Raw genomic sequence first — 57,671 nt, 5'->3', positions numbered from 1 at the left:
TTTGCATAATCTGCTGCGGTGCATAGCCGCCGATCAGAATGGCTGCGATGAGAATGACAACTGCCAGCGATGCCCCGATGATGCCGAGGGTGGCGATCTGACTCAGGTACGCGCCGATCTGGAGCGCTACAGCGCGGCTCATCTGCTGCTCGTTCGCCGGAGCGACAAACCCGACACGCGCCAGAGCGTCGGTCAGATTGATGCTGACATAGAACGATGGCAGGATCAGGATCACCGGAATGCTGCCAACGCAGAGCCAGAGAAACATCTTGGGCAACTGCCTGGTTCGTCGCAGCGCCAGCCACATCAGGAAGTAGGCGCATGCGGAAATGATCGTCGCCGGCAGTACGGCAACCGAATACCACCACGCATTGCTCATTTGAGCATACTGCTCGAAGTAGCGCCACAGTTCGTACTCAGTCATTGCGACCTCCGGTTGTCTCGTGGACCGGGTTTGCCGATACATTGACGGCAACAGGTGCTGTGTCGCGGTCAGAGCCGTTCTGCTCCGCATCGGCGCTGTGCTCCGGGGCGACCTGCCCGATGTCAGCGGCGTTCTGCTCCGCATCGGCGCCGCGCTCCGGGGCGACCTGCCCGATGTCAGTGGCGTTCTGCTCCGCATCGGCGCTGTGCTCCGGGGCGACCTGCCCGATGTCGGCGTCGAGAGCGCCGTTCTGCCCGTCGATCTGCGCTGTTGTCCGGTAACGCTGCCGGATCTCGTCGAGCATTGCGGAACCGGTATAGGCGACCTGTACCAGCATCTGCTGACCGCGCAGCAGCGCCAGCCCCCGTCCTGGCGGAAATTGCGCTTTCGCCAGCGTTTTCGACCACCGGACGCCGACGCCTGCAATGTTTGGCGTGTCACTGCCGGGTTCAGCCGGTTTGCCCAGGAAGAGACCGCAGCGTTCCGTGCGGATGGCTTTAATGAGTTGATTGCTGCTCTGCCACGATGAAAAATCGGTTGCCGTAAGAATGACGTGGAAGCCAATATCGCTGCCACGCATCGCCAGCGACGCCAGTTGCGCCAGATACTCCTGTTCTCTGCCGATCATCAGGTCGAGGTCGTTGACCGCCAGAATCAATCGAGGTCTGGATACTCCCAGGTACACCCGCTCATTCAACCGCTCGCGCAGTCTCATGCATAGCCCTGCCAGTTCGCCTTCGGTGACGGCAAGGTTGATGTCACGCTGGTCATGTCTGGTATTTGCAAACGACGATGGCAGCGGGACGGGATCGTGAGGAACCTGGATCGACCAGGCAGGCACGAAAGGTGTTTCCAGTATCTCCTGGAACGTGCGGCGGCGGTAGTCAACCAGCACGAACTGCGTCTCGTCCGGCGTGGAACGCAGCATCAGCGCGGTAAGAATGGTGCGCAACGTCTCTGATTTGCCGCTATCCGGACCACCGGCGATCAGCAGATGGCTCATACCGCTGTCGAAGTCGAGCGTCACCGGGCGCAGCGTCAGGCTATCGCGCGCAAAGGGGATGCCAGGCGCCGGAACTTCATCCAGCAGGTCGCGCAGGTCGATCCGTGGCGGCAGCAGGCGCAGCGGATGCGGGCGGGCATGTTCGGGGGTGAACCGATTGCGGCGCGCAGCGATCCGCAGCGAGTATTCGAGTTCACCCTGCATATCGCCGGACAGCAGCGCATCGTCGGCGCCGCGCCCTTCACGGCGCCGCAGATCGCGCAGGATCGGCAACGCAACGTGCAGTTCCACCGCTCCTTCGCCGGTGCGCAGGAAGGCGCGCCCCGGTTGATCGGCGCGGATGCGGGCGGCCACCTTTTTGCCGAGCAGCGTGTCCGAGTCGTTTTCATCATTGACTCGCAACACAATGCGCGTCTCGAACAACCCCTGCCAGCGGCTCACATCCTTTGCCAGGCCAGCCGTTACCACGAAGACGATGCCAAACGGGCGCGCTTCGCGGATCAGCGCCATGAGCGCTTCTATGGTTGTTTCCGGTTGTGCGCCGACCAGATCGGCCAGGTTGTCAATCACCACCAGGATGCCCGGCGGTGGCGGCGGCAACGATGGGTTGCGCTGATGCAGGCGCCGGTACTCGCCGAGGGTATCGACGCCGTGGGTGCGCAGCAGGCTGCGGCGGTCTTCAATGGCTGATTCGAGTTCGACCAGCAATCGTTCGATGCGCACGCTGTCCTGCGGTGTCAGCATGTCCGCCAGATGCGGCAGCACCCTGTCGCTCGCGTCGCCATCGGCAACAGGCGGCAGCGCCATGCCGCACCCCCGACCACCGGCATCAATCGTGTACATCCACAGGTCTGCAGGCGAGTGCGTCATAGCGAGCGCCAGCATGAGGGTGCGCACCAGCACGGTTTTGCCCGACCGCGATCCGCCGACGATCAGCAGATTGCCGTGTTTGCCTGCCAGGTCGAGAACCAGCGGGAGTTGCTCAGCGCGTGTCGGGTAGTCGAGCAACCCTATCGGCGCCTGCATCCAGGCGTCGGGGGCGAGCGGCGCTCTGTCGAGCAGATCGACCAGCGGGATGGCATCGGGCAACGGCGGCATCCACACCCGATACTTTGCGGAGGCGTACTGCGGTCCGCGCGCCCGCGCCATGGCTTCCACAATCAGCGCCAGTTCGGTCTCGACGTCGCGCTTGCCTTCGAGTTGCGCAACCATATCGCGGATAACCCGCCTGCCGGCTTCGGTTGCGTCTTCGTCGGTTTGCTCGAAGTAGCGTTGCAACGCCTGACGGATGATCGCCTGCGGCTCGCCGGGGTTGACCGGTGCGGGCAGTTCGCGGCGCGCGACTGCTGAAGTGTACCGGTACGCCGCCTGCGGCGTGATGATCTCCAGCGCGCGTGGTTCAGCGCGATACTGTTCACACAGGCGAAGCACATCATTCACAAAACGCTCGATGCCCAGTTCGTGGGCGCTGATCACCTTTCGCCGACCGGTCACATCGACCTCGCCGAATGAGTCGCTCCGTTCAAATGGCTGGTAGGGCACAGTCACACGCGCCGATTGAAAGGCGACGATCTGTTTGTTCACCCGGAAGTAGCCGCGTCCCGGCGTTTCGGTCGTCAGATATGCCGCGTCGGGGATGGTGACCATCGTCTTGCTGTCCTCGGTCGAGGTAACCCGGAGGGCTATCCAGTAGGTCAGGTTGCGGAGCAACCCTTCTTTGACCTGTGATGGCTGCTGAGTGGCAAAGAGCAGATGCACGCCAAGGCTGCGCCCCTGTTTGGCGACCCGGATCAGTTCGGGGACGAATTCCGGGTAGTCGCGCACCATTTCATCGAATTCATCGATCACGATCATCAGGTTCGGCAACGGCGCAAGGGATGGATTGCGCGCCATCCTGCGGCGATATTCGCGGATATTGGCGACATTGGCGCGCTGCAATCGCTGTTTGCGCCGGTCGAGTTCGCTGTTGATCGCAATCAGCGCCCGTTCCGCCTCGTACCCTGCCAGATCGGTCACCATACCGACCGTATGCGGCAGACCTTCCAGGTCTTTGAACGTTGCGCCGCCTTTGAAGTCGATCAGCATGAGGTTCAGGCGATCCGGGCTGTGGAGCACTGCCAGCGACATCAGGAAGGTAAGCAGAAATTCGCTCTTGCCCGAACCGGTGGTTCCGGCGACGATGCCATGGACGCCATGAAAACCTTCGTTGAGATTGATCGCAAAGCGATCATGGTGAGCGTCGGGTCCCGTCATACCAACAGGCGCCGGATGCCAGCTATCGGAAGGGTCTTTCCAGAACTGTTCTGGATCGTAGGTCTTGACTTCTCCCAGGTCCAGGATGGTCGAGAAACGCACATTGCGCGGCAGTTCACGCTGCTGGTCGAGGGAGACATCTGCGATGCGCGCCAGGGTGCGCGCCAGGCGTTCGCTCTCAGCGCGCGTGACGCTGTCGGGAGAAAATGGGGTGTATCCTCCTTCGGCGCCCGCCAGGGCAAGCAACGTGCGTGGCGTCAGTTCGATGTAGCCGCCGCACTCGCCCGGCGTCTGCCGCGATTCGGAAACAAGAAACAGCACGCTGAAGCCCAGCGAGCGCCCGCGTCTCATCAGATCGAGAAAGACGTCGTGCTGCGCGCCGAATGTCGGATAACTGTCGAGCACGATGACAACATGCGGACGATTGGTGACGCCATACTCGATCCGCTGACGCAGTTCGCGCAGGAGACTTTCAACAACCTGGGTGAAGTGATCGGGATCGCCGTCATAGCGCGCAAGTAAACGGTACGATTCTTCGTCAAAGGCGCGCGTATGCGGAAGCCATCGCAACCATGACCATGTTGTATCGAAATGTGCTGACCAGAACGCCGCCAGGCGCACCTCGTCCGGCGAATGATGAACGACGATCTGCCATATAAACGCATAGACAAACTGGACGACAGCAGCGTCATTGCCGGCAATGCCGATCGAACCGCACTGGCGGAGCGCAAGCGTTATCGGAACATCGCGCACCATGGCGAACTCGCGCGCCAGGTCAAGCGCCCGCCGCAGTTCCGGCGTATACTGGAACTGATTGGCGCGTGGCGGCTTGATAGTGACGCTGGTGGGCAGATCGCCGCGCCCGATGCGCAGGCGAAGAAAGTCCTCGTCGTTTGAGCGTCGTTCCCAGAGACGCGGTTCAGGCAGGTCGCCATCACCCTCAACAATCTGCACCAGTGTGGTCGGTTCAGGGTCATTCGCCTCGCGCACGTTGCGCTGTTCTGCATCAAGGAAACGGAGATGGGAGCGAACCCGTTCAAGCGTTTCGGCATAGGCATTCTCGTACTCCTGGCGAGCCTGCTCCTGAGCGCGACGTTGCGAGATATAGGTCCAGATTCCCATCGCAACGCTGGCGAATGAAATGAGCACGATCGGCAACGACAGCCAGATGCTCCCTCCCTGACCGCCACGCGCAATCAGAGCGATCAGGTAGAAGATGCCGGTTATCGCCGGAAGCAGGATGAACCCAAGGCGCGCCGGCAACGACAGTGTTGGAGCGCCGGGCGGCGCCGGAATCTCGATCTCATCGGTCGGCAACCTGCGCAGGATACGCGGCGGTCGGTTGAACGACTCCGGCGCATCGATTGCTGGCGCTTCGGTCGGATTGGTCTCAGTCACTGTCATTGTTGTTGAGGAAGAGACCCCAGAGGCAGCGTCCTCCGGGGTCTGACATTCACACTTCAGGCAGCCAGGAATGATCGATCAACCGCCTCGAACTCCTCCGCCTCGCGGCGCAACCCGTTCGAGAGGCTCTGCAATTCTTCCATCATTGTTCGCAGTTTCTGGCACCACTGCTCCCACTGCGACTCGAACTGCTGTCGGCTTGTACCAGACCAGGTCGACATGACCTCGTTTGCCGAACTCATCATGCGGCCCAGTTCGCCTTCGATCGAACTTTTGCTTGCGGCTAACGTCGCGGAAGCCGAGCGCGCCGCATCGGTGTCAAGACTGATCATGGGCATGGCATTCTCCTCATTCGGGTTCTGTTCCTGTTCAGGGCGTCCTTATGCATTGAATGATCGATCGACAGACTCAAATTCCTCCGCCTCGCGGCGCAGTCCGTTCGCCAGATTCTGCAACTCGTCCATCATGGTGCGCAGTCGCTGACTCCACTCTTCCCAGCGCGACTCGAACTGCTGTCGGCTTTGACCAGACCAGGTGGACGTCACCTCGCTGACCGAACTCATCATGCGACTCAATTCGCCTTCGATGGAACCTTTGCCTCCATCGAACACCGATGCGGTCGCACGAGCCTGCTGCGGGTCTAAACTGATTGGCGGCATACGTTGTTGATCCTCCTTTCACATGGTTCTTCGCGTGATTGTGGGTATGACAACCATTGCGCATATGCGCAGGGAAGGTGCTATGCCTCAAACAGTTCAATGGTGATGGGCCATCCGCCGTTTCCAAGAACAACCTCCGCTCCTGGCGGCTGAATCGTCACCGTCTGACCATTGTTGAGTAATTTGCCGTTGACATAGGTGGGTTTATATGCGCGCAACAGCCAGTGATCACCCTGGCGAATGATGGCGCAGTGGTTCTTTCGACTGACGTGCATGAGACGCGAGTCAAACCCGCTGAAGATATGCGCTTTTTCCGCCAGGATGGTCGTCTGGGGCAATGTGCTCGACAGGTAGGCGCGGTCGAGTTCAAGATAATCGCCCTGAACCACAACAGTGCAACTGGGCGCCAGTTTGAGCCGGCAGGAAGAGGGCGACGCGAGTCGTCGCGGCAGTGGCTTTGTCGGAGGGCGGGGACCTGGTTTTGGAGCAGGCAGCGTAGCGTTGGACTGCCACCAGGGTGCAGCCACATTCGCAATATAGACCGTTTGCGCCTGGATGCGCGCACTTTTCAGCGTGCGTGCGTCCTGGAGAAGTTCCCGTTCACCGTCGTGCTCGCGGTATAACCCGTAGACGATCCGTCGTCCCTGCGGATCGTACTCCGGCAGGTTCAGTTGCACAACCAGACTCTGGACGACCTCACGAATGGTCTTATCAGGTTCACGAGAGACCGTCTTGTGCTCGGAAGGCGCCCACGATACGTCGAATTCGATGGACATGTGCAATGTTCCTCAACAGGCAAGGACGATGCGATACTGGTGACGGCATTGAAGGTCGGGCGTGTCAGAACATTGCCCGGCGCCTGCAAACCTCCCATCACTATTCTACATGCCGGTTTTCGGTTTTTTTTGGTTAACTTGTCATAATGATATTTAGAACTTATCATCAGATACCAGGATGGTATCGCGGGATGCCTGATGAACCTTGAGGAAATGAAATCCAACTTCCGTCGTTCAGGCTTGACCTGACTCGTGCGGGCTGATGAAGACTATATAATTTTGGAACTCATAGTCCCGCCTGAGGTGCACGCCGTCCCGACGAATTTCTGAAAATTCATCCTGCGCTCCGCTGCAATCGTCTTTGCGTTTGCCTGCGCTTCCGGCATAGTGATCAGAACGATGGGTCTGCGTTCCGGTCTGGTGTTTGTCGCGGGGCGTCGTACCGATGAGGTGTGTGATTCTCAAAAGAAGGCAGGTGCTACGTCGTAATGTCTACGGCTTCGTTGTGTGTGCCTGATCGCAGCCGCATCCAGCGCACCACTGCATCTCCCTGGTCGGGCGGGGCGGCAAGGGCGCGCAAATAGCGCCGGAACACACGCGCGATCTCGCTCTCGTTGCGCTGGCGCGCATAGCAGCGCAGCATCCAGAGCGTGAGGCGCTCATCAGTGGGATCGAAGCGAATGCCGCGATGACAGAGCGCCAGGCATTGCTCGTCGTCTCCCTGTTGATAAGCGTATTCCGCCAGTCGCTCCAGTGCGTTCAGATACGCATTGAGGAGTTCAGTCCGGCGTTCTTCGATCTCGTCGGCAAGCATATCGACACCCGCCAGGTAGGGTCCGCCATACAGGTCACAGGCGTGGCGGTAGACCGGCGCGGCTGCCGCCAGGTCGCGGTCGTGTTCGGTCTGCTCGGCAACGCGGATGGTATGCTCGAATGAGCGCACATCAGTGGTATAGGCATCCGGTGTCAGGATGTAGCGTTGATTGCTGGAGATCAGGAGGCTCTCCGCCATGCTGGTTCCGCCGAAGTGCTCAATGGTCTGGCGCAGCGCGGTCATTGTGCGCCCAAGCGCGCCGGTTGCACCACCGTCTCCCCAGACCGCAGCCCGGATCTCGTCTGCCGAGGCGCCGCCGCGCCCGCGATGCACGAGATATGCCAGCACTGCCTGCACTTTGCGCCGCCCGGCGCGACTGACGTTGGACTGCGCCCACTCGTGGGAGAGGATTTCCTGGTTGCCGATATACACGCGTAGTGTGCCGAGACATTCAATGTGCATGCCGCGGAAGGGTCGGAAATCGACCGGATGCCCGCTCTGTCGTCCCAGCACACGTAACGCCTGTTCGGCTTCACGGCGCACTTGCGGTTTTTCGTCGCTCAACCGTCGCCGCAGCAATGTGAATGCATGGGTTCCGTACAGGGTCAACAGGAGAAGCGTCGCCTGCCGTTGCACCTGTTCATCGGGGTGCAGAAGCAGCGGAATACAGGTCTGCACGATATGCTCATCGTGCCTGACCGACGCAACGCCCCGGTCGCTGGAGTATTTGGGTTCTACAGATGGCATCGCTATTGTGATTGCGTTCTGGCGCTCTATTGCTAACACTATTTATACAACTTCATGCACGCCTTCCACAATGGCAATGTTGCCATAATTTGCCCGGATATCTGGCGCAGTATGTTGCTATTGGGGGATGATACAGCGTGTTTTCTGTGCAGATGTGCTACAATATCGGCGCCGCTGAGGGTGTAAGGTGTCGATATAGGGTGGTGTGCATGCGGGTGTGGACGCAATCAAACGTCGGTGCGCATGTGCGGTCGTGCGGATCACAATACAGACAATCGCCGGGTCGCCTGTGGCATGGATGAGGATGTGTGGTATGACAGACAGCGACACGCCGGAGTATCGTTTCTACCTGGCAGGCGAGTGGCGCACCGGCGCGCCCTACACAGTCGCCTGCCCGTATGACGGATCACCAGTGGCGGTGGTGCATCGCGCTGCGCCTGCCGACCTCGAACAGGCGATCCAGGCAGCGGTCGAGGCGTTCAGGACAACACGCCGGTCGCCGCTGCATCGTCGTGCCGCAGCGCTGCGCGCCATCGCCGCAGGTATCGAAGCGCGCGCTGAAGAACTTGCCCGCACCATTGCGCTCGAAGCGGGAAAACCGATCAAACAGGCGCGTATCGAAGTTGCGCGTAGCATCGTAACCTTCTCGACCGCCGCCGATGAGGCGACGCGCTCGAACGACGAAGCGCTGCGCCTTGACGCCGCTCCTGGCGGCGAGGGGCGGCAGGCGATTGTGCGTCGCTTCCCGGTCGGACCGGTGGCGGCCATTACACCCTTCAACTTTCCGCTCAACCTGGTGGCGCACAAGGTTGCTCCGGCGATTGCCGCTGGATGTTCCGTCGTGCTTAAACCTGCATCGCAGACCCCAATTGTGGCGCTCAAACTGGCAGAGATCATCGCTTCGTCCGGGTGGCTCCCTGAGGCGCTGAGTGTCCTGCCGCTCGCCAGCCGCGATGCGGCGCCGCTGGTCGAAGATGAGCGCTTCGGCTTGCTGACGTTCACCGGTTCGCCTGTGGTCGGATGGGAGATGAAGCGCCGCGCCGGGCGCAAACGGGTGACCCTGGAACTTGGCGGCAATGCGGGCGTGATCATCCATTCTGACGCCGATCTTGCGTTTGCAGCAGCACGCTGCGTTGTCGGCGGGTTCTCCTACGCCGGTCAGAGTTGCATCAGCGTTCAGCGTATTTTTGTGCATGCATCGGTGTACGATGCGTTCATGGAACTGTTTGTCCCGCAGGTGCAGGCGTTGAAGGTCGGGCATCCGCTCGATGAGGCGAGTGACCTGAGCGCACTGATCAACCCATCGGAGGCGGTGCGTGTGTCCGCCTGGCTCAACGAGGCGCGCAGCGCAGGCGCGGAGTTCGTCACCGGCGGCATGGTGGAAGGCGGGGTCGTTGCGCCGACGATCGTCGCGCGCGCTGCGCCGGAACTGCGGGTGAACTGCCAGGAGATCTTTGCGCCGGTGGTCACCGTTCAGCCGTACACCACCTTCGAGGAGGCGCTCGCAGCGGTCAACAACAGCGAGTTTGGCTTGCAGGCTGGCGTGTTCACCCGTGATGTCGGGCGAATCTTCCAGGCGTATGAGGAACTGGAAGTCGGCGGGGTTATCATCAATGATGTTCCGACGTGGCGGATCGATCCAATGCCCTATGGTGGCGTCAAACAGTCGGGCTTCGGGCGCGAAGGGTTGCGCTATGCGATTGAGGAGATGACCGAGCGAAAGTTGCTGGTGGTGAATGTCGGTTGATCCCTGGTATGGTCAACCAGACGGGGTGATCCCGACGCTCACCCCGCCTTCCCTTCAATCTGTCTCCACCCATGCGCGCCACTCAGCGGCGAGTTCATTGAGCGAGGCGCCATAGACGCCCCGGTAATCCGCCGAGCCGGGTTCGCGCCCGCGCCCGCTCACATACAGCGCGTGCAGTTTCTCCATGCCATCGCGCTCGATCAGGAAATCAACGAATGATGCCCACAACTCGTAGGCGATGTTGTCGCCATAGCGTCGGGCGTGCAAAAGACGCAGCGGCACGCCTGAGTCGCTGATCTGGCGCGCCCGTTCCTTCCAGTTTTCGACGCCATACTTTGCCAGCCACGGGGGACCGGTGATCCAGGTCGCAAGCCCTTCCAGAAGAATGATATCGGCTCGCTTTTGTACGTCGTCTCCGTAACGCTGCGCCTGGAGATGGTGAGCAAGTTCGTGCGACGCAACCACCAGCGCGCGTTCGATGTCCTCGTGGGGGCGGTAAAAAACCGCAGCGCGCCCTTCTTCGGTGTACGCAATGCCGCGCGTATCTTTTGACGGCGCCAGCGCCGGGCGGTAGAACGCCAGCGACACGCGCCGGTTCAGCTGGAATCCAAAACGTTCCTCGTTGCCGCGCAGGAGTTCTTCCAGACGCGGGGCAATTGCCGCTACCTGCTCCGGCGTGAAGGTGCGCAGCCCGACATACACATCCACGCGCCCGGTCTGCGCCACGCGCGTGCCGCGCATCCACGGACCGTCACCGGCAATGAAGGGTGGCGGAACGGTCGCTTCGGGCGCCGGAGGCGTGTCAGCAACGATGGTCACTTCGGGGATGGGAATTGCCCTGACCGTGGCAACCGGGAATCGGATCAGTTGAGGCGCTGATCGGATCGGAGGTGGCGCAACGGATTCGATGCGGAACACCTGGGACGGACGCACCTGGGGTTCGCTGAAATGGGCGTCTGGCGGTTGGACGGCAAATCCGGCAATGGAATCTGCAAGAAGCACAAGGGTCACAATACCGGTTGTGAGACGCACCATGGCGCTCCTCTTTTTGAAACGACAGACATGGTCGTTCGGTGCACGACAAAACCAGCGCGCATTGGTACGGTGCGCCGGTTCGATCCTGTCTGATGCAGTTCCTGTGTGATCGCTCAGGTACCATATGGTTGGTTTTTTGTCAAATGCCAGCCAAAGCGCTCGAAGAGATAATGACGCCTCCAATCGGCAATATCGTGTCGAGTGAATGCAAAAACCTGTGCCGGATGTAACAACTTTTGGTACAATACAGACCAAGAAAACGTCGCGCAACTCCGCCTCAGCGTCGAGGCGTTGCAGAGTTGTCGGCGAGTGATTACGCCTCGCCGTTTCGCTCACGGCTGGCAGATGAACGACCGGCGATTCTGCCAGTTGCATCGATGATGAAAGAGCACTGCTATGACCAGAAACACCCTCACAATCACCGACAATCGGACTGGCAAGACCTACGAGATTCCGATCGAACACAACACGATTCGCGCGACCGATCTGCGTCAGATCAAGACCGATCCGGACGATTTCGGGTTGATGTCGTATGACCCGGCGTTCATGAACACTGCGGCGTGCATCAGTCGCATTACGTACATCGATGGCGACAAGGGCATTCTGGAATATCGCGGGTATCCGATTGAGCAGCTTGCTGAACAGAGTTCGTATCTGGAAGTGGCGTATCTGCTGCTGTATGGTGAGTTGCCGTCGAAAGAACGTCTCGAATGGTGGGAGTATCGCATCAGCCGTCACCTGTTCCTCCACAACAGCCTGGTCGAATTGATCCAGGCTTTCCGCTACGACGCCCATCCGATGGGCATTCTGATCAGTTCGGTAGCGGCGATGTCAACGCTCTACCCTGAGGCAAAGAACATTCACGATCCGGCGGTTCGTGAGAAGCAGATCTGGCGTATTATCGGTCAGATCCCAACGATTGCCGCCTTCGCCTATCGGCACCGTATTGGGCGACCGTTCAACCTGCCCGATAGCTCGCTCAGTTACACGGCGAACCTGCTCTATATGATGGATTACATGAACCAGCGCGAGTATGAGGTCAACCCGGTGTTAGCCAAAGCGCTGGATGTGCTCTTCATCCTGCACGCCGATCACGAGCAGAACTGTTCGACGTCGGTTATGCGAAGTGTGGGTTCAAGTCACGCTGATCCCTACAACGCACTGGCGGCAGCGGCAGCGGCGCTGTACGGTCCGTTGCACGGCGGCGCCAATGAAGCAGTGTTGCGCATGTTGCAGCAGATCGGGCATCCGAAGAATGTGCCGGCGTTCATCGAGCGCGTGAAGAAGGGTGAGACGCGGCTGATGGGTTTCGGGCATCGGGTGTACAAGAATTACGACCCGCGCGCAAAGATCATTCGTAAGATTGCTCATGAGGTCTTCGAGGCAACGTCGGCGAATCCGCTGCTCGATGTGGCGATGGAGCTGGAACGGGTTGCCCTGGAGGACGAGTATTTCGTTTCACGCAAGCTGTACCCGAATGTGGATTTCTACAGCGGGTTGATCTATCAGGCGCTGCGCTTCCCAATCGAGTATTTCCCCTTCCTCTTCGCCATTCCGCGCGCGTCGGGATGGCTGGCGCAGTGGCTTGAGATGCTCGATGATCCGGAGCAGAAGATTACGCGCCCGCGGCAGATCTATCTGGGGCATCCGCGGCGTGATTATGTGCCGGTCGATCAACGGTGATCATCGGTATTCCTGTACGCTTTTGCCCCTCATCCTCCCGCCCTCTCAAGTGTAGAGTTTTTGGGAGAGATGAGCGATGTTCTCCATTCCCGTGCGCCTTTGCCCCTCATCCCCCCTGCCCCCTTCTCCCACACGGGGAGAAGGGGGATTTGGGCGTCCTGATGCCTGCAACGGGAAATGGTACGCAGCGGCTTCCCAAAAAACCTACCCCTGTGAGTGCCCCCCTTCTCCCACGAGGGGAGAAGGGAGGCGTTTATAGCAGTTCTCACAAAAGTTGAACATTCCACCGATAACCGCAACCAATATCTTACGCCACACGCGGTGACCGAAATGATGAAGATTGAGCATTAAATCCGCTATGCGCCCCTTGCCGTCGGGCTGATGGACTTTGAATAAATATTCCGTTATACTAATATTCATCCGTGTCAAGCCTTGCTCAGGAGGTTGCGATGCCGGCACGCCGGACCCTTCACTTGTCCGTCGAGGAGCGGGAGGCCCTCGAAGACCTGCGCGATCACGCCCCCAAGCCCTATTTGCGCGAACGGGCGGCGGCATTACTGCTCATCGCGTCTGGCGTACCGCCTGCCGTCGTGGCCCGCGAACGCTTGCTGCGTCCGCGCCATCCGGAAACCGTCTCTCGCTGGCTGAATCGCTGGGAAGCCGAGGGCATCGATAGCCTCCCCATCCGGGACGGACGCGGGCGCACGCCCGCTTTTTCCCCCTGACCGCCATGACCCTGAGACGGCGGCTACTGAGGTGGAGCATCTGGTCCGCCGTGACCCGCGGCAGCGCGGGCTGACCCAGACGCGCTGGACCCTGGACGCCATCCGCAGCCAGTTGGCGTGGGGGCGCGACGCCTCGCTGCGCGGGATCGCCCGTATTCTGGATCGGTTGGGCATCACCTGGCAGCGCGCCCGCAGTCATGTGCATCGCCCTGATCCCCACGATCAGGCCAAACTGCAGGAGATCGCAGACGTGGTGGAGGATGCCCGCGCGCACCCCAACCAGGTGGTGACCGTGTATCTGGATGAAGTCACGGTCACCCGGCAACCGACCCTGGCCAACGGGTATGGGCGGGCGGGCGCCGATCAGGTGCGGGCGGAACGGAGTCTGGCGACCGATTGCGAACTGCGCATCGTGGGCAGTTTGGACGTTGTGACGGGCCAGGTGGTCACCCGGCGGGCGAAGACGATTGGCCTGGCGACGCTGGCGCCGTGCTTCCCGGACCGGCGCGCTGCCTATCCTGAGGCTGAGCGCATCGATGTCATTCTGGATAATTGGCCGGTCCATTTTCATCCGGATGTCCTGGTGGCGCTCGAGCCGCAAACAACCCGCTGGGCGTTTTCCCGTCCTGGCAATTGGCCGGCCACCCCCAGTGTGCGGGCCGTGCGCCGGGCTGGAGATGTCCGCCTGCCCATCCAACTGATGCCGTTGCCGACGTATGCGTCGTGGTGTAACCCGATCGAGAAGCTGTGGCGGTGGATGCGTCAGGAGGTCACCCGCGTGCATCGCTGGGCGACGGATCTCGATCAGTTGCGCAACCACCTGGATGCCTTCTTCGCGTCGTTTGCAACCGGCTCGTCAAAGCTTTTACAGTATGTCGGTCTCGGATAGCGGATTATTTATTCAAAGACCATAAGCCCTCGGCTATGCAAGGCGAAGCCCGCCTGCGCGGGCTGGCGGATTATTTATTCAAAGTCCATCATTTCGGTCTACACTCCGCCAGAAACAGACGTCTCGTGCGACACAACGTATTTGAGAAATGCTGCAGGTTTCCTGATGCCCGAAACGGGTGGAACACAAGGGTGTGCCGGAGAAACCTACCTCTGCCCTGTACTCACGGTCACCGACGTTTCCTGGGGTGCGGGTCTGCTTTTCTGGTCCCGAACAACGGGGAGCGTGATCGTAAAGGTTGTACCCTCGCCGACACGCGATGCCACACTGATGGCGCCGTTGTGCGCTTCGATGATCGCCTTTGCGATTGCCAGACCCAAACCGGCGCTCTGGTGTCCTCCTTCGCGGCTGCGTGACGGATCGGCGCGGTAGAAACGATCAAAGATGCGCGGCAGATCCTCCGGTGCAATACCGCTGCCGGTATCGCGCACTTCCAGGATAACGCGCTGAGCGCCTTCTTCACGCGCAGTCAGCACAATCTCGCCGCGTGCGGTATGGCGCAGCGCATTCGCCACCAGATTGTTCAGCACCTGCGCCATGCGGTCGGTATCGACAGCAACTGATGGTAGCGTTTCAGAGGCTTCGACGCGGATGGTCAATCCCTGCTGCTCTGCCTGCACCATATGCGCCAGGGCTGCGCGCTCGAGCAGGGCGCGCGGATCGACGGGACGACGGTTCAGCGACAGGGCGCCGGCATCTGCCAGCGAGAGCAGGCGCAGGTCGTCAATCAGGCGTTGCAGGTGCTCAACCTCCCCGTGCATAATCTGATAGATGGTCGGTGAGCCGCTGATGCGACCTTCCTGCAACCCTTCGGTGTAGCCGCGCAGAATGCTGAGCGGTGTGCGAAGATCGTGCGCAAGGTCGGCAGTCATCTGGCGTCGCGCCTGGATCGCTCTGCTCAGATCAGCGCTCATCTGATTGAACGCCTGCGCCAGTTCACCGATCTCGTCGCGTGAACGCACAACCACGCGCTGATCAAAACGCCCGCGTGCCATCGCGCGCGTCGCTGCCGTCAGTTCGCGGATGGGACGGGTCAGTGTGCGCGCCAGCACGATGCCGACCACCAGGGCGACAATGGTGGCGGCGATTGCGCTCAGCACAGTTGCCATGGCAAGACGTTGCAGCAGGGCTGCTTCGGCTGCCCAGCGTGGATCACTGAGCAGAGGGAGCGGGGGACGACCGACGAAGAAGAAGTAGCCGATGACCTCGCCATCCGAGCGCAGCGTCTCAGCCCGCGCGATCATCCCCGGCGCCAGTTGTCGTCCGGGTCGGTACGGTCTGCGTCCATACACCACAACGCCATTAGTGTCTGCCAGCACCAGGTTCCGGCTGTAAAAATCGAGCGGCGCCGTCCGTTCCAGCACCTGCTCGACCCCCTGCCAGCCGCCGTTCGTCTCATAGTACGAGCGCAACGCATTGAGAAGAATAGTCCGATCACGGAGAGAGAGAAAGAGATCAACCTCCGAGCGGGTGCGCAGCCCGACGATCAGCGCCACCATGAGCGATCCGATCAGTCCGACCAGAAGAAACGCCAGCGTCAGTTTGAGGGTCAGCGATCGCATCGTCAAACGCCTGTCGCTGCGGGGTTCGATGTGCGCGGCAACGCAAAACGATACCCCATGCCGTACACCGTTTCAATATATTGGGGATGGCGCGGATCTGCCTCGATCTTGGCGCGCAGATTGCGAATATGGACATCGATGGTGCGTTCTGAGCCTTCGAATGCATCGCCGGAAACGCGGTCGAGCAGATCCAGACGGGAGAACACCTGCCCCGGCGCAGCCATGAGCGTCGCCAGAATAGCGAACTCCGACGGTGTCAGATCGACATAACGCCCACCGACGCGCACAGTGCGACCAGTGCGATCAAGGACAATATCAGCGGCGCGCAGCACATCCGGTTCCAGGGGCGTCTGTTGGGTGCGGCGCAGCACCGCGCGGATGCGGGCGATCAGTTCACGCACATTGAACGGTTTGGTGACATAATCATCCGCGCCGAGTTCCAGCCCCAGGATCTTATCCGTATCTTCGATCTTCGCGGTCAGCACGATGACCGGCGTGCGCGACTCCTTTGCGAAGGCGCGGAGGAACTCGTACCCGCCCATCTCCGGCATCATCAGGTCGAGGACGACCAGATCGGGTTTTTCGACGCGCGCGACGTATAATGCGCGTCGTCCGTCGCCGGCTTCAACGACGTGAAACCCTTCCTGTTCGAGATAGAGCCGGAGCATATCGCGGAGCGCCGGCTCATCATCAACAACCAGAATGGTGCTCATACCGCAGGCTTCGCTTTTGCGCGCCGGGAAAGAAAGCGCCGGGTAAACGGCAGAATTCCCTCAACCAGCGCAACAATCACGCCAATCACGATCAGATGTTTGAGCACTTCGACGATGCCGCGCGGATCCGGCGCATGTTCCAGCGCGTGGCGTCCGGCATTGCCGGGGAACATCCCGCTCCGTTCACCACGTGCAAAAAAGGCATCGGGTCCACGTCCGTCATGGTCGCTCCCCGCCTCGAGCCGCATACGCTCCGGAGAAGCCAGCAGTGTTTCGGCGAACTCCGTCCGTTGGAAAGCCATCAGCGCACCGACGACAACCAGCGCAGCCGCCAGGATCGCAAGCACACGCCAGAATACGTTCATTGCTGCACCTCCCGTTGCATAACCGACGCCGGTTCAGCGGACATGGACGGCGGGAACCACGCTGCCAGCATGCGACGCCCTGTACGAACGATCCAGTTCCAGTGCAGCGCGATGTGCAGCCCGACAAGGAATACGCTTGCGTCGGATGCCAGATGATGGATCTGCCGCCAGACACGATCCGGTCGCATATCGATGCCGAACCAGGGCAACGCCGTTTCCGAAATCATCAGACCGGTAAACACAACGATTGTTATAAGAACGAAGAGCAATACATTCAGCGCGTAGTTGACGCGCGCGCTGCCGGTCGTCCGATCAAACAGTCGTCGTGTCACCCCGACAATCCATGACCAGTGAAGAACGAGATGGGTCACGATTGCTGCACCGAACGCGATTCCCAGCCATTCGTGAATGGCGATGCCGGTGAAGCGTGGCGCCGTGGCAATCAGGAAAGCAACGAACAGTGCGCTATCAAGCGCCAGATTGCGCACGGTGCGTCGTCGGGCATCCGAAACATCGACGTTCATCATTATACCTCGCTATGGTGAGTGTTGAATTTATGAGTCCCTGCCAAAAGATCGTGTCACCGCCGATGGAAAACGCTGCACGCCCGGCGTCCTGGCAGTGCATTTTGGCACTGAAGTCATGTATATCGTAGCGAGGAGTTCTTCAGAGATTGTGAAGAGGGCGTGGGGAAATTGTTTGGGTTGCGGAGTGGTGGATCAAAGGGGGAGAACATAATGAATGCGTCGGAGAGGCGTTGTCTCTAACCCCTCCGACGCAGTGCAGATCGCTACGGCTGGCGCACCTGCGCGGTGACCGGAATCTGTCCCGCCTTCTCGAATGTCAGGGTCAGTTGTACGCTGTCACCAGCATTCAGGTCGCGGGTCAGCCCGATGAGCATCACATGGAAGCCGCCCGGCTTCAGTTCGACCTGTCCGTTGGCAGGGATGTCGATGCCGCCCTCGACCTGTCGCATGCGCATGACGCCGCCTTCTTCGATAACCGTATGCAGTTCGATGGTTTTGGCGACATCGCTGCTGGCTGCAATCAGTTTGTCGGGTTCGCTGCCGGTGTTGCGGATGATCATATACGCCGCGCTGTTTGCGCCGCCCATCTCCATGTCGCCGTGACCGCCGTGCGCCATGCCCTGATCCGGCGCTTTGGTCGGCTCCATGCCGCCGTATCCGCCGCCGGATGCTGGCGCCATCGTGGGTTGCTCCATGCTGCCCATCGCGCCGCCTTCCATCTTCATTGCGCGCGCCCACGGATCACTGATCTGGATCGTCACGCCGCCGGTGGCGCCGGTGTTCGCCGGTGCAGCTGGCGTGGTCGGTGATGTTGCAGTGCATGCGGCAAGCGCAAGTGCGCCTGCCAGAATGAAACAATATCGGTACAGGTTCATGGTGTGCTCCTTTTCCTGTTCGATGCGAATAATTGTGTTCTGAGAAGCCAGAACCGGGAACTGCACATGCGGATAACTGTGTTCTGAGAAGCCAGAACCGGGAACCGCAAGGCGGAAATCAACGAGACAAAGCGCAGGATGGGCAAAGATGCAGTGATTTGGGGGGTGGAATGGGCGGCTGCGGCGCATCGCCGTAGCGGTGCAACTGGATATGTGGCGGCAGCAATGCGATCAGCACAAGCGCGACGATCAGCACGAGCAACGTGACAACGCCCTCGTAAAAGGCGCGCGGCATCGTCGTTTGCCGGTCGTGCATGCCGGTCTGTGCGTCAGGTTGGGTAGCCGCCGCTCCGTGGAGATGGCACACAAAGCGAACCGCGCCAGGCTTCGCCTGGCGGTATGTCTGATCCTCACTGATGGTGCAGTGGAGCACGCAAAGCGCAGGGTTGAGGATTCCCAGCATCAGCGCCATCATCGCTGAGAAAAAGATACGGATTAACGCCGGCGCCGATTCTGTTCGCACCGGACTACGGGGTCGTGCGCTGATCAGACTTTGCGCCTGTGCTGTGACACGCTCCATGATTGTGCATTATACCACAAAGTTCCTGCGCAAGCCGGGTCTGCCAGGCGGTTCAGATCAAATCCTGGTCGATCAGGATGCCTGCCTGCCAGGGCAGCCCATGGTCGTTCTGGCATGTTCCTGGCGCGCCACAACAGGACGCGTCCCTGCACCGCCTGGGAGCGCGGACGTCTCGCTCGCATGCAGTAGGGGGGCAGGGATCACGCTCTTGATCGCCCCACACGGGGCGGGGTGCCCTCGCTCTGTGACAACCGCGGGGAGGGGGAATGAACAATGGATGACTGCAATCACCATTATGCTCGTCTCGCGGCGACTGAAATGGATTTCGGTCTGCGAGAGAAGCAATCCGACATCGTCAGTCGTCGGCGTGACTCCGCTCGTGCGGGCTAAAGAAGCCCTCCCTGAGCGTGTGGAAGCCCCTGTGGGGCTGGCGCGTCTCTGCCGGGGTGCGCGCTGGAGGCGCGCGCACCTGAGGTGACGTCTCTCCCGCTCCTGGAGCAGGGCGCACGACTCTCGCCCGCGCAGGCGGGCGTTGCTCTGGATAGCCAAGGGCTGACGGACTTTGAAGAAATAATCCGTCAGAGCCCGCGCAGGCGGGCTTCGCATTCCGTAGCCGAGGGCTTATGGTCTTTGAAGAAATAATCCGGTATAGCCCGCGCAGGCGGGCTTTGCCCTGGATAGCCGAGGGCTTCAGCCCCACGGCTAGCGCGGGATAGCGGAATAAATTCTCAATCTCCATCAGCCCCACGGCTCGTTCGGTAGAGCGGATGTATAGCAGTTCTCACAAAGGTTGAACCTGATGGACAGGGTTGAACACTCCTGGGAATTGTACGCCCCACGCGGTGACCGAAATACGTTTCGGTCTACATTCCGCTGGACGCGGGCGTCTTGTGCGACACGACAGACCCGGACAAGGGTCAACGTATCTGAGAGCTGCTATAATGCTCAATCTCCATAATTTCGGTCTACACTCCGCTGGCAGCGGGCGCCTCGCACGACACGGCAGACTCGGACTGGGGTCAACGTATCTGAGAAATAGTGTCAGGTGAACAGAGGCGCTGCCTTTGTTTCGCCGCGAAAGACACGTCCTCTGTCCACTCCCTGACGACGCATTACTGGTCACGCAGTTGCGCCAGATCGGCGGCGATCGCTGCCAGGTGTTCCGGCGTGATTCTGTCCGGTGCAAACCCTGCCATCTGCGCCAGCGTCAACCCCATCATAACTCCAACGCCCGCCTGTTCGGCAAATCCCGGCAGATAGCGTTCCAGTATATGACGCGCTCCTTCATGTTCGAGCAATGCTTTGACGGGCGAATCGATGCTCAGTTTCACCGGAGGTTTTGCCGGTCCGCCGAAGGACACCGTTTCGCTCAGGCGGAATGTTGCGCGTGCCCGGATGTCCTGCGAGGAACTGCCGATCAGCACCTCGAACTCGCCTGCTTCCGCCACCCAGGCATGCTGCGCGTCGTCCCAGTATGCCAGCGCTTCGCGGTCGAGGTGCAGCGTCACGGTTTGCGTTTCGCCCGGTTGCAGCGCGACTTTGGCAAATCCTTTCAGTTCCTTCTCCGGTCGCGCGACACGCGCCGCGCTGTCACGAACGTAGAGCTGGACGACCTCCTGCCCGGCAACGTTTCCGGTGTTGGTGACGTCCACCTGAACGGTGAGACGCTCGTCAGGCGCAAGGGTGTCGGCGCTCAGGCGAAGATTGTCATAGCGGAAGGTGGTATACGACAGACCGAAGCCGAATGGGAAGAGCGGCGCGACTTTTTTCTTCTCGTAGTAGCGGTAGCCGACGAAAATACCTTCGCCGTAGCGCACCCGCCCATTCTCACCCGGATAGTTGATGTATGCCGGGTTGTCTTCCAACCGCACCGGGAAGGTTTGCGGGAGCCGACCCGACGGGTTGACATCGCCAAACAGGACATCAGCGATGGCGTTGCCGCATTCCTGACCGGGGTACCATGCCTGGATAACCCCGGCCACCTTGTCCAGCCAGGGCATCGTCACCGGTGAGCCGGTTTGCAATACCACCACGGTGCGTGGGTTGGCGTTCGCCACGCGCTCGATCAGTTCAGCCTGCCTGCCGACCAGATCCATATGGGGGCGATCATGCCCTTCGCTCTCCCAATCAGCGTTCAACCCGACGAAGACGAGCGCAACATCGGAACGCGCCGCCAGCGCCGCCGCGCGTTCAATTGCATCTTCCGCGACCGGCGGCAGGTATCCCAGACGCACTGCGGCAAGCATGGCTGCGCCCTGGGTGCTGTATTCCAGACGCAGATCGCAGGTGCGACCGGCTTCGAGTGCGATCGATGCGGTGACTTCGGTGCTGCCAGCGCCAAAATAGGTGTCGCCGCGCACCGGGTTCGTCCAGTTGTCCACCAGCAGGGTGTCATTTACAAACAGGCGGCTCACGCCGGCGCTGATCAGACTGAACGTGTGGACGCCGCTTTCAGTCGGTGTGAAGCGCGCGGTAAGGCGCGCCGAGAACTGGCGTGGATCGACGCCAGGAGCGACCTCGCCGAGCCAGACTTGCTCGCCGGTCTCGACCGTCGCCCGATGAACCGGATCGCCGGTCAGGTCTGGCGAGTTGTAGTAGACAATCGTGAACCCGCGTCCGCTGCCGTCGCCCGCCTCGACCAGTTTTCCATCCAGGCGGGGAAGTTGTCGGTGGTTGGTGCACCCGATCTCGTATCCCAGAGTCGCCCGATTGCCAACCCGCGCCGCAATGCCGTCGTATGGCGAGATCGCATAGTGTGCATTGACCTGGGCGCTGCCGCCGCCCATGATCTGCGCCGTTTTTGCGTTGGGTCCGATAATGGCGATGGACGAGAGGCTGGCAAGGTTGAGCGGCAGGATGCCGCCCTCGTTCTTGAGCAGCACCATCCCCTCGGCGGCGGCGCGACGGATGAGCGCGCGATGCGCAGGGCGGTCGATTGCCTGTTCGGGGCGAATATCCGGGTTCTCAAAGGCGCCTGCGCGGGCAATGGTGCGCAACATCCGTCGCGCGGACTCATCGATGGCTGCCAGGCTTACCTGTCCCTGTTCCACGGCGGCGAGCAATCGTTCACCACGCCAGCGCGTCGGTCCCGGCATTTCGAGGTCCAGACCATTGGCGGCGGCTTCAACGACGCTCTTCGTACCGAACCAGTCGGACATAACGATGCCATCGAACTCCCACTCTCGCTTGAGGATATCGATCAGGAGCATCGGATGCTCACTGGCATAGATGCCGTTGACGCGATTGTACGCTGCCATAACCGCCCATGTGCCGGCTTCCTGCACCGCCGCGCGAAAGGGCGGCAGGTAGATTTCGCGCAGGGTGCGCTCATCGACCTCGGAACTGATGGTGTTGCGCTCGAACTCTGAGTCGTTGCAGACATAGTGCTTGACCGTTGCGCCGACGCCCCGCCGTTGCAGCCCGGTAATATAGGCGACCGCCATGCGTGCGGAGAGATAGGGGTCTTCGGAATAGCACTCGAAGTTGCGTCCGTTGAGCGGCGAGCGATGAATGTTGACGGTTGGCGCCAGCAGGAGATGCGCACCTTTGGATTGCGCCTCTTCCGCCAGCGCTTCACCCACCGCTTCCAGCAGTGTGGTGTTCCATGTCGCCGCCAGCGCAATGCCGACCGGGAAGCACGCCGCAGTGACGGCGCCGCCAACAAACCCGCCCGCACCGCGCGCGCCGTTCGGTCCATCTGTGACTTTGATGGCGGGAATGCCCAGGCGCTCGATGGGGGTGGTGGTCCACATACTCGATCCCGCCAGCAGCGCGACTTTCTCCGCCAGCGTCATCTGTTGCAGGAGCGCGTCGATGCGCTTTTCTCGCTCACTGGTGAGAGCGACTCCGGTGTCGGTCATGATGTGTTTCTCCTTCTGTGCTGCACACGGCGCTGATTGCCGCAGGGCGGCAACCGCACGACTCTCATCAGATTCTCAATTTTCATTGATACATTCTGAATATATCATACCCTATGCTTTGATACGAGCATATGCTCTCAGAATCAGTAAGGAGACGCCATACCTTATGAACCGCAACCGTATCGTGATCATAGCCGTTGCTGCACTGCTCGTTGTTGGCGCAGGATTCTGGGTTTTCAACAGCGTGCTTGGGGATACTCAACCCGCCAGCGGTCCGATGACCGCTATTCCTGTTGCAGCACAGCCCACCAGTGTGCCGGATCCGACCGCTGAACCGATGCCTGTGACACCCGCAGCGACCGATCAACCAACGATGGCGCCCGTTGCGCCAACGGAAGCGCCAACGGCGCCATCAGCAGAAACGCCGCCGAATGAGGTGATCCGCTATCAGATTGTCGCTGACGAATCGACGGTCAGTTTCCGGATTGCTGAGGACCTGCGCGGTCAGCGGATTGAAGCAGTCGGCACAACGAACCAGGTCGCCGGTGAGATCGCGGTGAACCCCAGCGATCTGAGCACGGCGCAGATCGGCGTGATCCGGGTGAATGCCCGCACGTTCACCACCGACAGCAGCAACCGTGATCGCGCGATCCGCAACTTTATTCTCAACACCGACCAGTATGAGTTTATTACCTTCACTCCGACAGGCATCGAAGGGTTGAGCGGCAGCGGTGCGCTCGGTCAACCGTTCACGTTCACCATCCGGGGTGACCTGACGATTCGCGATATCACACGTCCGGTTGTCTTTGAGGCGTCGGTGCGCGCTGAGTCGGCTGAGCGGCTGGTGGGCGTAGCCACGACAACGGTCAAACGGAGCGATTACAATCTCCAGATTCCGAGCGTGCCGTTTGTGGCGAATGTCAGTGACGATGTGGTGTTGACGATCGATTTCGTGGCGCTGGCGGTGACGCAGTAGCGCCTGATGCCGTCGCGTGTCGGGTGTTGAGGACCTTCCAGGGCAGGTTTTTCCGGCAAGCCCTTGCGTCTCCTGCTTTGGTCATCAGGATGCCACACCACCCCCTTCTCCCCTTGCTTACAGGGGTGGGTTTTTGGGGAAGCCCCTGCGTGCCGTCTTCCATTTCAGGCATCAGGACGCCCAAACTCCCCCTTCTCCCCTTGTGGGAGAAGGGGGTTGCTTACAGGGGTAGATTTTTTGGCAAGCCCCTGCGTGCCATCTTCCGTTTCAGGCATCAGGACGCCCAAACTCCCCCTTCTCCCCTTGTGGGAGAAGGGGGTAGGGGGGATGAGGGGCAAAGGTGCGCGGGAATGCAGAACATCGCTCATCTCTCCCAAAAACTCTACACTTGAGAGGTGGGGGGATGAGGGGTGTCAGGGCGTTGAAACAACAGAGAGGGTTAGGCGAATGACGCCAGCCCCCGGCGCATAAGCGTTACTCCAGTGCATGCGCCGTGAGAAAATCACGCACCGCCGCCAGGTAGCGGTTGAACTGATCACGTCGGATGCTGTGCCCGGTGTCGGGGATGTGGGCAACCTGGAGATGCGGGATGAACTGCCGTAATGTCTGAACGTTTTCCGACGTCACCAGAGCGCCACGCACCGGATCGCCGGTGATCAGCAACGTCGGGCAGGTTATGCGTCGCAGAATGGTCTGCCAGTCGACCTCGGTCGGTGCGCTACGATTGATCACATTGAGGCTCAGGCGATGTTTGGCATCTGCCCATGGTCCGAGTTCGTCGTCTGACCATGCCGGGTTTGCAGCGCGCTGGGCTGCGATCAACTCGTCGCGCGTCTGACGTTTCAGTCCGAACACCCAGGTGCGCATCCCTGCCCAGCGATCGTCGTCCGCTGCAGCGGCGCTCAGGGCGCTGGCTTCCCACCACGGGGGCGGGTCTTCCAGCAGAATGGCGCCCGCCAGATCGGGATGGATTCCTGCCAGCGTCAGCGCCGTTATCGCTCCCATCGAATGCCCCAGGATGAAAGGTCGATCCAGACCGAGCGCGGTAATCACTCCCGCGAGATCACTCGCATGCTCGAGTGGACCATACCCGTGCTCTGGCGCATCGGAACGACCATGCCCACGCGCATCGACCATGATCACGTCGAACATTGCTTCCAGTGCGCGGGCAACCGGCGTCCAGCACAGCCCGTCGTCGGAAAAACCGTGCGCCAGTACCAGCGGATACCTGGCGCCGCCGGTGCGTGTGTAGTGGATCCGCAACCCATGAACACGAACATCGCCTGCCTGCCACGACGTCATATCCGGTCTCCTTTGTTGAAAACACGCCAACCCCATTGTTCTGACAAGGAAGGAAATCATACCACACCTGCATCTGGAAGATATGCGAACAAACATGCTAAAAATGGTTACCAGTCCTGCGGTGAAAGGGTTGACAATCGGCAGAACGTATGATCTGGCGTCTGGCGCGCCGGTGTGGGAAAAGTCTGTGGGATAATGTGGGATAATGTGGGATATGTTTGGGATAATGTGTGTAAGATGCGCTTGAGGTGTGGTATGACCCGGCGGCTCCGTATTGCCCATCTCTACCCCGACCATATGAACATCTATGGCGACCGCGGCAACATCATCGCATTGCAGCAACGGTGCCTCTGGCGCGGCATCGCCTGCGACGTGCTGCCGGTTGGTCCCGGCACAACCGTCGATTGGTCTGCGATCGACATCGCTTTCTTCGGCGGCGGGCAGGACAGCGGTCAGGCGCTGATTGCGGAAGATTTCCTGGAGCGTCAGGGACCGGCGCTGCGCGCTGCGATTGACGACGGGTTGGTGATGCTGGCGATCTGCGGCGGGTATCAGTTGCTGGGGCAGTACTTCCTGACGCATACCGGGCAGCGGTTACCCGGCATTGGCGCGCTTGATGTGCATACCGTCGGCGGAAAAGAGCGTCTGATCGGCAATGTCGTCATCGAGACGGAACCGACGCTGTGTGGTGCACCACTGCGACTCGTCGGGTTCGAGAATCATTCCGGGCGCACCTATCTGGGTGCGGGTGTTCGTCCGCTGGGTCGAGTGCTTGTCGGGCATGGCAACAATGGTGAAGACCGCACCGAGGGAGCGGTGTACCGCAACACGATTGGATGCTATCTGCACGGCTCGCTGCTGCCGAAGAACCCGCAACTCGCCGATCACCTGATTGCCGTGGCGTTGCAACGGCGCTATGCCGATGTCTCCGCCCTTGTTCCCCTCGACGACACGCTGGAACTGGCAGCGCAGCGGGTCATGGCGGAGCGGATGCTGCTTCGCAATTAGTTGCTCTGCCGGGCGCCATTCCCGTCCAGGGGCGGCTCTGGCGCGTGGGGGCGCGGTGTTGGTTGCCTTGCATCGGTGTGCCCGGCAAGCGTACTGATCGCACTCTCAAGGCTGGCAGATATGCGAAATGCACGCAGATCAATCCCAAGTTCCACAATGGTTTGCGCCACTTCCGCCCGCAACCCGACCAGCCACGGCTGGGCGCCAAGCAGACGCACCGCTGCCGCCGTCTGCAACAGCGCCTGCGCCGTGTGGGTATCCATAGATGGAATGCCCGTGACATCGAAAATGACCGACTTTGCGCGGCGTTGCTCAACGGCGTTCAGGGCGGTATGGCGCAGATCGGCGATCCGGCGGCTATCGAAGGCGCCGATCAGCGGCAATACCAGCACGCCGGGCAACACCGGCAGAGCTGGAACACTGAGCATACGCACCGTATCGTGCGCTGTGCGCAGTTCATCGACTTTCTGCTGGAGGACAGCAGTGCGCTCCGCCACGGTGCGCTCCAGCGATGCACGCAACGCTTCGAGTTCCGCTTCGCGCGCGTGCGCCTGTTCGAGCGCCTGGCGCAACAGACCGCTAAAACGGTCGAGGATCAGAGTTAAAATGACAATGACGAGGGCGAAGCCAGCAGTGAACACCAGCGGATGCGCTTCAGGTACGCGCAATGTTCCGAACCATTGCGGAGCGTAGACCATGCCAAGCGAGGTGACTGCAACGATGGCAACAGCCAGTGCGGCGGTGAGCCACAACGTCCGCCGCCCCAGAAGCATCCCCGCCAGCACAACCGGAATCGCCAGAGTAGGCAGGGTAAACTGAATATGGCTCCTCCCGTAAAGCGCCATAGCAGCGCCGGTCACAGCCAGAATGACCAGCACGATGGTGATGCCGGCTGCGCGCAGAGATCCCCGGCGCAAGAGCCAGATCGCACTCAGCACGCCGAGCAGTGCGACGGTGTAGATCGCAAGAGCGGAGATCAAACCTTCCAGGGTTTGATTGGCGAAGGGCGCGAGACCGATACCGACCACCGCGCCACCGGCAATGAACAGCGCAAGATACTGCAAGACGAGCGCCTGCCGGTACGCAAGCGGCGAATCGTACGGCAGACGTTCCAGCCAGCGCGCGGGTCGTGCGTCCATCGCTTCCTCCCATTGGACTAGGCGTTTTCGTATGACAGCCGGTATTCTGTTGTATACTGAGTAATTGTGGGCATGACGTCGGTATGTTGTGCATATGTGAACGGTGACGAGTTTTGCACCGGGTATACGTGCTGTCGATTGCTCAATGACGGGGGAGCGATCATTCGCCGACGGTCGCGGTTTATCCGGCGAATAGTGCGATTGAGTATACAGAAATTCGCGTCGGGGTGCAAGAGACGTGCGCCTATATCATTCAGTCTCGACATTCGGATCTGTTTTCTGCCCTGTATGATCCGGAGGAGATTACCATGCCTCAGAAATACGACTACGACGCCATTATTGTTGGCGGCGGGCACAACGGGCTGACCTGCGCCGGGTATCTCCAGCGCGCCGGGTTGCGCACGCTGGTGCTCGAACGTCGCCCCATCGTCGGCGGTGCGGTCTGCACCGAAGAAGTCATCCCCGGCTACAAGATCGATGTCGGATCGTCGGCGCATATCATGATCCATCTGACGCCGGTCATTCGCGACCTGGAGCTCGAACGCTACGGGCTTGAATACTGCGATATGGACCCGTTTGCGTTCTACCCTGTTCCCGATGGCTCCGGTGCGATTGCGCTCTACCGTGATGTGGATAAAACCTGCGAGTCGATCGCCAGCGTATCGCCGCGTGATGCTGAGGCGTACCGGCGTTTCCTTGCCTTCTGGCGTCCGATCAATGAGGCAGTGTTCGAGACGTTTCTCAACCCGCCAACGGTGACCGGGTTATTCGGGAGCATGATCAAGGCTCAATTGAGGACTGGTAAGTGGGATGGCACGCTCGAAACGGTGCGGCGTCTGTTCACGTCCTACGGTCAACTGATTATCGAGCAGTTCGAGAGCGAGCCAATGCGCGCGTTTATGGCGTGGCTTGGCGCGCAGTCCGGTCCACCGCCGGATGAGATCGGTTCTGGCGACCATTTTGGCTGGTATGCCATGATGCACCTTAGCGGCGCCAAGCATCCAAAGGGCGGGAGTGGCATGTTGACGCAGGCGATGGCGCGTTCGCTGATAGCGGCTGGCGGCGAGGTGCGCCTCGATGCGCCGGTGAAACGGATCCTCGTGCAGAACAACCGTGTGCAGGGGGTCGAATTGCAGAGCGGTGAGCGCATCAGCGCCCCGCTGGTCGTATCGAATGCGCACGTCATCACCACGCTGCTCGACCTGGTTGGCGCCGACCATCTGCCGCCGGGTCTGGCGGAGCGGGTGCGGAACATTCGCATCGGCAATGGGTTTGGGATGACGGTGCGTTGCGCTGCGGAAGCATTGCCCGACTATCCCGGCGCACCGTCGGGCGGCAAGCCGCACTGGAGCCATCACGGGTTGCAGATGTTGTGCCCTTCGCTTCAGTACCTGCGCAACGCCTTTGCCGATTACCAGCGCGGATTGCCGTCGCGCGAGCCGGCGGTCATCAGTATGACCTTCTCCGCCATCGACCCGACCGTCGCGCCGGAGGGGAAGCATACCGTGTTTCTCTGGTCGCAGTACTTTCCTTATGAACTTGCCGATGGGCGCCACTGGGACGACATCCGCGAAGAAGTGGCGGATAGCATTCTCGAAGTGCTCTACCGCCACGCGCCGAATATGCGCGGCAAGATTATCGACCGCTTCATCCAGTCGCCGCTCGACCTGGAGCGACGCCTGGGCTTGTTGCGCGGTAATGTGATGCATGTTGAGATGTCGTTCGACCAGATGTTTTTCTTCCGTCCGCTGCCGGAACTGGCGAAGTACCGCACGCCGATCCGCGGGTTGTACCTGACCGGCGCAAGTACGCATCCTGGCGGCGGCGTCTTTGCCGCGAGCGGGTACAACACTGCGCACGTCGTGTTGGGGGATATGCGCCGTCAACGCATGGTGTGGGCTGGCGCGGCGCTGGCAGCCGGCAGCGTCGGGTGGCTGGCAGCCCGTCGGCGTTCGTCTGCTGAGCGAGGCCTGGCGAGCGAGCGTTGAGGAAGAGTGTGCAAACGTGCTCTTGCCCATGTCCCGCCTGCCCCTGCTTCGGCTCCGCTCAGCGTGAACTGCTCCTGCCGGGAAGAAGGGGAGTTCGGAGTTCTGATGCCCGCAACGGGAGATGGAATGCGGGGGCTTATCGGAACAACCCCTCCCCGTTGCAGGCAAACGACAGTGTGACAGAACAGGCAAACAATTCCATTGACAGACCTGATGCCTGAAGATATACTCCAGTCAAGAGGTCAGCCAGGTTCGCTTTCGATTGGCGCTTTCTCCGTCAGTCTCACGCGAAGATGTCGTGATGTCTGCAATTGCCTGCACGCCGTTCGGTGATCTGAGCCGCCCTCTTCTGGCAGGTATCCGGCGGGAGTTGATCCGTCTTGTAACCAGGAGTCATCATCCGGGGAGGTGGCTCATGCAATCAGCGAACCTTGATCAAACGCGGGCACAGATCGGTCATCATCTCCAGTTCCTGGGGTACGAGGTCAGCACCGATGGCAAGATGGTGCTGGCACGCCATTCGACCAAACCCAACATTGCAGTGCAGGCGTTTACTGAGGGGGTATTGTTCACCTCGATCTACAGTTGTGAAGAAATCGCTGCGCTTGATCGCATCGGGTTCCTCGAGTTCATTAACCAGGCGAACCGCACTGCCACGATTTCCCGCTATTACGCCGACGCGCAGAACAATTTCTTTCTCGAAGCCTGGTACGCTGGTGATTATCGCCAGGTTGATTTTGCGCGCTTTGTGAGTTTGTGGGAAATGGACTTCGAGCGCCTCAAGCAGGTTCCGGGGATTTCGATGTATCTCAAGTGATACGGTGTCGGGTGGCGGATGCTGATGTGGCGCATCGCCTGGCGCAGGCGCAGATGGCAGGCATCAGGTTACCTGGCGTGTCCGTTGAGCACCTTCATCATCCCCTGTTCGAGCGTGCTGTACGTGGTTACCTCAGCGAGCGCATTGCCATGCGGTGCGAGTGCCTGAGCGACTTCAGGGCGAATGCCGACCAATACTGCTTCGGCGCCAAGCAGTCGGAGCGCGCGAACGATGCTGAGCAACCCCCGCGCAACCTCCTCATCTACAAGCGGCACGCCGGTGATATCGAACAGAATGTATCGAAACCGCCTGTCGGCGACCGATTGCAAGACCCGGTTGCTCAGAATAGCAAGCCGTGCGCTGTCAATGGCGCCGATCAATGGCACAACCGCCGATGTGTGGGTGAGCGGCAACAGCGGAACGCTCATTGAGCGAATGACTTCGCGCTGCTCTTCGATGGTGGCAAGTTGCTCCTGGAGGTGCATCCGTGCAGTTTCAGCCTCGGCGCGTGCGGCTTCAGAAATGGTGATCTGCTCCTCCAGGCGCCTGGTCTGCTGAGCCAGCGCCTCAGTCATCTCGTTGAACGCGCGTTGCAGGCGCCCGATTTCGTCGCGGCTCGTGATCCGCAGCGGCGCCACACTGCGCCGTTCGCTCATCGTATGCGCTGCCTCTGCCAGTTGTTCGATCGGGTGAACGATATGCCGGCGCAGCAGGAAGAGCGCCATGACTGCGGTGAGCACCAATACGACGCTGGCGCTGCTCAACACCAGATGTGCTGTTCTTATCTCAGAACGCAACATCTCTTCGGTCTCACGGAATTCTTTCAGTCCAAGAGAAGACATGGCGTCAGCCAGTTGTCCGCTCTGGATTACCAGTGCGATCATGGCTGCATTGTATCCGGAGATCGCTTCCTGATCGTTCTCGATGATAGCGTTTTCCAGAGAAAGGAGCGTCGTTTCCGCTTCATACGCCAGACGTATATAGTGTTGTACAATAATCTCCTGCTCAACAAGGATCTCGTCTGCAATATCGTGGGTCTCAGGATCTGACAGGCGACTCAATTCATTACGAGCAGCAGCAAGATACAAGCGAGCAACGGCTATTTTGGCGCGGGAACCAGAGGCGCCAGCGGCATACGCTTCGGCGAATGCGCGCGACAGGTAGTTGCTGGCTGCATCGGCGTGTGTCATGCGCTTGATCGTATGATCGGCGAGGTGCTCGATGGAGTGGCGGATCCCGTTGACGACCCACGACGTTCCTGCAACCGCGCCGATGATCAGCGCCACGATGATCATCGCCGCAAGCGTCACTTTGCCGGTCAGCGAAGAGCGTATCACCTTCTCCCTCCTCTCGATGGCCAGATCCACGCAGGTGCAATTGTTTCGTGTATGCGGATGCACACATGGAAGATTGCCACGCCTTCCGGTGCAACGTCCTGAGTGCGCGACGGTATTGCACCGCCGCCGGCCTGCGTGTCCCGGAGGGCATATCGCTCTTCCTTTTCATTGCCCGGCATCCGCCGCGTGAACCCGGTCAACAGGACTGCGTGGTTAAGAACGCACTCATCGTGGAGCACAGCACATCTTCCATGCTAACCGGGGAATGGGAAAAGGTATATGAGACATTAGTATCACAAGGTGGTAGTACCCCTCATGTCGTTTGCAACAGCAGTTATGGGGCTGCACGTCGCGCCGATTCTCTCAGCGATTGATACAGACGCTCCACCTGCCCGGCGACCACATCAGGCGCAAAACGTTGTTCCGCCCGACGACGCGCTCCGGCGCCAAGCGCGCGCCGCTCGGCGGGTCGTTCGAGCAGTTCCGCCAGGCGACGCGCAAAGTTGGACACTGTTGCCGCCAGCGCGCCGCTTTCGCCGTCGACGATAATGTCCGGCGTGCCGCCGGTGGGCATTGCCAGGATGGGTGCGCCACAGGCGCATGCTTCCAGCAGGACGCGACTCAGCGGCTCCCCCCATGCCGAAGGAAAGAGGAGCAGATCGCATCGCGCCATTAATCGCAGCACGTCGTTGTGGTCGATCCAGTCGAGAAACCGGGCGCGCACCCGGCTCACGCGCATCGCTACTTCGAGATCGGCGCGCAACGGTCCGCTGCCAGCGATCACGAGGGTGTGACGGTGGAGCGCAGCGCCTGCCTGTTGCACGATCTCGCCCAGCAGATGCGCCCCTTTGTTGCGTTCGAGTTTGCCGACATAGAGGACAAATCGCTCATCAGGCGGAATCAGGTCCGACGGCGCGGCGATTTGAGCGTCGATCATCGCCAGATCGACAATGTTTGGAATGATGTGCAGTCGTTCTGACGTCACCAGGTTCGCCAGGCGTCCGGCAATGTAGCGACTGCCGGCGATCACGGCGTCCGCCTGGCGCAGCGCGGCGCGGCGATGTGCAAGATGCGCCAGCATGTATGGAATGGCGGGCAACGCAACCGCGCCGGGCAGCGGACCCAACCGCGCTGGCAGATCGGTGGCAAGCGATGCCCACGTTTGACGTGGGTAGGGAATGCGGTCGCCGTGCAATCCGGTCGCAAAGTAGTCCCAGGGCCAGTGATCGCGCACGCTAATGACAACCGGCGCGCCAATGCGTCGCCCGGCAATGACGGCGGATGGCGCCACCTGGACGTGCTGGGCATGGATGATTGTTGCCGGATGATGAAAGGGGGGCGATGTGCTGGTCTCGATAATCACCTGCGCCAGATGGGGCCACAAGCGCTCGTTGCGTGCGTAGTTGCGCACGAACGGGATGCGCGGCGCACGATAACCGGCAAACACCGTCGGCACGCCGAGGATGTCACCGGTGCGTATCCCCTCCTGTCCCTCACGCGGCACAATCGCGGTGACCGTATGACCGCGTGCAATCAACGCCAGCGCCAGCGCATGCGCGCTCCAGCCAGCGCCGCCGCAACGCGGGGGGAAAACGTCTGTTGGGAGCAGGATGTTCATTGAGAACCGAGAACCAGGAACCGAGAACCAGGAACTAAGAACCGAGAGCCAGGAACCAGGAACCAGGAACCGAGAGCCAGGAACCGAGAACCGAGAACCAAGAACCAGGAACTGAGAACCAGGAACCGAGAACCGAGAGCCAGGAACTAAGAACCAAGAACTAAGAGCCTATCCGAAAAACTGTAACCTTTTCGCCTGCGGCGTGATCGCCGTGCGTGCCGCCGGGTTATTCGGATAGGCGCTAAGACGTGGAAGTCCGACGGGCTGGTCTACGGGCGAGCGGGATGCGCTCCTTCAAGCCCGCGCAGGCGGGCTTCCCGCCTGCCAGCCGCGACTTCAGTCGCCAGGCGGCGAGCGGAAACACCCTGTCGCACAAGGTTCGTCGTTCCGACACTCGAAACAGTCATGCGACCCGGTGTGCTGAGAGCCTATCCGAAAAACTGTAACCTTTTCGCCTGTGGCGTGATCGCCGTGCGTGCCGCCGGGTTATTCGGATAGGCTCTAAGAACCAAGAACCAGGAACCGAGAACCAGGAACCGAGAACCAAGAACAACCTGCAACGTGCAACCTTCCAACCTTCAACCTGCAACGTGCAACCTTCAACCTTCAACCTTCAACGTCTCCTCCATCACCCATTCCAGCGCCTCGCAGTGCCGCGACCATGAAAAATGCGCTGTGACGCGCGCCCGCCCGCGCTCTCCCATAGCGCGCGCTTCGTCGGGATGGTCGATCAGATATGCGATTGCCCCTGCCAGTGCATCAACGTCGCCTTCGGGGTAGAGCAACCCTTCGCTTCCGTGACGCACGATCTGATTGAGCGGCGGGATGTCGATGGTCACGACCGGCAGCGCCGCCGCCATATACTCGAAGACCTTCAACGGCGACCAGAAAAATCCGGCAGCGCGCAGCGCCGGATGGGCTGCGGTGTCGAACGGTGCGACCGCGATCGATGCCCGCGCCAGGAGTGATGGCACATCGTCGTAGGGAACGGCGCCGGTGAACGTGAAATGTCCCTGCCAGCGCGCCGCCAGGCGCACTGCGGCAGCGTGCTGCGGACCATCGCCAATCAGGAGGAAATGGCAGACGCGCCCCTGTTCGATCAGGAGACCTCCTGCGCGCACCGCATCGAGCACGCCATGCCAGGCGCGGAACGAACCGAGGAAAACGACGGTTGGCAGGGCAGGTGTCGTGCCTTCCTGCGAACGATCAATGCAGAAGCGTTCCACATCGGCGCCCCAGGGCAATTCAACGATGCGGGAACGCGGAATGTCAGGCGGCACAGTGGTGTGCAGCGGTGTGACGATCCGGTCTGCCATACGGCACTGTGCAACCGCCCAGCGCCGCATCGGTCCGCCAAGCAGATCGTCGAGACGCCGTTTCAACACAACCGGCGGATCAACAATCAACGCATTGACTTCGAGGATCGACGGTACGCCGAGGCGACGGGCTGCCAGAATACCGGCGCCGGCGAAATTGTAGTACCGTTCGATAATGATGTCCGGTTTCAGGGCGCGCGCCAGGCGCATGATCACGGGTGCGGAGAGCAACGCCAGTGTTTTGGGCACATCGATGTGGTGCAAACGAAACCGATCATAGCGCGACGAGATCGGGCGCAACAGCGCGGCAACATCGAACACGTCAGGGCGAGTGCAGGCAACCACATCGACCGTGTGCCCGCGCTGTGCCAGCCCGCGCGCAACTTCGAGGGTATGGACCGAGCCGCCGAGCGTACCGGGGACTGGAATGCCGCTGGCGACGTAGAGAATATTCACAGGCGCTCGTAGCGTTCGAGATCCAGCGTGATGGAGAGCGTACCAGGCGCTGTGCCGCGTACCAGATTCAGTGCGTGATCGACAGCGGCGTCTTCCACGCCTACCAGCAGTGTCGTTCTCCCTTTGCGGAGAAAACCGCCGGTCGATGCCAGCCGGGTCACGCGAAACCCTTGCTCGACCAGCGCATCGACTGTCGCATCAGCGACACTATCATCGGTAACGAAGATCAGCAACTTCATGGGCGCTCCTTATGCCGGGTACCAGTGTAACGTGCATTATACCAGATAGATCCACGTCCGCATGATTGTGAAGAAATGCGCAAACGTTTGACAACCGCGGCACTCATTGCTATACTCCTGAGTCGTTTTTGTGCGGTCACGGAGAAGAGACCGTCACGTTTTTGGCAGGACCCGTCGCATCGTTGCGAAGCATTGTACAGCGATCGGTACGCGAGCACTCACTCTTCGTCAGGAGGATCACTTGAATACCTTTGATGACATGAAAAAGCGAATCGCGCTGGTTTTTCCAGGGCAGGGTTCGCAGTATGTAGGCATGGGCAAAGAGTTGTACGAAGCATCGCCCGCTGCACGTCGTATTTTCGAGCAGGCTGATCAGGTGCTGGGCTTCGAACTCTCGAAACTCTGCTTCGAAGGTCCTCAGGAGGAACTCGACGATACCGTCAACGCCCAACCGGCGATTCTTACGGTCAGCATTGCGTGCCTGGAAGCGCTGAAGGAGCGTTTCGGACCCTTCGGTTATCTGGGGGCGCCCTCGCTCGTCGCCGGTCACAGCCTGGGTGAGTTTACCGCACTGGTCGCAGCTGGCGTGCTCGATTTCGAGGATGCGCTCAAACTGGTGCGTGAACGCGGGCGATTGATGAAGGAGAGCGGGGAGCAACGCCCTGGCGGCATGGCTGCGGTCGTTGGTCTCGACGACAAGACGCTTGAGGAGGTCGTTCAAGAAGCGCAGGCGGAGGGCGTCGTTTCGGTCGCCAATGCGAATTCACCTGGACAAACGGTGCTTTCCGGCGAGCATCGTGCGTTGCAGCGCGCAATGGAACTGGCGAAGGCGCGCGGTGCGAAGCTGGTTCAGCGGTTGCAGGTGAGCATTGCGGCGCACTCGCCATTGATGCAGAGCGCATCGGCGCGATTCAACGAACTGCTTGATCGGTTCCAGTTGCGTCCCCCAGAAGTGCCGCTCATCGCCAATATCAGCGGTCGCGCGCTGACGACCGTCGAAGAGTTGCGGCAGGAATTATCGCAGCAGTTGACCCGCCCGGTGCAGTGGACGCGCTCGGTGCAGGAAATGGTGTCGCATGGAGTCGATACAATCGTTGAGGTTGGTCCGCGTCAGGTGCTGTCGGGGTTGATTAAGCGCATTACGCCGCATGCCAGACCAGTGCCGCTTACCGATACCGAAGTTGCCAGGCTGGTAGCGCAGACGACGAGCGAAGAGGAAGGTTCTGGCATTTGATGCTGCTGCAGAAAGGGGAGTGATCGCCAGGCGGTAATGTCTGCCGCCGGTCGCTGCTCCACCCGGCAGTTAGAAAGGCGCGGCTCATGAGCACTGCGCAGCGGGTTGTGATTACAGGGTTGGGGGCGGTTACCCCCTGTGGCGTGTCGGTTCCTTCGATGTGGGAGGCGCTCCTTGCCGGGCGTAGCGGGATAGGACCGATTACGCGCTTCGATGCTTCTGGTTTTGCCATTCGGATCGCTGGCGAGGTGCGGGGTTTTTCCCTCGATCCTGCCGTCGATCCGCGTGAGGCGCGCCGCATGCCGCTGAATGTGCGGTATGCGCTCAATGCGGCGCTCGAAGCGGTGCACGATGCGCGCCTCGATATGACGCGCGAAGATCCGGAGCAGGTAGGGGTGGTGTTCGGCAGCGGCGCTGGCGGTCTCGATCTGATCTTCGACAATCATGATGTGCTGCGCGAACGTGGTCCCCGGCGCGTGTCTCCAACGTTGATCGCTAATATGATCCCGGATGCGGCAAGCGGCTACATTGCGATCCAGTTGGGCGCGCAGGGTCCGAACATGGCGGTCGTTGCGGCATGCTCCACCGGTGGACATAACGTTGGTGAAGCGTATGAACTGATCCGCCGGGGTGATGCGGCAGTGGTTATTGCAGGCGGCAGCGAGGCGCCAATCCATCCGACGATTGTGGCATCGTTCTCGAATATGCGCGGTCTGGCGGAGGATAACCTCAACCCTGAGCGCGCCTGTAAGCCGTTCGATGCCCGTCGGGACGGGTTCATTCTATCGGAGGGCGCGGGTGCACTGGTGCTGGAAAGCCTGGAACATGCGCTGGCGCGCGGCGCGCCGATCATCGCCGAGATTGTCGGGTATGGCAACAGTTGTGATGCAGGCGATATGATCGCCGCCGACGATCAGGGGCGGGGCGCGGCGCGCGCGATGGCGATGGCATTGCGCAAATCCGGCTTGCCGCCCGATGCCGTCGATTATATCAATGCCCATGGCACCGGGACGCCACTCAACGATCTTGCCGAAACCCGCGCGATCAAGTCGGTTTTTGGAGATCATGCGTACCGTCTGGCGGTCAGTTCCACCAAATCGATGCTGGGTCACATGATGGGCGCGGCTGGCGCAGTCGAGGCGCTGATCTGCGCGCTTGTCATTCGTGATGGTCGCCTGCCGCCGACGATTAACCTCGAAGAGCCAGACCCCGATTGCGATCTGGACTATGTGCCAAATGTCGCGCGTGCGGCCAATGTGCGTGTGGCGCTGTCAAACTCGATCGGGTTAGGCGGTCACAATTCTGCGCTGCTGATGCGCCGCTTCGAGGGGTGAGCCGGTCGTCAGTCGCCATCCATTGCCAGGTTGTGCTCCGGGCACCAGCCGTCGTACCCGCCGACGCTCACAAAGCGCCAGCGTGTTCCCTCCGCATCGACCGGAGCGCGTTCAAGCAGGGTCACTTCCAACCCTTCGCTCAACGGGACCGGTTGGGTTGGTGCGCGGAAACTTGGCGTCGTGCGCAACCATCCCGGTCCGCCGGGCGGCAGGTTGACGATGCGCGCTTTCTTCGGCGTAGGGGTGTTGGTTGGCGGCAGGGTGATCGCTGCCGAGAGGGCGGTCGGCGGCGCTCCGGCAATTGAGGGGGTCGATGGAGTCAGCAGGTGCTGCAACCCGCTGATCGCCAGGAAGACGAGTGCCAGCACCGCCAGGGCTGCCAGCGCCAGACGGAGCGACTGGCGTTCGGGCAACCATCCTGCCTGGCGTGCCTTTCGCTCTTCCGCGCGTGCGCGGAATCCTGATGCTGCTACCGGTCGTGTTGGCGCATCGCCTGCCTGCCGGGAGGCGCCGGTCGGCGCTGCCACCGGTCGTGTTGGCGCATCGCTCGCTTCCCCGGATCCGCCGGTCGGCGTGCGGTGCGCCGCAGTAGCTCGCTGAGACGGCGCTGTGCGGGGCTGCGTCAGCCCACACAGGTCGGCGACGAATTCGCCATAGGCGGCGACGCTGCGCGCGCTGCCGACAAACCCTTCGCCATGGGCGAAACTGGCGCGCACCCGGTTGATTTCGAGCACGCGCTCGCGCTGCTTTTCGGTGAGCAGCCCGGCGCGCTGCGCCAGCATGGCGCGCGTCGCCCATCCGAGGGTTCCTTCGTCAATCGCCTCGCGCTCGGCATCGCTCAACAAGGGGCTGCGGCGCAGCTCGGCGTCCAGGTGATCGGACAGGGCGCTGTGGAATGCCAGGAGCGCCGCACCGAGCAGGTCGCTGTCGTCCCCTGCGCGCCGTATCAGATCGAAGCCGCGTCGCACCTTTTCTTCGACACGTGTCACTGTGATCCTCCTGCTGCCAGCAGCGTTCTTTCGTCCAGCCTGCCCGGGACGATGCCGTTGCATCGTGTGGATTCACCACTGAGGTGTGGAGAGCAGGGATTTGTGGTGTGTTGCGTGGTGCACCGTAGCGGCGCAGCGGACGTGGATCTGTTTCTTTTCGCCCTACGCTCCCGGCGCCCCGGCGGTGTGTTGCGCGTTACACCTCAGAGAAATGCCCGGCAATCTCCGCATCTTTTACCCTTATCAGGCAGATCATCGCATGAGTCCGCTGCACAAAGGGCATGTCACCGCAGCGGCGCAGCGTTCGCAGCGGACAATGCCCCAGCGAGTCCCCCCAACGCATCATGCTTCGCTGCGCATATGTTTGAAATTCTCTGCGCGCCCGGCGCCCCGGCGGTGCGTTTTTGCAGCGAAGTCATCGCATGCAAAATAATAGCACACCTGTTCGTATCCGGCAACTCTTGTCATGTCCGGCGAATGACTTCGATACCGCCCATGTACGGGCGCAGCACCTCGGGGATGACAACGCTGCCGTCCGCCTGCTGATAGTTTTCGAGAATGGCGATGAGGGTGCGCGGCAAGCCCAATCCTGAGCCATTCAGCGTGTGAACATACTCGGGGCGCGCGCCGGGTTCCGGACGGTAGCGGATATTCGCTGCACGCGCCTGAAAGGCTTCGACGTTTGAACAGGAACTGACCTCGAGCCACTCGCCCTGGCCCGGCGCCCAGACTTCGATGTCGTAGGTGCGTGTGGCGGCAAACCCCAGGTCGCCGGTGCAGAGTTCCTTGGTGCGGAAGGGCAATCCCAGCAGGCGACAGGTTTCCTCGGCGTCGGCGCGCAGTTTTTCGAGTTCATCGTAACTGGTCTCCGGGCGAACGAACATGTACATTTCGACCTTGTCGAACTGATGCCCGCGCTTGATACCGCGCACGTCGCGCCCGGCGCTCATCTTCTCACGACGGAAGCAGGGGGTGTACGCGCAATAGCGCAATGGCAACTGGTCGGCGTCCAGGATTTCATCGCGGTGCAGATTGGTCACCGGCACCTCGGCAGTTGGCACCAGCCACAGGTCATCTTCCACGTCACGGTAGAGGTTGTCGCGGAACTTGGGCAGTTGACGTGCGCCCCACATACACTGCTCTTTGACCACAAACGGCGTGTAGACCTCGTCGTATCCCTGTTTGCCGTGCAGGTCGAGCATCCACTGGATGAGAGCGCGTTGCAGGCGGGCGCCCGGTCCTTTGAGCACGTAGAAGCGCGATCCCGACAGTTTGACGCCCCGCTCGAAGTCGATGATGTCGAGCGCCTCACCCAGTTCCCAGTGCGGTTTGGGGGTGAAATCGAAGGTGCGCGGTTCGCCTTCCTGCGCAATCACCACGTTGTACGTCTCGTCGGGTCCGTCGGGAACCGAGGGGTGCGGCAGGTTGCGCAGTTCCATGAGCGCAGCGTACTGCTGTTCTTCGACCGCTGCAAGTTCGCGGTCCAGTTCGGCAATGCGATCACCGACGGCGCGCATTTCGGCGATCTTCGCGTCGCGTGCGGCCGCATCGCTCATTTTGCCGATCTCTTTCGAGACTGCATTCCGCAACGCTTTGAGTTGTTCCACCTCACGCAGCAGCGCGCGGCGTTGCTCGTCGTATGCCAGCACCGCATCGACCTGCGCCGGATCGACGCCGGTTCGCCCGAGCGACGCTTTAACCAGATCGGGTTGCTCACGGATCAGTCGAATGTCCAGCATTGGCGATTCCTTTCAGAGCAGCACGTAGCTCCACGACACCATTTTGCCGTTCTTGTAGGGTGCGACGCCGAAGAATGTCCGATGATCACGCGCGAAGACCATATCGATCCACAGGCGGTCATTGTCCCACAGGTTGAGTTCGTGCAGGCGTGCAACCGGCACCCACTCCAGGTCGCCTTCGGGATTGCTGGTGAACGGCGTTCCGCTCCAGCGGTCAATGCGGAAGACGAAGGCAAACCAATCCTCTTCGTTTTTGCCGAAGCCGGGCCAGTTGAGAACGCCGCGCAGCACCAGGTCGTCCGCCTCGATACCGGCCTCCTCGCGGATCTCGCGTTTCATGCCACTCACGACATCCTCGTGGGAGTGCAGTTTCCCGCCCAGACCGTTGTACTTGCCGTAGTGGACATCATCCGGGCGGGCGTTGCGGTGCACCATCAGCACCGATGCACCATCGGGCGACATGACATAGCCAAGCGTTGCCAGAATAGGCGTATATGCAGGCATAATCACTCCAGATTGGTTTCCACAGCGTATCGCATCCTACCACAGTGCTGAAATCCCGGCTGCGCCCGACCGATATTCCTCGATCCGGCGGCGCGATCCGGGGTCGATACCCTCGGGCAGGGCATCGAGCGGAAAAAAGCGCGCGTCAGCGATCTCGATTGAACGCGGTGCAGTCGGATTGCCCTGCGCTTTGAAGACGAAGACAATAATGTAATTGACGAAGGTGAAGCGAAAGGCGTCGTACACGCCGAGCACGCGCTGAAACTCGGCAGGCACGCCCGATTCTTCATAGACCTCGCGTCGTGCCGCCTCTTCCAGCCGCTCATGCGGATCGACCGCGCCGCCGGGCAATCCCCAGGGTGTGGCGCCGCCGCGATGGCGCACGAGCAGCACCTCATTGTCGCGCAGGACAAGCGCACGCACGCCGAGGAGCGAAGGACGCGCAACGCTCCAGAGCAGATCGCGCGCTGCGTGGGCGATGCGATAGAGCAGCGTCAGCGCAGCGTTTGCCAGGCGTTGTTGCATATCACCGTCGTTCAATAAAAAACCCCGCGTCCGCGAAGGACGAGGAGTTCTCCACCCCGTAGCGCCACCTTCATTCATTCGCCGCGACGCGCGATACCAGGCGCTTCCGGCGTCAATCAGGGCAGGCGACCTTTACCTGTGCGACTCAGGAGGGATTCAATGGGTGCGCTGCAATCGCCATGCACCGACCGGCGACTCACCGATTGCCGGCTTCCTCCGGGTCGTCTCCATCGCAGTCGTTATTATATCAGCCTTGCAGATGACGTGCAATTCCGGCGCTGTTCGTTCAGGAAAGAAACTGCACCAGCAGAAAGACAGCGACGCCGATGATCGCCAGTGAGATGATAAAGCGCAGAATGCCGACCACGATCTTGAAGACGATGTACACCGCAATTGCGGCGACGAGAATGATAATGAGCGATTCCAAGCGTATTTCTCCTTGATGTAACCGTTCGCACCTGAGGTAACATACGCGCCTGGGAACGAGGGCGTCCCGCCCTCGTCGCGCCTGCGAGGGCAAGATGCCCTCGCTCCCAGGAGACATGTGAACACTTACCTGTTGATCCATCGTTGCAGAGCGAGCAGGAAGTATGATACAATACAACACGCGATGGCGTGCGAAGGCACGCCAATCGTTTAGCCTGGAGCGCTAGCACTCAATAGTCGAGAGTGCTAACATGCCTCCAATGGAGCGAGAAAGCGTCACGTAAGCGTGGAGTGAGCAGAAGGATGCACGAGGCAGCGGTCAGAGGCGGCTCTCAGGAGCGTCAAATCGTTGACGATATCATGTAAGGCGCATCGTGGCTTCTGCCGCATAGAATGTGCCAGAGGAACAGTCTATGACGACCGATCTGACCGATCGCCGCCGGCTGATCCTGAAACTGGCGATCCAGGAGTTCATTGAGAGTTCGCAACCGGTAGCATCGGATCTGCTGGTGCGCAAATACAGGCTCAATGTATCGCCTGCGACCGTGCGAAATGAGCTGGCGGCGCTGGAAGAGCTCGGATATCTGACGCATCTGCACACATCGGCCGGGCGCGTGCCGACCGATGCGGGGTACCGTTATTTTGTCGAGAACCTGATGGATCGCACGCCGCTTTCGGCGACGGAGCAACGCACGATCCGTCACCAGTTCTATCAGGTGCGCAGCGAGCTCGATCAGTGGATCCAGCTGGCGGGCGCAGTGCTGGCGCGCACTGCCCAGAACGCCTCGGTCGTAACGCCGCCGCGCGCACAACAGGCGCGCCTGAAGCATCTGGAGCTGATCGCGATCCACGAGACAACGGCGCTTATGGTGCTGGTGTTGCACGACGGCACGATCCGGCAACAAACGCTGACGCTCGATGTGGCAATGACGCAGGAGGAGTTGAGTCGCTGCGCTGCGCAGATCAACGAACGCTGCTGCGATGCGCCGGTCGAGCGGATCGAGGAGGTGTTGAAGCAGGAACGGGCGCAAGAACCGCCCGGCGGCAACGCACTCGTCTGTCAGGTGCTCGATCTGGTCGTGAAAGCGATGCATCAGTTCAACGAGCATATCAGCAGTGATATACACAGCGATGGCTTGATCGAAATCCTGAACCAGCCTGAGTTCTCGCGTGTCGAGCGGGTGCGTCGGATGGTCGAGATCCTGCAGAGCGGTCGGGCGCTTGGGACGCTGATACCGCGTGCGCTCTCCAGCAGCGGCGTTCAGGTGGTGATCGGCGGCGAACATAGTTATGATGAAATGCGTGAGTATAGCGTCGTGCTCTCGCGCTATGGCGGCGGCGAGATCGTCGGCGTGCTCGGTGTGATCGGTCCGACACGCATGGCGTACCCGCGCGCCATTTCAGCGGTGCGCTACATCTCGGCAGTGATGAGTGATCTGCTGGCGGAACTCTACGGCATCGAGGGCGCAAACCGCTTGAATAGTGAACCCTGATTATTAACCCTGTGAGGGGAGGTCGATCCGCATGTCGGAACAATTGCAACCACGACCGCACGAAGAACAGCCTGAAACAACGACTGACGGTCAGGAGGCGACGACACCTGCAGCTCCTGTTGAAGAGGGCGCAGCGCCTCTGAGCGTCGAGGCGTTACAGGCGCGGATTGCTGAACTGGAGCGTGAAAATGCCGAACTGCGCGACAACTGGTTGCGTGCAGTGGCGGATTATAAAAACTTTAAGCGGCGCACCGACCAGGAACGCGCCGAGTTGATCCGCAGCGCCAGCGCTGCGCTGCTCCTTAAACTGTTGCCGGTGATGGATGATCTCGAGCGTGCGATGGCAAGCGTGACGCCCGAGGTTGCCGAAACCCCCTGGTATGGCGGGTTCAAACTCATTCCGCAGAAGTTGCAGGCGATCCTTGAAAGTGAGGGGGTTTCCCGCATGCAGACGGTGGGGGAGCCGTTCGATCCAAACCGGCACGAGGCAATTATCTATGAGCCGTCGGAGGATGGCGAGGATGGCAGGGTGATTGCCGAGTTGCAGCACGGTTATCTGCTGCGCGACCGCGTGTTGCGCCCGGCGATGGTGAAGGTCAGCCAGGGGAAGAAGCAATCGTCAGACTCAGAGACGCCGCATGGGTAAAATCATTGGCATCGACCTTGGCACGACCAACTCCGTCGTCGCGGTGATGGAAGGCGGCGAACCGGTGGTCATTGCCAATGCCGAGGGGAGCCGCCTTACTCCTTCGGTGGTGGCGATCAATAAGGCGGGTGAACGCCTGGTCGGGCAGGTTGCCAGGCGTCAGGCGGTGGTCAACCCGGAGCATACGATCTTTTCCGTCAAGCGGTTCATCGGGCGCAAACTGTCCGACCCGGCGGTGCAGAAGAGCCGGTCGCTGATGCCGTATCGCCTGGTGGAAGCGCCGAATGGCGATGCCTGGGTGCATCTGGCCGGGCGCGACTATAGCCCGCAGGAGATCTCGGCGTTTGTGCTGCAAAAACTCAAAGCCGACGCCGAGGCGTACCTCGGCGAACCGGTGACGCAGGCAGTTATTACGGTTCCTGCCTACTTCAACGATAGTCAACGTCAGGCGACGCGCGACGCCGGTCGGATCGCCGGGCTGGATGTGGTGCGCATTATTAATGAGCCGACCGCTTCGGCGCTTGCGTATGGTCTCGATCAGAACAGGCATAATCATCTGATTGCGGTCTACGATCTCGGCGGCGGGACGTTCGATATCTCGATCCTTGAACTCGGTGACGGCGTCTTCGAGGTGCGAGCAACGAATGGCGATACTCACCTCGGCGGCGATGATTTCGATCAGCGGATCATGGATTGGATGGCGACCGAGTTCAAGAAAGAGACCGGTATCGATCTGCGTACCGATCGGACGGCGCTGCAACGCCTGAAGGAGGCTGCCGAAAAGGCCAAGCAGGAACTCTCGACGGTGTTGCAAACCGACATCAGTCTGCCGTTCATCACCGCCGACGCCAGTGGTCCGCGGCACTTGAACCTGACGCTTACCCGCGCTCGCCTGGAGCAGTTGACGGGTGATCTGATCGAGCGCACCATCGGTCCCATGCGTCAGGCGCTTGTTGATGCCGGGGTGCGCCCAAACGACATTGATGCGGTGGTGCTGGTCGGCGGGCAGACGCGCATGCCGGCAGTGCAGGAGATGGTGCGGCGTTTCTTCAACCGGGAGCCGCATCGGGGTGTGAATCCGGACGAGGTTGTGGCGATTGGCGCCGCAATTCAGGCGGGTGTTCTGGCGGGGGAGGTCGGAAACGTGGTGCTGCTCGATGTGACGCCGCTGACACTCGGCATCGAAACGCTCGGCGGCGTGATGACGCCGCTGATCGAGCGGAATACAACTATTCCAACTCGCAAGAGCCAGGTTTTCTCAACGGCTTCGGATAATCAGAGCAGCGTCGAGATCCATGTGCTGCAGGGCGAGCGCGCCGAGGCGCGCGCCAATAAATCCCTCGGTCGCTTCGTGCTCGATGGCATCCCGCCAGCGCCGCGCGGCGTACCACAGATTGAGGTGACGTTCGATATCGATGCGAACGGTCTCTTAAGTGTCTCAGCAACTGATAAACGAACCGGAGTTGCGCAGCATATTACGATCACCGCTTCGTCTGGTCTTTCAGAGGATGAGATTCAGCGGATGATCGCAGAGGCGGATCAGTACGCCGAAGAGGATCGGCAGCGTCGTGACCTGATCGCGGCGCGCAATGCCGCAGATAGCGTTGTCTACAATGCCGAGCGTGCACTGCGCGAAGCTGGTGAGACGGCGGATGAGACGGTGCGTGTCCGTATCCAGGAGCGGATTGCAGCGGTGCGCCTGGCGATCGAGGGTGACGACAGGAACGAGATACGTAATCGAACGGCGGAACTTACGGTTGCGTTGCAGCAACTGGCGCAAATGACTGCTGCGCGCAGCGATCAGGATGAGGAAGCGGGTCGTGCACATTGAACGCTCAGGACACCCCTTGAGCGTTGCTGAGGCGGCATATGGCAGTGAAGCGCGATTACTATGAAGTGTTGGGCGTTCAGCGCAACGCCTCGCAGGACGAGATCAAGAAGGCGTTCCGTCGTCTGGCGCGCCAGTATCACCCCGATGTCAATAAAGCGCCAGACGCGGAGGCGAAATTCAAGGAGATCAACGAGGCGTATGAGGTGCTGTCCGACCCGGAGAAACGGTCCATGTATGATCGCTTCGGTCACGCCGGTCCTACGGCGGCGCCGGGGTTTGATCCGTTCTCCAGTGCGGACCCGTTCAGTTCGATCTTTGAAACCTTCTTCGGCGGGACGATGCGGGGATCGCAGCGTGGTCCGCAGCGCGGCGCCGATCTGCGCTATACGTTGTCGATCTCATTTGAAGAGGCCGTCTTCGGCGTTGAAAAGACGATCGAGTTCCGCCGGTTGGAGACCTGTCCCGCATGCCGTGGCAGCGGCGCTGAGCCGGGTACCGAACCGGTGCGCTGTCCGAAGTGCGGCGGTCTTGGTGAAATTCGCCAGCGTGCGCCACTCTTCAACATGGTGACGGTGACAACCTGCGATATGTGCCGTGGTGAGGGCACGGTGATCGCAATTCCGTGTCGTGAGTGCCGTGGCGAAGGACGGGTGCGTCAGACGCGCAAGATAACAGTGCGCGTTCCGCCTGGCGTCGATAACTCATCACAGATTCGGATCAGCGGTGAGGGGGATGCCGGTCCACGCGGCGGACCATACGGCAATCTGTATGTCGTGATCGACGTGCAACCGCATCCATACTTTATCCGCGAGGGCAACGACATCATCCTCGAATTGCCGCTCAATGTGGCGCAGGCGGCGCTGGGCGTCGAGGTTGAAGTGCCGACCATCGACGGCACGGAGCATCTGCGCATTCCGCCCGGCGTGCAGAGCGGCGCCGTCTTCCGCATTCGCGGCAAGGGCGTGCCGTTCCTGCGCAGCAGTGGGCGTGGCGACCAGATCGTTGTGGTGCGCGTCGTCATCCCCACAAATCTGACCGATCATCAGCGCAGGTTGTTTGAGGAACTCGCGCGCTCGCTCGAAAAGGAACCGATCGGTGGCCAGCGCGATGAAGGTTTCTTCGGACGCATTAAGAATGCGCTCGGTCTGTAGCGTTGGAGCCTCCCGATATGCCCGATCTGCTCTACGGTCGCAATGCGGTGCGCGAAGCGTTGCGCGCCCGACGACGCACCTTTCAACGCCTGCTGGTTTCAGCCGGTGCGCAGGAAACCGGTACGCTCGGCGACATCGTCCGAATTGCCGGGGAGGTGGGTGTGCCGGTTGAGCGCATCGATCGACGCGAACTCGACCGGCGGTTGCGTGATGCGAATCACCAGGGTGTGGCGCTGGAGTGCAGCGATTACCCGTATGTCGATCTCAACGACTGCCTGGCGCTTGCAGAGGAACGTGGCGAACCGGCGTTCCTGCTGTTGCTCGATCATATTCAGGATCCGCAGAATGTTGGCACATTACTGCGTACCGCCGAGGTTGTCGGCGTGCACGGGGTGGTGATACCCGGCAGACGTGCAGCGGAAGTGACGCCGGCGGTGGTGAATACGTCGTCCGGTGCGGTTGAACATTTGCGGGTTGCCGTCGTCACGAACCTGGCTGCAACAATTGAGCAGATCCAGCACGCTGGTGTGTGGGTTGTGGGGGTTGAGGACGATGAACGCGCATATGAGTATGATCGGGTCGATCTTGATCTGCCGCTGGCGCTGGTGCTCGGCGCGGAAGGTCCGGGGCTGGCGCGTCTGACACGTGAACGCTGTGATTTTCTCGTCCGGTTGCCGATGCGCGGGCAGATTGCGTCGCTGAACGTCGCCGTCGCCGGGAGTATTGTGCTGTACCATGCGTGGCGGGTGCGGGAGCAGGGGAGAACTAAGAACTGAGAACCGAGAACCAGGAACCAGGAACCGAGAAGTGAGAAGTGAGAAGTGAGAACGAAAGATTGGTATGAGCAATGATACGTGTGGTGAAGAATGACGGGAGAGCGACAATGGCGACGACGCTGGCGGAACTGGTCAAAGAAAAGCGCGCTGACATTCTGGCGCTTGCGGCAAAGCACGGTGCACGGAATGTGCGCGTGTTCGGCTCCGTGGCGCGCGGCGATGCCGATGAGCAAAGTGATATTGACGTTCTGGTGCAGATGGAGCCGGGACGCTCGCTCCTCGATCTGGGCGGCTTGCAGTATGATCTTGAACAGCTTCTGGGTTGCCGGGTCGATGTCGTCACCGAACAGGGTCTCAAGGCGCGTCTGCGCGAGGAGATTCTCAGCGAAGCGGTGACGCTATGAGACGTCCTGTTGAGCGTCTACGCGATATTTTGATTAACAGGGATATTGTCCGGGAGGCGGCGACACGTGATGTACCTGCATTGCGTAAGATGATCGAACACCTGGTGCATATGCTGGAGCCTGCCAACTCGTCGGAACGGAGGGACTCGTGACGTACACTGATCGCGCATTAGCGATCCTGCACGAGTGGGTGCAGGGGGAACAACTGCGGAAGCACTGTTATGCCGTTGCTGCGTCGATGCGTCACTTTGCGCATTTGAGCGGCGGTGATCCCGATCTGTGGGGGGCGATCGGGCTGCTGCACGATATGGATTTCGAGCGCTATCCGCAGATGCCCCCGCCCGGTGAGCATACAACTGCCGCGTCTGAAGCCATCCTGTCCGGGCAGGTCACCGAGCCGCCGTTGCAGATGCATCCGTTCGTCGGCGTCACGTATCTGCGTCTGCAGGGCTGGTCGCCGGAGGTGTGTCGCGCTATTCTGTCGCACGCGAATTATAGCGGCGTTGGGCGCGAAACGCTGCTGGAGAAGACGCTGGCAGCGGTTGATGAACTGTCGAGTTTTGTGGTTGCGGTTGCGCTCGTCCGTCCAACGAAGAGCGTGTTTGAGGTCGATGTGACGGCGGTGCGGAAGAAGATGAAGGACAAAGCGTTCGCGCGCGCCGTGAGCCGTGATGAGATTATTCACAATGCGGAAGCGCTTGGTATGCCGCTCGATGAGGTTATCGGGCATGTTATCGAAGGACTGCGCGCCGATGCACAGCGGCTGGGCATTGCTGGCAGCAGCGCGTGATGGAGATTGAGCATTTATAGCAGTTCTCAGATGCATTGACCATTATTCCTATCCGTCGTGTCGCACAAGGCGCCCGCCGCTGGCGGAGTGTAGACCGAAATTCATTTCGGTCGCCGCGTGGAGCGTGCGATTCCGGGAGTGTTCAACCTCGTCCACCAGGTTCAACCTCTGTGAGAACTGCTATCATCCGGTATGCGCCTGGCGCCGTCGGGCTAATGGAGATTGAGAATGTATTCCGCTATACCGCGCTAGCCGTGGGGCTGATGGAGATTGAGAAATAAATCTGGTATGCGCCCTTGCCGTGGGGCTGAAGCCCTCGGCTATGGAATGCGAAGCCCGCCTGCGCGGGCTGTGGCGGATTATGTACTCAAAGACCATAAGCCCTCGGCTATGCAGGGCGAAGCCCGCCTGCGCGGGCTAGAGCGGATTATGTACTCAAAGACCATAACGCAGTCGCACGCTGCTGCCGCTGCGATCCTGGCGGCAACCGTCAACGGTTCCCCTGACGCGCCATGAACTGTTCGACTTCGACGCGCGTCGGTAATGCGGGGATTGCTCCCGGTCTGGTGCAGGTCAACGCACCGACAGCATTAGCGAATGTCAGCGCCTCACGCACGATGTTGCGGTCAACGCGCGTCAATGATCCAAGACGTTCACGTTCCGGCAGCAGGCGGGTGATCATCGCTGCCATAAATCCGTCACCCGCGCCGGTCGTTTCCACAACCGGCACGGTCGGCGGTTCGAGTTCAATACGGTAGTCGCCGTTGGTCGCAATGGCGCCACGCGGTCCCCGCGTGATCACGAGCAGTTCGACGCCGCGCGCCAGCACTGCTGCAATGCCGGCATCGAGGTCGCGTGTGCCGGTTGCGATTTCCCACTCCTCTTCACTGATTTTGGCAAGATGGCAATATTGAAATGAGTCCTGGATGACGTTTTGCGCAATGCTGGCGTCGCGCCAGAGGGTCGGGCGATAGTTCGGATCGAAGGTGATCATCAACCCGCGCGCGCGGGCAATGTCGAGCGCGCGACGCTGCGCTGAGGCGCATGGTTCGTCGATGAACCCGATCGAACCGAAGTGGAAGCAGCGCGCACCGTCGAATAGACGCGCGTCGATCTCATCCGGCGAGAGGAGCATATCGGCGCCAGGATTGCGGTAGAAGCAGAGATCCTTGCGTCCATCGTCCCATACTGCAACAAAGACGGCAGTCGTGCGCGCGGTGCGGTCGACCAGCAGGAAGCGCGTATCGACCCCTTCGCGCGCCAGGCTGTCGCGCAGATAAACGCCGAATGGATCGTCGCCGACCTTGCCGACGAAGCGTGCCCGAAGCCCCAGGCGTTGCAGACCGACGGCAACATTGGCGGGCGCGCCGCCGGGCGCCTTGATGAAACCCGGCACGTCGGCGAGTGGCGTATTTGGGACGGTCGCCACAAACTCCACCAGCAGTTCACCCATTGAAACAACGTCGATCATAGGCGTCCTCTATGGGTCTACGCTCCGTTCACCAAGACCGGTCGGCAGTGGCGCCGGACGGGTCATCGTGCTGCGCAGGGTGATATGACGCCCTTCACGCGAGGCATCGTGAATGGCGTGCATAATGTCGAGCACGTGGTACGCCAGTTCGCCGGAGGCGCGGTGTGGTCGCCCCAACCGGATCGCGGTTGCCATATCAGCCACACCGATACCGCGACTGTTGCGAGTAAAACCGTGCGACAGCGGGATGGATGACCATTCACGTGCACCTGCCCGACGCAACCACACCGGTCCGTCGAAGGTGTTCGGATCCGGCACGCTCAGTGTGCCGTGCGAGCCGTAGATCTCGATGCGCGGCAATTGCGACGCCCAGACATCGAAACTGGTGATGATCGTTGCGATCGCACCAGAGGCGAAATCGAGCGTACCGGCAACGTGTGTGGGTGTGTTGACCTGAATCTTGTCGCCATAGTTGTACTCATTGGTGATCGTTCGTTCGGTGAAGGAAATGCGCGCCGAGCCGGTCACGCGCTGCACCGGACCAAGCAACACGCACAGGGCGGTGAGGTAGTAGGGACCCATATCGAACATCGGACCACCGCCAGGCTGGTAGAAAAAGGTCGGGTTTGGGTGCCAGCTTTCGGGACCATGACTCATCATGAACGCGGTTGCTCCGATCGGCTCCCCGATCCAGCCATCGTCGATCAACTTACGACAGGTCTGCAATCCACCGCCAAGGAACGTATCAGGAGCGCACCCGACACGCAAGCCTTTCTGTGCGGCGAGATCGAGGAGCGCACGGGCTTCGTCGCGCGTGACGGCGAGCGGTTTTTCGTTGTAGACGTGCTTGCCGGCGTTCAGCACTGCCAGCGCCACCGGTCCATGGGCGTCGGGGGTGGTCAGGTTCACGACCAGATCGATGTCGGGATCGGCAAGCAATTCCTCAACGCTGCACGCTTTCGGGATTCCGTACTGTGTCGCGCGATCCCGCGCCCGATCCGGATCGATATCCGCGACCGCAACAACATCGATCGCGTCGAAGATTTTGCTGTTTTCCAGATAGATGCCGCTGATATTCCCGCAGCCGATGATGCCGACGTGGACAGGAGTGATCATGATGATTCCTCGCATTCAACCTTCAACCCGACTTGCCCAGAGCATACCGCGCCGCACCAGTTCGCGCGCTTCGGGTACGTCGAAATCGCGCGCCACGTGGCCGAGTGAGCAGTACGAGACGCGACCTTTCCCCCACATTTTCGTCCAGACCACCGGCATGACCACGCCTTCGATCCACGGGCAGTACTCGCCGCTGAACGTTGTCGTCGCCAGCACATGGTTGCCCGGATCGACGTGCATGTAGTACTGCTCGGAGTGCATGCGAAAGTCGTTCAATCCGGCGGTGATAGGGTGATCGTGGTTGGTGATATTCACCGTATAGTCGATGATATTACCGGGATGCGCGACCCACTGACCGCCGACCATGAACTGATAGTCGGTGCTCTGGCGGAATGCGTCAGCCATACCGCCGTGCCATCCGGCGAACCCGACCCCGCTTGCGATCGCCTCCAGAAGCCCTTGTTCTTGCTCGCGCGTGATCGTCGCCATCGTGTAGACCTGAACGATAAGACTATAGGAGTGCATACGTTCGCGGTCGAGGTACGAATCGAGCGTATCGCTGATCGTGATCTCGTACCCCTCGGCGCGCAGCAGTGGCGCAAATATATCGACGCACTGCTTTGGCTCGTGACCTTCCCATCCTCCCCAGACGAATAGAGCCGACTTCATTGTTGCCCTCTTGCTGGTATGCAATCGAACCAGTATGGTATGCCGCCCATCATAGCACAGGTTCGCCAGACGCTAACGAGAGACATTCGTCGATGGCGCCATCATGGAAACCTGCGCATTCATGGTCAGTTGACGCCTGGGAGCGATGTGCTATACTGTTTTTAGTGTCAAATTGACAACACACCTCATCATATGATCGGCACGGCAGGAAAAGACGCACGCCTTTGAAACAAAGCGAGGAGACAATGGCCACCTCAACAACATCGCAACGTGGCGGATTGAGCAGCACTGCGCTGGCATTGATCCCGATTGCCATTGCGATCAACGTAGCATTGGGTCAGTTGGTGCAGAGTATTCTGAAGCTGCCGATCTATCTCGATTCGATCGGCACCGTGCTGGTTGGCGTTCTGCTGGGACCGCTGGCGGGAGCGATCACCGGTTTGCTCGCCAATATCATCTGGGGATTGACACTGGCACCATCCGCGTTGCCATTTGCCGCGGTTGCAGCGGTAATCGGCCTGATCGCCGGGTATGCCGGGCAGTATGGCGCTGCGCAGTCATGGTGGAAAATGGCACTCTTTGGGGTGCTGACCGGAATTGTGGCGGCGGCGATCTCGGCGCCGATTGCAACATATGTGTTTGGCGGTGTGACCGGCGGGGGCACGGATGTGCTGGTAGCCATGTTCCAGAACCTTGGGGCAAGTGTGCTGGGAGCATCATTTGCCCAGGGCGCGGTTTCCGATCCGCTTGACAAAACCATCACATACCTTGTCGTGTGGGCAATCATCAGCGCGTTGCCCAGACGATTGCTGGCACGCTTCGGCAATATCCAGCAACGGTAGTTTTCGCTCCCATGCACCGCACCGGTCTTTTCATCGATCGTGCCGGTTTTCTCCAGCGCCGCAACCCGCTGACGAAAGGAACCGGCGTGGTGCTGTTGGTTGGCGCAACGTTCCTGCTCCCGGCGCCGCTGACAGGGATTGCCCTGCTGATCGGAACGCTCCTTCCGCTGGCGTTCGCGTCAGCGGTCGGGTGGCGGTTCCTGGAGATCCTGCTGAAGACGTTGCTGCCGGTGCTGATCTCGCTCGTGCTGGTTCAGGGGTTGTTCTTCCCCAGCCCCGATCCGACAACTGTTGCGGTTGGACCACTGCTGTTCCGCCGCGCCGGGCTTGAGTTCGCGCTCAATACCGGCAGTCGGCTGCTGATCGTCGCCGGGGCGCCGTTGTTGTTATTCCAGACCACGCATCCGGGCATGCTGGTGCAGGCGCTCACGCAAAGCGGCATGCCGCGTTCGGTTGGGTATATCTTGCTGGTGGCGCTGCAACTCATTCCGGCAATCAGCGAGCGCGCCGTGGGTGTGGCTGAAGCGCAGCGGGCGCGTGGGCTGGAAACCGAAGGCAGCGTGTTGCAACGCATCCGCGGGGTTGTTCCGCTGGTCAGTCCCTTAATCGTCGGCGCCCTGATTGAAGCGGAGGAACGTGCCATGGCGATCGAGTCGCGCGCGTTCAATGCTCCCGGACCCAAGACCTGGATCCGTGATATTCCCGATCCGCCGGTGGAACGCATTGCACGGATGGTGCTGCTGGGGATGCTGGCAGCGCTGGTGGTGTGGCGTGTGGTTGCGGCGATAGCAGGATGATCGTTGTGTTTTGTGAAGACCGCATGGCGATCGATGCGCGTTGTGAACTATCGATGAAGATTGAGGCATAAGTAAGTCCGGTATGCGCCTCGTGCCGTGGGGTTGATGGAGATTGAGAATTTATTCCGCTATACCGCGCTAGCCGTGGGGCTGATGAAGATTGAGAAATAAATCCGCTATCCCGCGCTAGCCGTCGGGCTGAAGCCCTCGGCTAGGCAAGGCGAAGCCCGCCTGCGCGGGCTATAGCGGATTATTTACTCAAAGACCATAAGCCCTCGGCTAGGCAAGGCAAAGCCCGCCTGCGCGGGCTGTAGCGGATTATTTATTCAAAGACCATAAGCCCTCGGCTAGGCGAGGCAAAGCCCGCCTGCGCGGGCTATAGCGGATTATTTATTCTAAGACCATCAATAGTTCCAGGCGCGATGCCTTCTGTAATCAATAACCATATGTCCGATTGTTCAGCAACGAACTCGATCATCATGCTGCGTGACGCCACGTTTACCTATGCTGGCGCTTCCAGACCGGCGTTGCGCGCAGTCACACTGGCTGTGCCTGCCGGTCAGATCTGTGCAATTATCGGCAAGGCAGGGGCGGGCAAAAGCACGCTCTGCGCGCTGTGTGCCGGGTTTGTGCCGCACTTTTTTCGGGGACGGCTCAGCGGTGATGTGATTGTCGATGGCGTATCGGTCGCCGACCACCCGATTGCCGAACTGGTGCGCCATGTTGCGCTGGTCGGCAGTAACGCCTTCAGCCAGATATCCGGCGCGCGGTTCACCGTGTACGATGAGGTGGCGTTTGGTCTGGAAAATCTGGGCGTGCCGCGCCCTGAGATGATCGAGCGTGTGGAATGGGCGCTCCGTGCGCTTGGTATTGAGCAGTTGCGCGATCGTTCGCCCTACGCGCTCTCCGGCGGTCAACAGCAGCGCATGGTCATTGCCGCTGCACTGGCGATGCGTCCGCCGGTTCTGGCGCTCGATGAACCAACGATGCAGCTTGACCCGCCCGCGATGATGGAATTGAGCGCCGTGCTTCGTTCGCTGGCTCAGCAGGGCATCACGATTCTGGTAGCTGAGCATCGCCTCGAATGGGTCGCCGACGTGGCTGACCGGGTGGTGGCGCTGGATCAGGGTACGATCATCGCCGACGGCGCACCGACTGACGTGTTGACCGATCCACGTCTGTGCGAGACTGGTATCGGGTGGCCCCGACCGACACGGATTGCTGACCGCGCGCGTGCTGAAGGTCGCTGGCTGTCGGAGCGTCCGCTGCCGATCACGATGGCGGATCTGGCGGAAGGGCTGCGTATGGCAGAGGACGAGAACCGCCTCACGAATGAACCAGACCGCGCCACACACGCATCAATGATACGGACGAATGACAGCGCCAGAAACCTGGCGTTGCCGCCCCGCGTCCCTGACGCCGAACCGATTGTCACGCTCGATGAGGTGCATTTTACCTACCCGAACGGCGTCGAGGCATTGCGTGGCGTCTCGCTGACACTGCAACGCGGCGAACGCATTGCGCTGGTCGGTCGGAATGGCGCGGGCAAAAGCACGCTGGTGCGCCATCTGAACGGTTTACTGCGTCCATCGCACGGTCGCGCACTGGTTGGCGGCGTGGACACGCGCACAACAACAGTCGCGCGTTGCGCCCGGCATGTTGGGATCGTCTTTCAGGATGTGCGCAATCAACTCTTTGCCCGCACGGTGCGCGAGGAGGTTCGTTTCGGACCGCGTAATCTCGGTTTTACACCCGACCGGATCGATGCCCTGACAGAAAGGGCCGTCGACGCGCTGGAACTGCGGGACGTCATCGATGAACATCCGTATGACCTGCCGCCTGCCCGCCGTCGTCTGGTTGCGATTGCGGCAGTGCTGGCGATGGACACGCCGCTGCTGGTGCTTGATGAACCGACAGCCGGGCTGGACAATGCCGCCATTGCACTCCTGGCGCGTCTTATCGCCGATCTTGCGCTGCAGCAGCGGAGTGTCCTGATCGTGAGCCACGATCTCGATTTTTGCTACGAAACGCTGGATCGCGTCATTCTGCTGCGTGATGGTCGGGTTGCGCTCGATGCCCATTTCGCCGGGCTGGATCATGCGGAAGCAGCAGTGCTCCGTGACGACGTCGGCTTGCCAATCGAGGTGCGTCTGCGCTACGTCAACGTATAACAATTTGTCACGCGGCAGGTTCACCAGAAGCAAGAAGTAGTGTACAATTCCCCCATGATTTTGTGACGCAGAGAGGCGTGTATGACTGCACCTCTTGATCCCAACATTCCACCCCCGCCTCAGACCGGTCGCACACTGACAGAGCGCATTCGTGAAGAGCCGATTGGTCTGTGGGCGCAACTGCTGACCGCGTTCCGCGACCTGAGCGGCACATTCGATGCGTTCGCCAATGACGCGAACCCGGAGGTGCGCGCTCTGGGGCGCGCTGCGCGCTCGCGTCGCCCGCCGCAGGCGAATGATTACTTTGCGATCGGTGATCTGTGTGCGCGCCTGGTTGTTCAGGGCAATACGCTCAGTCAGACCTATGCCGCCAAAACGGTTGCCGCCTATGCCCGCGCCGGCGAGCTGGCGAGTCGCGAACGTTCCGTCGCTTATCGCGCTATCGTCTCATTTGCCTTCTGGCTTGCCGATGTTGCGCGCATGCTGGGCAACTACGAGTCGCTCGAAACCGCCGTGTTGATCTGCGAACAGGCGCGGCGCCTGATCGCTGACGCCGGATGGGTTGATGACGAGCGGCGGCTGCAGATGACCGAGGATCGTCTGCGCGATCAGGTGACGCACATGCTCGAAGGCGGGCATGCTGCCGTGGATAAGCGCGCAAGCGTTGAGCAGGAAAGCCGCATGCTCTGCGATCAGGGGCAGATCCTGCTGCGTCAGGGGCGTCCCCAGGAGGCTCTGGAGCGTTTCGAGGCGGCGATTGCCGCGTGGGACGCCAACCAGAGCGCCTGGCTCTGGCGCGCCATGGCGCTGACCGATCTCGGTCGTTTCGATGAGGCGCTCGCCAGTTACGACCGGGCGCTGGCGCTCGAACCGGAGAGCGCCGGTATGTGGAACAACAAGGGTTCGCTGCTGATGGAGTTGGGGCGTCTGGAAGCAGCGCTCCAGTGTTTCGAGCGCGCCATCGATCTGGCGGCGCCGGTTTCGACGGTGAAAGCGGTCTACTGGCTCAACCGCGGCAAGGCGCTCTACATGCTGGGGCGCTACGCCGAAGCGCGCGATGCGCTGATGCATTCACACGACCTCGATCCTTCCCCCGAAAGCGCAGCCGGGATCGCCGCCTGCCGTGAACGGCTCGAAGGTTCGTCTGAAGCATAACCTGGACGCGCTTCCGCTGGCGGGGATGATCATCGCAGCGGATGGGGTGTTGGCTGTCCTTGCTTGAACGAGTTGAGGGTGAGGTCCATTACTGGTCTATCGCGGCATGCTGCGCGATAGTCGCGTCGCCGTCGTGATCTGGCGCGACATTGCAGGCTGGGGGATAGAAGATTATGAACGCGACGCGGCTTTCGTCGCCAACCACAACCTGACCGCAGGCGCCGCTGAGATCTATGTCAACGGCGATTCGCGCATCCCCGGCGCGCGTTCGCTGGATGGTCTGTTCAAGGCGCGAATGTTTTCTCCCGTGGAGGGGTAGCAGTGCCGGTGCAGATTTCCATGCCAATGGAAAAGATCGAGGCGTTCTGCCGCAAATGGAAGGTGCAGCGCGTGTGGCTCTTCGGCTCGGCGCTGCGTGACGACTTCGGTCCTGAAAGCGATGTAGATGTGCTGGTGGAGTTCGCTCCCGAAGCTCGATGGAACCTGCTGGACCTGGCAGGTGCGGAACAGGAGCTGAGCGCGATCATGGGGCGTCCAGCGGACCTGGTTGAGCGACAGTGTGTCGAGCGCAGCGAGAACTGGATTCGTCGTCGTCACATCCTGGAGAGTGCAAGGATGATCTATGTGGCGCGATGAGGCGACCTTACTGGACATCGCCCAGGCGGCTCGTAGGATTGTTTCCTTCGTCCGGGGTAACGAATTTCGATCCTC

Annotated in this window: 53 protein-coding genes (2 of these 53 running past the window's edge); 24 read left to right on the top strand and 29 right to left on the bottom strand. The window is 60.6% G+C overall.

The features are described from left to right. From ROSERS_RS18030 to ROSERS_RS18005, 6 genes are all read right to left on the bottom strand, one after another. Positions 1-424: the 5' portion of an FHA domain-containing protein gene (locus ROSERS_RS18030; protein WP_011958196.1), read on the bottom strand. The gene continues 428 nt to the left of window position 1, outside the view; only the first 424 of its 852 coding nucleotides appear in the window; the start codon lies at positions 422-424; its stop codon lies beyond the left edge, outside the window. Further along, complete coding sequence (locus ROSERS_RS18025; protein ID WP_011958195.1) at positions 417-5,084, bottom strand: FtsK/SpoIIIE domain-containing protein; 4,668 nt, start codon at positions 5,082-5,084, stop codon at positions 417-419. Before ROSERS_RS18025 ends, ROSERS_RS18030 begins: the two co-directional genes overlap by 8 nt. A gap of 56 nt (positions 5,085-5,140) precedes the next feature. Continuing rightward, entirely contained in the window at positions 5,141-5,422 is a 282-nt protein-coding gene (locus tag ROSERS_RS18020) for a WXG100 family type VII secretion target (protein WP_011958194.1), read from the bottom strand. Positions 5,423-5,464: 42 nt separating this feature from the next. Next, entirely contained in the window at positions 5,465-5,743 is a 279-nt protein-coding gene (locus tag ROSERS_RS18015) for a WXG100 family type VII secretion target (protein WP_011958193.1), read from the bottom strand. 80 nt (positions 5,744-5,823) lie between these two features. Further along, entirely contained in the window at positions 5,824-6,519 is a 696-nt protein-coding gene (locus ROSERS_RS18010) for an FHA domain-containing protein (RefSeq protein ID WP_011958192.1), read from the bottom strand. Between the two features lie 478 nt (positions 6,520-6,997). Continuing rightward, positions 6,998-8,080: an AfsR/SARP family transcriptional regulator gene (locus tag ROSERS_RS18005; RefSeq protein ID WP_011958191.1), complete on the bottom strand. Its 1,083-nt coding sequence runs from the start codon at positions 8,078-8,080 to the stop codon at positions 6,998-7,000. A 313-nt stretch (positions 8,081-8,393) separates the two neighbouring features. Between ROSERS_RS18005 and ROSERS_RS18000 the strand changes: the two genes are divergently transcribed. Beyond that, complete coding sequence (locus ROSERS_RS18000) at positions 8,394-9,827, top strand: aldehyde dehydrogenase family protein (RefSeq protein ID WP_011958190.1); 1,434 nt, start codon at positions 8,394-8,396, stop codon at positions 9,825-9,827. A 54-nt stretch (positions 9,828-9,881) separates the two neighbouring features. Here the strand turns inward: ROSERS_RS18000 and ROSERS_RS17995 are convergent, their stop codons facing one another. Then, positions 9,882-10,862: a hypothetical protein gene (locus tag ROSERS_RS17995; RefSeq protein ID WP_011958189.1), complete on the bottom strand. Its 981-nt coding sequence runs from the start codon at positions 10,860-10,862 to the stop codon at positions 9,882-9,884. 396 nt (positions 10,863-11,258) lie between these two features. On the opposite strand from ROSERS_RS17995, the gene ROSERS_RS17990 reads away from it, so the two are divergent. The 3 genes from ROSERS_RS17990 (at position 11,259) to ROSERS_RS17980 (ending at position 14,159) form a co-directional block, all read left to right on the top strand. Continuing rightward, on the top strand, positions 11,259-12,545 hold the full coding sequence (locus ROSERS_RS17990) for a citrate synthase (RefSeq protein WP_011958188.1): 1,287 nt from the start codon (positions 11,259-11,261) through the stop codon (positions 12,543-12,545). A 473-nt stretch (positions 12,546-13,018) separates the two neighbouring features. Next, entirely contained in the window at positions 13,019-13,270 is a 252-nt protein-coding gene (locus tag ROSERS_RS26945) for a helix-turn-helix domain-containing protein (RefSeq protein WP_232282659.1), read from the top strand. 31 nt (positions 13,271-13,301) lie between these two features. Next, positions 13,302-14,159, top strand: a complete 858-nt coding sequence (locus ROSERS_RS17980; RefSeq protein ID WP_041334056.1) for an IS630 family transposase — start codon at positions 13,302-13,304, stop codon at positions 14,157-14,159. 206 nt (positions 14,160-14,365) lie between these two features. Here ROSERS_RS17980 and ROSERS_RS17975 read toward each other — a convergent pair whose 3' ends face one another. The 7 genes from ROSERS_RS17975 to ROSERS_RS17945 all read right to left on the bottom strand — a co-directional run bounded on the left by ROSERS_RS17975 (position 14,366) and on the right by ROSERS_RS17945 (position 22,701). Beyond that, positions 14,366-15,781 (bottom strand): sensor histidine kinase, encoded by a 1,416-nt coding sequence (locus ROSERS_RS17975; protein ID WP_011958186.1) that lies wholly within the window; start codon positions 15,779-15,781, stop codon positions 14,366-14,368. 2 nt (positions 15,782-15,783) lie between these two features. Then, positions 15,784-16,494, bottom strand: coding sequence for a response regulator transcription factor (locus ROSERS_RS17970; protein ID WP_011958185.1), 711 nt, complete (start codon positions 16,492-16,494; stop codon positions 15,784-15,786). Beyond that, positions 16,491-16,859, bottom strand: a complete 369-nt coding sequence (locus ROSERS_RS17965) for a hypothetical protein (protein ID WP_011958184.1) — start codon at positions 16,857-16,859, stop codon at positions 16,491-16,493. The genes ROSERS_RS17970 and ROSERS_RS17965 overlap by 4 nt, the downstream gene beginning before the upstream one ends. Next, positions 16,856-17,386, bottom strand: coding sequence for a DUF4405 domain-containing protein (locus ROSERS_RS17960; RefSeq protein ID WP_232282658.1), 531 nt, complete (start codon positions 17,384-17,386; stop codon positions 16,856-16,858). The genes ROSERS_RS17965 and ROSERS_RS17960 overlap by 4 nt, the downstream gene beginning before the upstream one ends. A gap of 263 nt (positions 17,387-17,649) precedes the next feature. Beyond that, positions 17,650-18,261, bottom strand: a complete 612-nt coding sequence (locus tag ROSERS_RS17955; RefSeq protein WP_011958182.1) for a copper chaperone PCu(A)C — start codon at positions 18,259-18,261, stop codon at positions 17,650-17,652. A 118-nt stretch (positions 18,262-18,379) separates the two neighbouring features. Continuing rightward, positions 18,380-18,841 carry a hypothetical protein gene (locus ROSERS_RS17950; RefSeq protein WP_041334053.1) on the bottom strand — a complete coding sequence of 154 codons (462 nt, stop codon included), beginning with the start codon at positions 18,839-18,841 and terminating at the stop codon, positions 18,380-18,382. Positions 18,842-19,953: 1,112 nt separating this feature from the next. Further along, positions 19,954-22,701: a beta-glucosidase gene (locus ROSERS_RS17945; protein ID WP_011958180.1), complete on the bottom strand. Its 2,748-nt coding sequence runs from the start codon at positions 22,699-22,701 to the stop codon at positions 19,954-19,956. 166 nt (positions 22,702-22,867) lie between these two features. Here ROSERS_RS17945 and ROSERS_RS17940 point away from each other — a divergent pair, with 166 nt between their 5' ends. After that, positions 22,868-23,677: a YceI family protein gene (locus tag ROSERS_RS17940; RefSeq protein WP_011958179.1), complete on the top strand. Its 810-nt coding sequence runs from the start codon at positions 22,868-22,870 to the stop codon at positions 23,675-23,677. Positions 23,678-24,151: 474 nt separating this feature from the next. Here ROSERS_RS17940 and ROSERS_RS17935 read toward each other — a convergent pair whose 3' ends face one another. Next, entirely contained in the window at positions 24,152-24,979 is an 828-nt protein-coding gene (locus ROSERS_RS17935; RefSeq protein ID WP_041334051.1) for an alpha/beta fold hydrolase, read from the bottom strand. Positions 24,980-25,234: 255 nt separating this feature from the next. On the opposite strand from ROSERS_RS17935, the gene ROSERS_RS17930 reads away from it, so the two are divergent. Beyond that, entirely contained in the window at positions 25,235-25,987 is a 753-nt protein-coding gene (locus ROSERS_RS17930) for a type 1 glutamine amidotransferase (protein WP_011958177.1), read from the top strand. Here ROSERS_RS17930 and ROSERS_RS17925 read toward each other — a convergent pair. Then, positions 25,984-27,126, bottom strand: coding sequence for an STAS domain-containing protein (locus ROSERS_RS17925; RefSeq protein ID WP_011958176.1), 1,143 nt, complete (start codon positions 27,124-27,126; stop codon positions 25,984-25,986). The two genes, ROSERS_RS17930 and ROSERS_RS17925, sit on opposite strands and share 4 nt — an antisense overlap. A gap of 308 nt (positions 27,127-27,434) precedes the next feature. On the opposite strand from ROSERS_RS17925, the gene ROSERS_RS17920 reads away from it, so the two are divergent. Together ROSERS_RS17920 and ROSERS_RS17915 are read left to right on the top strand one after the other, a co-directional pair. Beyond that, the gene (locus tag ROSERS_RS17920; RefSeq protein ID WP_011958175.1) at positions 27,435-29,114 is read left to right on the top strand and encodes a phytoene desaturase family protein; all 1,680 of its coding nucleotides are present in this window, start codon (positions 27,435-27,437) and stop codon (positions 29,112-29,114) included. A gap of 415 nt (positions 29,115-29,529) precedes the next feature. Then, positions 29,530-29,931, top strand: a complete 402-nt coding sequence (locus tag ROSERS_RS17915; RefSeq protein WP_011958174.1) for a hypothetical protein — start codon at positions 29,530-29,532, stop codon at positions 29,929-29,931. A gap of 68 nt (positions 29,932-29,999) precedes the next feature. Here ROSERS_RS17915 and ROSERS_RS24355 read toward each other — a convergent pair whose 3' ends face one another. The 5 genes from ROSERS_RS24355 to ROSERS_RS17890 form a co-directional block, all read right to left on the bottom strand. Continuing rightward, positions 30,000-31,268, bottom strand: a complete 1,269-nt coding sequence (locus ROSERS_RS24355; protein ID WP_011958173.1) for a HAMP domain-containing protein — start codon at positions 31,266-31,268, stop codon at positions 30,000-30,002. Positions 31,269-31,602: 334 nt separating this feature from the next. Beyond that, entirely contained in the window at positions 31,603-32,886 is a 1,284-nt protein-coding gene (locus tag ROSERS_RS17900) for a glycosyltransferase family 4 protein (RefSeq protein WP_011958172.1), read from the bottom strand. Positions 32,887-33,155: 269 nt separating this feature from the next. Further along, the gene (locus tag ROSERS_RS26195) at positions 33,156-33,293 is read right to left on the bottom strand and encodes a hypothetical protein (protein ID WP_157040979.1); all 138 of its coding nucleotides are present in this window, start codon (positions 33,291-33,293) and stop codon (positions 33,156-33,158) included. A gap of 192 nt (positions 33,294-33,485) precedes the next feature. Further along, positions 33,486-34,658, bottom strand: a complete 1,173-nt coding sequence (locus ROSERS_RS17895; RefSeq protein WP_011958171.1) for a glycosyltransferase family 4 protein — start codon at positions 34,656-34,658, stop codon at positions 33,486-33,488. Continuing rightward, complete coding sequence (locus ROSERS_RS17890; RefSeq protein WP_011958170.1) at positions 34,655-34,897, bottom strand: cyclic-di-AMP receptor; 243 nt, start codon at positions 34,895-34,897, stop codon at positions 34,655-34,657. Before ROSERS_RS17890 ends, ROSERS_RS17895 begins: the two co-directional genes overlap by 4 nt. Positions 34,898-35,138: 241 nt before the next feature. Between ROSERS_RS17890 and fabD the strand changes: the two genes are divergently transcribed. Together fabD and fabF are read left to right on the top strand one after the other, a co-directional pair. Then, positions 35,139-36,131 carry an ACP S-malonyltransferase gene (gene fabD, locus ROSERS_RS17885; RefSeq protein WP_232282657.1) on the top strand — a complete coding sequence of 331 codons (993 nt, stop codon included), beginning with the start codon at positions 35,139-35,141 and terminating at the stop codon, positions 36,129-36,131. A gap of 86 nt (positions 36,132-36,217) precedes the next feature. Next, positions 36,218-37,465 (top strand): beta-ketoacyl-ACP synthase II, encoded by a 1,248-nt coding sequence (fabF, locus tag ROSERS_RS17880; protein WP_011958168.1) that lies wholly within the window; start codon positions 36,218-36,220, stop codon positions 37,463-37,465. A gap of 8 nt (positions 37,466-37,473) precedes the next feature. On the opposite strand, the gene ROSERS_RS17875 is transcribed toward fabF, so the two are convergent. The 5 genes from ROSERS_RS17875 to ROSERS_RS26190 all read right to left on the bottom strand — a co-directional run bounded on the left by ROSERS_RS17875 (position 37,474) and on the right by ROSERS_RS26190 (position 41,649). Next, positions 37,474-38,454, bottom strand: a complete 981-nt coding sequence (locus ROSERS_RS17875) for a hypothetical protein (protein WP_157041145.1) — start codon at positions 38,452-38,454, stop codon at positions 37,474-37,476. A gap of 464 nt (positions 38,455-38,918) precedes the next feature. Continuing rightward, a complete protein-coding gene (gene serS / locus ROSERS_RS17870; RefSeq protein ID WP_011958166.1) occupies positions 38,919-40,193 on the bottom strand; it encodes a serine--tRNA ligase in 1,275 nt (424 codons plus the stop codon). A gap of 12 nt (positions 40,194-40,205) precedes the next feature. Further along, positions 40,206-40,697 carry an NUDIX hydrolase gene (locus ROSERS_RS17865; RefSeq protein ID WP_011958165.1) on the bottom strand — a complete coding sequence of 164 codons (492 nt, stop codon included), beginning with the start codon at positions 40,695-40,697 and terminating at the stop codon, positions 40,206-40,208. 36 nt (positions 40,698-40,733) lie between these two features. Further along, complete coding sequence (locus ROSERS_RS17860; RefSeq protein WP_157041144.1) at positions 40,734-41,222, bottom strand: NUDIX domain-containing protein; 489 nt, start codon at positions 41,220-41,222, stop codon at positions 40,734-40,736. Positions 41,223-41,508: 286 nt separating this feature from the next. After that, positions 41,509-41,649: a hypothetical protein gene (locus ROSERS_RS26190; protein ID WP_157041143.1), complete on the bottom strand. Its 141-nt coding sequence runs from the start codon at positions 41,647-41,649 to the stop codon at positions 41,509-41,511. A 412-nt stretch (positions 41,650-42,061) separates the two neighbouring features. Here ROSERS_RS26190 and hrcA point away from each other — a divergent pair, with 412 nt between their 5' ends. From hrcA to ROSERS_RS17825, 7 genes are all read left to right on the top strand, one after another. After that, positions 42,062-43,141, top strand: a complete 1,080-nt coding sequence (gene hrcA, locus ROSERS_RS17855; protein WP_011958162.1) for a heat-inducible transcriptional repressor HrcA — start codon at positions 42,062-42,064, stop codon at positions 43,139-43,141. Between the two features lie 31 nt (positions 43,142-43,172). Continuing rightward, positions 43,173-43,787 (top strand): nucleotide exchange factor GrpE, encoded by a 615-nt coding sequence (gene grpE / locus ROSERS_RS17850; protein ID WP_011958161.1) that lies wholly within the window; start codon positions 43,173-43,175, stop codon positions 43,785-43,787. After that, entirely contained in the window at positions 43,780-45,618 is a 1,839-nt protein-coding gene (gene dnaK / locus ROSERS_RS17845; RefSeq protein WP_011958160.1) for a molecular chaperone DnaK, read from the top strand. The genes grpE and dnaK overlap by 8 nt, the downstream gene beginning before the upstream one ends. A gap of 38 nt (positions 45,619-45,656) precedes the next feature. Continuing rightward, positions 45,657-46,769 (top strand): molecular chaperone DnaJ, encoded by a 1,113-nt coding sequence (gene dnaJ, locus ROSERS_RS17840; protein WP_011958159.1) that lies wholly within the window; start codon positions 45,657-45,659, stop codon positions 46,767-46,769. 17 nt (positions 46,770-46,786) lie between these two features. Further along, complete coding sequence (gene rlmB / locus ROSERS_RS17835; RefSeq protein WP_011958158.1) at positions 46,787-47,545, top strand: 23S rRNA (guanosine(2251)-2'-O)-methyltransferase RlmB; 759 nt, start codon at positions 46,787-46,789, stop codon at positions 47,543-47,545. 107 nt (positions 47,546-47,652) lie between these two features. Next, positions 47,653-47,949 (top strand): nucleotidyltransferase family protein, encoded by a 297-nt coding sequence (locus tag ROSERS_RS17830; protein ID WP_011958157.1) that lies wholly within the window; start codon positions 47,653-47,655, stop codon positions 47,947-47,949. Positions 47,950-48,097: 148 nt separating this feature from the next. Continuing rightward, positions 48,098-48,739 carry an HD domain-containing protein gene (locus ROSERS_RS17825; RefSeq protein ID WP_011958156.1) on the top strand — a complete coding sequence of 214 codons (642 nt, stop codon included), beginning with the start codon at positions 48,098-48,100 and terminating at the stop codon, positions 48,737-48,739. A gap of 490 nt (positions 48,740-49,229) precedes the next feature. Here ROSERS_RS17825 and ROSERS_RS17820 read toward each other — a convergent pair whose 3' ends face one another. Genes ROSERS_RS17820 through ROSERS_RS17810 form a run of 3 tightly spaced genes read right to left on the bottom strand, consistent with a single transcriptional unit; the run spans position 49,230 to position 51,995 of the window. After that, positions 49,230-50,210: a carbohydrate kinase family protein gene (locus tag ROSERS_RS17820; protein ID WP_011958155.1), complete on the bottom strand. Its 981-nt coding sequence runs from the start codon at positions 50,208-50,210 to the stop codon at positions 49,230-49,232. Between the two features lie 9 nt (positions 50,211-50,219). Then, positions 50,220-51,326 (bottom strand): Gfo/Idh/MocA family protein, encoded by a 1,107-nt coding sequence (locus tag ROSERS_RS17815; RefSeq protein WP_041334040.1) that lies wholly within the window; start codon positions 51,324-51,326, stop codon positions 50,220-50,222. Positions 51,327-51,341: 15 nt separating this feature from the next. After that, positions 51,342-51,995 (bottom strand): ThuA domain-containing protein, encoded by a 654-nt coding sequence (locus ROSERS_RS17810; RefSeq protein WP_011958153.1) that lies wholly within the window; start codon positions 51,993-51,995, stop codon positions 51,342-51,344. A gap of 245 nt (positions 51,996-52,240) precedes the next feature. Here ROSERS_RS17810 and ROSERS_RS17805 point away from each other — a divergent pair, with 245 nt between their 5' ends. The 7 genes from ROSERS_RS17805 to ROSERS_RS17775 form a co-directional block, all read left to right on the top strand. Beyond that, a complete protein-coding gene (locus ROSERS_RS17805) occupies positions 52,241-52,837 on the top strand; it encodes an ECF transporter S component (protein ID WP_011958152.1) in 597 nt (198 codons plus the stop codon). 11 nt (positions 52,838-52,848) lie between these two features. Next, positions 52,849-53,634 (top strand): energy-coupling factor transporter transmembrane component T family protein, encoded by a 786-nt coding sequence (locus ROSERS_RS17800; protein WP_011958151.1) that lies wholly within the window; start codon positions 52,849-52,851, stop codon positions 53,632-53,634. A 446-nt stretch (positions 53,635-54,080) separates the two neighbouring features. Beyond that, positions 54,081-55,805 carry an ABC transporter ATP-binding protein gene (locus tag ROSERS_RS17795; RefSeq protein WP_041334037.1) on the top strand — a complete coding sequence of 575 codons (1,725 nt, stop codon included), beginning with the start codon at positions 54,081-54,083 and terminating at the stop codon, positions 55,803-55,805. Between the two features lie 81 nt (positions 55,806-55,886). After that, complete coding sequence (locus ROSERS_RS17790) at positions 55,887-56,960, top strand: tetratricopeptide repeat protein (protein WP_011958149.1); 1,074 nt, start codon at positions 55,887-55,889, stop codon at positions 56,958-56,960. A gap of 106 nt (positions 56,961-57,066) precedes the next feature. Further along, a complete protein-coding gene (locus tag ROSERS_RS17785) occupies positions 57,067-57,279 on the top strand; it encodes a hypothetical protein (RefSeq protein ID WP_011958148.1) in 213 nt (70 codons plus the stop codon). A gap of 20 nt (positions 57,280-57,299) precedes the next feature. After that, the gene (locus ROSERS_RS17780) at positions 57,300-57,596 is read left to right on the top strand and encodes a nucleotidyltransferase family protein (protein WP_011958147.1); all 297 of its coding nucleotides are present in this window, start codon (positions 57,300-57,302) and stop codon (positions 57,594-57,596) included. Then, positions 57,583-57,671 carry the 5' portion of a HepT-like ribonuclease domain-containing protein gene (locus ROSERS_RS17775; RefSeq protein ID WP_041334034.1) on the top strand. Its footprint extends 160 nt past the window's final position, so the window shows 89 of its 249 coding nt (coding positions 1-89); the start codon lies at positions 57,583-57,585; the stop codon falls past the right edge of the window. Before ROSERS_RS17780 ends, ROSERS_RS17775 begins: the two co-directional genes overlap by 14 nt.

The organism is Roseiflexus sp. RS-1 (assembly GCF_000016665.1).
Classification (GTDB): Bacteria; Chloroflexota; Chloroflexia; order Chloroflexales; family Roseiflexaceae; genus Roseiflexus.
The sequence above is the reverse complement of the archived record's forward strand: the minus strand, read 5'-3'. Positions and strand labels throughout refer to the sequence as shown.

Excerpts from the sequence above, each read along its gene's own strand:
- ROSERS_RS18025 (WP_011958195.1), bottom strand. The coding sequence starts at position 5,084 with ATGACAGTGACTGAGACCAATCCGACCGAAGCGCCAGCAATCGATGCG.
- ROSERS_RS18020 (WP_011958194.1), bottom strand. The coding sequence starts at position 5,422 with ATGCCCATGATCAGTCTTGACACCGATGCGGCGCGCTCGGCTTCCGCG.
- ROSERS_RS18015 (WP_011958193.1), bottom strand. The coding sequence starts at position 5,743 with ATGCCGCCAATCAGTTTAGACCCGCAGCAGGCTCGTGCGACCGCATCG.
- ROSERS_RS18010 (WP_011958192.1), bottom strand. The coding sequence starts at position 6,519 with ATGTCCATCGAATTCGACGTATCGTGGGCGCCTTCCGAGCACAAGACG.
- ROSERS_RS18005 (WP_011958191.1), bottom strand. The coding sequence starts at position 8,080 with ATGCCATCTGTAGAACCCAAATACTCCAGCGACCGGGGCGTTGCGTCG.
- ROSERS_RS18000 (WP_011958190.1), top strand. The coding sequence starts at position 8,394 with ATGACAGACAGCGACACGCCGGAGTATCGTTTCTACCTGGCAGGCGAG.
- ROSERS_RS17995 (WP_011958189.1), bottom strand. The coding sequence starts at position 10,862 with ATGGTGCGTCTCACAACCGGTATTGTGACCCTTGTGCTTCTTGCAGAT.
- ROSERS_RS17990 (WP_011958188.1), top strand. The coding sequence starts at position 11,259 with ATGACCAGAAACACCCTCACAATCACCGACAATCGGACTGGCAAGACC.
- ROSERS_RS17975 (WP_011958186.1), bottom strand. The coding sequence starts at position 15,781 with ATGCGATCGCTGACCCTCAAACTGACGCTGGCGTTTCTTCTGGTCGGA.
- ROSERS_RS17970 (WP_011958185.1), bottom strand. The coding sequence starts at position 16,494 with ATGAGCACCATTCTGGTTGTTGATGATGAGCCGGCGCTCCGCGATATG.
- ROSERS_RS17965 (WP_011958184.1), bottom strand. The coding sequence starts at position 16,859 with ATGAACGTATTCTGGCGTGTGCTTGCGATCCTGGCGGCTGCGCTGGTT.
- ROSERS_RS17960 (WP_232282658.1), bottom strand. The coding sequence starts at position 17,386 with ATGATGAACGTCGATGTTTCGGATGCCCGACGACGCACCGTGCGCAAT.
- ROSERS_RS17955 (WP_011958182.1), bottom strand. The coding sequence starts at position 18,261 with ATGAACCTGTACCGATATTGTTTCATTCTGGCAGGCGCACTTGCGCTT.
- ROSERS_RS17950 (WP_041334053.1), bottom strand. The coding sequence starts at position 18,841 with ATGGAGCGTGTCACAGCACAGGCGCAAAGTCTGATCAGCGCACGACCC.
- ROSERS_RS17945 (WP_011958180.1), bottom strand. The coding sequence starts at position 22,701 with ATGACCGACACCGGAGTCGCTCTCACCAGTGAGCGAGAAAAGCGCATC.
- ROSERS_RS17940 (WP_011958179.1), top strand. The coding sequence starts at position 22,868 with ATGAACCGCAACCGTATCGTGATCATAGCCGTTGCTGCACTGCTCGTT.
- ROSERS_RS17935 (WP_041334051.1), bottom strand. The coding sequence starts at position 24,979 with ATGACGTCGTGGCAGGCAGGCGATGTTCGTGTTCATGGGTTGCGGATC.
- ROSERS_RS17930 (WP_011958177.1), top strand. The coding sequence starts at position 25,235 with ATGACCCGGCGGCTCCGTATTGCCCATCTCTACCCCGACCATATGAAC.
- ROSERS_RS17925 (WP_011958176.1), bottom strand. The coding sequence starts at position 27,126 with ATGGACGCACGACCCGCGCGCTGGCTGGAACGTCTGCCGTACGATTCG.
- ROSERS_RS17920 (WP_011958175.1), top strand. The coding sequence starts at position 27,435 with ATGCCTCAGAAATACGACTACGACGCCATTATTGTTGGCGGCGGGCAC.
- ROSERS_RS17915 (WP_011958174.1), top strand. The coding sequence starts at position 29,530 with ATGCAATCAGCGAACCTTGATCAAACGCGGGCACAGATCGGTCATCAT.
- ROSERS_RS17900 (WP_011958172.1), bottom strand. The coding sequence starts at position 32,886 with ATGAACATCCTGCTCCCAACAGACGTTTTCCCCCCGCGTTGCGGCGGC.
- ROSERS_RS26195 (WP_157040979.1), bottom strand. The coding sequence starts at position 33,293 with ATGACTGTTTCGAGTGTCGGAACGACGAACCTTGTGCGACAGGGTGTT.
- ROSERS_RS17890 (WP_011958170.1), bottom strand. The coding sequence starts at position 34,897 with ATGAAGTTGCTGATCTTCGTTACCGATGATAGTGTCGCTGATGCGACA.
- fabF (WP_011958168.1), top strand. The coding sequence starts at position 36,218 with ATGAGCACTGCGCAGCGGGTTGTGATTACAGGGTTGGGGGCGGTTACC.
- serS (WP_011958166.1), bottom strand. The coding sequence starts at position 40,193 with ATGCTGGACATTCGACTGATCCGTGAGCAACCCGATCTGGTTAAAGCG.
- ROSERS_RS17865 (WP_011958165.1), bottom strand. The coding sequence starts at position 40,697 with ATGCCTGCATATACGCCTATTCTGGCAACGCTTGGCTATGTCATGTCG.
- ROSERS_RS17860 (WP_157041144.1), bottom strand. The coding sequence starts at position 41,222 with ATGCAACAACGCCTGGCAAACGCTGCGCTGACGCTGCTCTATCGCATC.
- hrcA (WP_011958162.1), top strand. The coding sequence starts at position 42,062 with ATGACGACCGATCTGACCGATCGCCGCCGGCTGATCCTGAAACTGGCG.
- grpE (WP_011958161.1), top strand. The coding sequence starts at position 43,173 with ATGTCGGAACAATTGCAACCACGACCGCACGAAGAACAGCCTGAAACA.
- dnaK (WP_011958160.1), top strand. The coding sequence starts at position 43,780 with ATGGGTAAAATCATTGGCATCGACCTTGGCACGACCAACTCCGTCGTC.
- dnaJ (WP_011958159.1), top strand. The coding sequence starts at position 45,657 with ATGGCAGTGAAGCGCGATTACTATGAAGTGTTGGGCGTTCAGCGCAAC.
- rlmB (WP_011958158.1), top strand. The coding sequence starts at position 46,787 with ATGCCCGATCTGCTCTACGGTCGCAATGCGGTGCGCGAAGCGTTGCGC.
- ROSERS_RS17830 (WP_011958157.1), top strand. The coding sequence starts at position 47,653 with ATGGCGACGACGCTGGCGGAACTGGTCAAAGAAAAGCGCGCTGACATT.
- ROSERS_RS17820 (WP_011958155.1), bottom strand. The coding sequence starts at position 50,210 with ATGATCGACGTTGTTTCAATGGGTGAACTGCTGGTGGAGTTTGTGGCG.
- ROSERS_RS17815 (WP_041334040.1), bottom strand. The coding sequence starts at position 51,326 with ATGATCACTCCTGTCCACGTCGGCATCATCGGCTGCGGGAATATCAGC.
- ROSERS_RS17810 (WP_011958153.1), bottom strand. The coding sequence starts at position 51,995 with ATGAAGTCGGCTCTATTCGTCTGGGGAGGATGGGAAGGTCACGAGCCA.
- ROSERS_RS17805 (WP_011958152.1), top strand. The coding sequence starts at position 52,241 with ATGGCCACCTCAACAACATCGCAACGTGGCGGATTGAGCAGCACTGCG.
- ROSERS_RS17800 (WP_011958151.1), top strand. The coding sequence starts at position 52,849 with ATGCACCGCACCGGTCTTTTCATCGATCGTGCCGGTTTTCTCCAGCGC.
- ROSERS_RS17795 (WP_041334037.1), top strand. The coding sequence starts at position 54,081 with ATGTCCGATTGTTCAGCAACGAACTCGATCATCATGCTGCGTGACGCC.
- ROSERS_RS17790 (WP_011958149.1), top strand. The coding sequence starts at position 55,887 with ATGACTGCACCTCTTGATCCCAACATTCCACCCCCGCCTCAGACCGGT.
- ROSERS_RS17785 (WP_011958148.1), top strand. The coding sequence starts at position 57,067 with ATGCTGCGCGATAGTCGCGTCGCCGTCGTGATCTGGCGCGACATTGCA.
- ROSERS_RS17780 (WP_011958147.1), top strand. The coding sequence starts at position 57,300 with ATGCCAATGGAAAAGATCGAGGCGTTCTGCCGCAAATGGAAGGTGCAG.